Source organism: Limosilactobacillus albertensis, assembly GCF_014145555.1.
GTDB classification, from domain to species: Bacteria; Bacillota; Bacilli; order Lactobacillales; family Lactobacillaceae; genus Limosilactobacillus; species Limosilactobacillus albertensis.
Genome location: NZ_JACIVD010000075.1, coordinates 1 through 50,110, shown reverse-complemented (window position 1 = coordinate 50,110; position 50,110 = coordinate 1). Strand labels below are relative to the sequence as shown.

At 36.8% G+C, this 50,110-nt stretch carries 37 protein-coding genes, 1 rRNA gene, 8 pseudogenes and 1 other annotated feature; of the genes and pseudogenes, 14 read left to right on the top strand and 32 right to left on the bottom strand.

All coding sequences use genetic code 11. The features are described 5' to 3' along the window. Positions 1-61 precede the first annotated feature (61 nt). From H5S41_RS10955 to H5S41_RS10925, 7 genes are all read right to left on the bottom strand, one after another. Positions 62-1,636 (bottom strand): 16S ribosomal RNA (locus H5S41_RS10955). Positions 1,637-2,034: 398 nt separating this feature from the next. Further along, a complete protein-coding gene (locus H5S41_RS10950) occupies positions 2,035-2,523 on the bottom strand; it encodes a lipocalin/fatty acid-binding family protein (RefSeq protein WP_182603336.1) in 489 nt (162 codons plus the stop codon). Between the two features lie 65 nt (positions 2,524-2,588). Beyond that, positions 2,589-3,395: a 2-succinyl-6-hydroxy-2,4-cyclohexadiene-1-carboxylate synthase gene (menH, locus tag H5S41_RS10945; protein ID WP_182603335.1), complete on the bottom strand. Its 807-nt coding sequence runs from the start codon at positions 3,393-3,395 to the stop codon at positions 2,589-2,591. Further along, a complete protein-coding gene (menD, locus tag H5S41_RS10940) occupies positions 3,382-5,076 on the bottom strand; it encodes a 2-succinyl-5-enolpyruvyl-6-hydroxy-3-cyclohexene-1-carboxylic-acid synthase (protein ID WP_182603334.1) in 1,695 nt (564 codons plus the stop codon). The genes menH and menD overlap by 14 nt, the downstream gene beginning before the upstream one ends. Beyond that, on the bottom strand, positions 5,055-6,404 hold the full coding sequence (locus tag H5S41_RS10935) for an isochorismate synthase (protein ID WP_231833052.1): 1,350 nt from the start codon (positions 6,402-6,404) through the stop codon (positions 5,055-5,057). The genes menD and H5S41_RS10935 overlap by 22 nt, the downstream gene beginning before the upstream one ends. A 141-nt stretch (positions 6,405-6,545) precedes the next feature. Next, positions 6,546-7,382 (bottom strand): histidine phosphatase family protein, encoded by an 837-nt coding sequence (locus H5S41_RS10930; protein WP_182598287.1) that lies wholly within the window; start codon positions 7,380-7,382, stop codon positions 6,546-6,548. An 82-nt stretch (positions 7,383-7,464) separates the two neighbouring features. Further along, positions 7,465-7,896, bottom strand: a complete 432-nt coding sequence (locus H5S41_RS10925) for a hypothetical protein (protein ID WP_182603333.1) — start codon at positions 7,894-7,896, stop codon at positions 7,465-7,467. 209 nt (positions 7,897-8,105) lie between these two features. Here H5S41_RS10925 and H5S41_RS10920 point away from each other — a divergent pair, with 209 nt between their 5' ends. Continuing rightward, positions 8,106-8,807, top strand: a complete 702-nt coding sequence (locus H5S41_RS10920) for a glucosamine-6-phosphate deaminase (RefSeq protein ID WP_182603332.1) — start codon at positions 8,106-8,108, stop codon at positions 8,805-8,807. 216 nt (positions 8,808-9,023) lie between these two features. Here the strand turns inward: H5S41_RS10920 and H5S41_RS10915 are convergent, their stop codons facing one another. From H5S41_RS10915 to mmuM, 9 genes are all read right to left on the bottom strand, one after another. Next, positions 9,024-11,279: a 5'-nucleotidase C-terminal domain-containing protein gene (locus tag H5S41_RS10915; protein WP_182603331.1), complete on the bottom strand. Its 2,256-nt coding sequence runs from the start codon at positions 11,277-11,279 to the stop codon at positions 9,024-9,026. A 283-nt stretch (positions 11,280-11,562) separates the two neighbouring features. Further along, positions 11,563-12,111, bottom strand: a complete 549-nt coding sequence (locus tag H5S41_RS10910; RefSeq protein WP_182603330.1) for a cysteine hydrolase family protein — start codon at positions 12,109-12,111, stop codon at positions 11,563-11,565. A 213-nt stretch (positions 12,112-12,324) separates the two neighbouring features. Then, positions 12,325-15,429, bottom strand: coding sequence for an AAA family ATPase (locus H5S41_RS10905; RefSeq protein WP_182603329.1), 3,105 nt, complete (start codon positions 15,427-15,429; stop codon positions 12,325-12,327). Next, a complete protein-coding gene (locus tag H5S41_RS10900) occupies positions 15,430-16,548 on the bottom strand; it encodes an exonuclease SbcCD subunit D (RefSeq protein WP_182603328.1) in 1,119 nt (372 codons plus the stop codon). A gap of 115 nt (positions 16,549-16,663) precedes the next feature. Beyond that, on the bottom strand, positions 16,664-17,566 hold the full coding sequence (locus H5S41_RS10895) for a GH25 family lysozyme (protein ID WP_182603327.1): 903 nt from the start codon (positions 17,564-17,566) through the stop codon (positions 16,664-16,666). Positions 17,567-17,688: 122 nt separating this feature from the next. Further along, positions 17,689-18,465: a tyrosine-protein phosphatase gene (locus tag H5S41_RS10890; RefSeq protein ID WP_182598298.1), complete on the bottom strand. Its 777-nt coding sequence runs from the start codon at positions 18,463-18,465 to the stop codon at positions 17,689-17,691. Between the two features lie 142 nt (positions 18,466-18,607). After that, positions 18,608-18,865 (bottom strand): hypothetical protein, encoded by a 258-nt coding sequence (locus tag H5S41_RS10885; RefSeq protein WP_153710877.1) that lies wholly within the window; start codon positions 18,863-18,865, stop codon positions 18,608-18,610. 79 nt (positions 18,866-18,944) lie between these two features. Continuing rightward, positions 18,945-20,348, bottom strand: a complete 1,404-nt coding sequence (locus H5S41_RS10880; protein ID WP_182603326.1) for an amino acid permease — start codon at positions 20,346-20,348, stop codon at positions 18,945-18,947. Continuing rightward, entirely contained in the window at positions 20,341-21,273 is a 933-nt protein-coding gene (mmuM, locus tag H5S41_RS10875) for a homocysteine S-methyltransferase (protein ID WP_182603325.1), read from the bottom strand. Before mmuM ends, H5S41_RS10880 begins: the two co-directional genes overlap by 8 nt. A 50-nt stretch (positions 21,274-21,323) precedes the next feature. Then, positions 21,324-21,567: a binding site (T-box leader), on the bottom strand. A 176-nt stretch (positions 21,568-21,743) separates the two neighbouring features. Here mmuM and H5S41_RS10870 point away from each other — a divergent pair. Beyond that, the gene (locus H5S41_RS10870; RefSeq protein WP_182603324.1) at positions 21,744-23,165 is read left to right on the top strand and encodes a glycoside hydrolase family 32 protein; all 1,422 of its coding nucleotides are present in this window, start codon (positions 21,744-21,746) and stop codon (positions 23,163-23,165) included. 5 nt (positions 23,166-23,170) lie between these two features. After that, positions 23,171-24,436: an MFS transporter gene (locus H5S41_RS10865; protein WP_182603323.1), complete on the top strand. Its 1,266-nt coding sequence runs from the start codon at positions 23,171-23,173 to the stop codon at positions 24,434-24,436. A gap of 77 nt (positions 24,437-24,513) precedes the next feature. Here H5S41_RS10865 and H5S41_RS10860 read toward each other — a convergent pair whose 3' ends face one another. From H5S41_RS10860 to mazE, 3 genes are read right to left on the bottom strand one after another with little or no spacing between them, the layout of a single operon-like run. Continuing rightward, complete coding sequence (locus tag H5S41_RS10860; protein WP_182603322.1) at positions 24,514-25,839, bottom strand: hypothetical protein; 1,326 nt, start codon at positions 25,837-25,839, stop codon at positions 24,514-24,516. A gap of 16 nt (positions 25,840-25,855) precedes the next feature. Continuing rightward, positions 25,856-26,194 carry a type II toxin-antitoxin system PemK/MazF family toxin gene (locus H5S41_RS10855; protein ID WP_182603321.1) on the bottom strand — a complete coding sequence of 113 codons (339 nt, stop codon included), beginning with the start codon at positions 26,192-26,194 and terminating at the stop codon, positions 25,856-25,858. Beyond that, on the bottom strand, positions 26,188-26,436 hold the full coding sequence (gene mazE / locus H5S41_RS10850; RefSeq protein WP_182598278.1) for a type II toxin-antitoxin system PemI/MazE family antitoxin: 249 nt from the start codon (positions 26,434-26,436) through the stop codon (positions 26,188-26,190). The genes H5S41_RS10855 and mazE overlap by 7 nt, the downstream gene beginning before the upstream one ends. A 72-nt stretch (positions 26,437-26,508) precedes the next feature. Between mazE and H5S41_RS10845 the strand changes: the two are divergent. Continuing rightward, a pseudogene (locus tag H5S41_RS10845) lies at positions 26,509-26,742 on the top strand (non-canonical purine NTP pyrophosphatase); the annotation flags it as partial. Positions 26,743-27,012: 270 nt separating this feature from the next. Here the strand turns inward: H5S41_RS10845 and H5S41_RS10840 are convergent. Together H5S41_RS10840 and H5S41_RS10835 are read right to left on the bottom strand one after the other, a co-directional pair. Next, positions 27,013-27,363: a type II toxin-antitoxin system PemK/MazF family toxin gene (locus H5S41_RS10840; protein ID WP_182603320.1), complete on the bottom strand. Its 351-nt coding sequence runs from the start codon at positions 27,361-27,363 to the stop codon at positions 27,013-27,015. Between the two features lie 59 nt (positions 27,364-27,422). Then, a complete protein-coding gene (locus H5S41_RS10835) occupies positions 27,423-27,677 on the bottom strand; it encodes an AbrB/MazE/SpoVT family DNA-binding domain-containing protein (RefSeq protein ID WP_182603319.1) in 255 nt (84 codons plus the stop codon). Between the two features lie 482 nt (positions 27,678-28,159). Between H5S41_RS10835 and H5S41_RS10830 the strand changes: the two genes are divergently transcribed. Both H5S41_RS10830 and H5S41_RS10825 read left to right on the top strand, forming a co-directional pair. After that, the gene (locus H5S41_RS10830) at positions 28,160-28,831 is read left to right on the top strand and encodes a sunset domain-containing protein (protein ID WP_182603318.1); all 672 of its coding nucleotides are present in this window, start codon (positions 28,160-28,162) and stop codon (positions 28,829-28,831) included. 247 nt (positions 28,832-29,078) lie between these two features. Further along, positions 29,079-29,343, top strand: a pseudogene (locus H5S41_RS10825) (IS4 family transposase); the annotation flags it as partial. A 33-nt stretch (positions 29,344-29,376) separates the two neighbouring features. Here H5S41_RS10825 and H5S41_RS10820 read toward each other — a convergent pair. Together H5S41_RS10820 and H5S41_RS10815 are read right to left on the bottom strand one after the other, a co-directional pair. Then, complete coding sequence (locus tag H5S41_RS10820; RefSeq protein WP_182603317.1) at positions 29,377-30,468, bottom strand: restriction endonuclease subunit S; 1,092 nt, start codon at positions 30,466-30,468, stop codon at positions 29,377-29,379. Continuing rightward, the gene (locus H5S41_RS10815) at positions 30,455-32,374 is read right to left on the bottom strand and encodes an HsdM family class I SAM-dependent methyltransferase (protein WP_182603316.1); all 1,920 of its coding nucleotides are present in this window, start codon (positions 32,372-32,374) and stop codon (positions 30,455-30,457) included. The genes H5S41_RS10820 and H5S41_RS10815 overlap by 14 nt, the downstream gene beginning before the upstream one ends. Positions 32,375-32,632: 258 nt before the next feature. On the opposite strand from H5S41_RS10815, the gene H5S41_RS10810 reads away from it, so the two are divergent. Then, the gene (locus H5S41_RS10810; RefSeq protein ID WP_182603315.1) at positions 32,633-33,247 is read left to right on the top strand and encodes a hypothetical protein; all 615 of its coding nucleotides are present in this window, start codon (positions 32,633-32,635) and stop codon (positions 33,245-33,247) included. 85 nt (positions 33,248-33,332) lie between these two features. Here H5S41_RS10810 and H5S41_RS10805 read toward each other — a convergent pair whose 3' ends face one another. The 6 genes from H5S41_RS10805 to H5S41_RS10780 form a co-directional block, all read right to left on the bottom strand. Next, complete coding sequence (locus H5S41_RS10805; RefSeq protein ID WP_182603314.1) at positions 33,333-33,434, bottom strand: LPXTG cell wall anchor domain-containing protein; 102 nt, start codon at positions 33,432-33,434, stop codon at positions 33,333-33,335. 91 nt (positions 33,435-33,525) lie between these two features. Continuing rightward, positions 33,526-34,119 (bottom strand): hypothetical protein, encoded by a 594-nt coding sequence (locus tag H5S41_RS10800; protein WP_182603313.1) that lies wholly within the window; start codon positions 34,117-34,119, stop codon positions 33,526-33,528. A gap of 227 nt (positions 34,120-34,346) precedes the next feature. Next, the gene (locus H5S41_RS10795) at positions 34,347-35,177 is read right to left on the bottom strand and encodes a hypothetical protein (protein ID WP_231833141.1); all 831 of its coding nucleotides are present in this window, start codon (positions 35,175-35,177) and stop codon (positions 34,347-34,349) included. Positions 35,178-35,189: 12 nt separating this feature from the next. Beyond that, a complete protein-coding gene (locus H5S41_RS10790; protein ID WP_182603312.1) occupies positions 35,190-35,660 on the bottom strand; it encodes a hypothetical protein in 471 nt (156 codons plus the stop codon). A 38-nt stretch (positions 35,661-35,698) separates the two neighbouring features. Further along, positions 35,699-37,327 (bottom strand): ATP-binding protein, encoded by a 1,629-nt coding sequence (locus H5S41_RS10785; protein ID WP_182603311.1) that lies wholly within the window; start codon positions 37,325-37,327, stop codon positions 35,699-35,701. Next, on the bottom strand, positions 37,317-38,654 hold the full coding sequence (locus tag H5S41_RS10780) for an SIR2 family protein (RefSeq protein ID WP_182603310.1): 1,338 nt from the start codon (positions 38,652-38,654) through the stop codon (positions 37,317-37,319). Before H5S41_RS10780 ends, H5S41_RS10785 begins: the two co-directional genes overlap by 11 nt. 414 nt (positions 38,655-39,068) lie before the next feature. Here H5S41_RS10780 and istA point away from each other — a divergent pair. Together istA and istB are read left to right on the top strand one after the other, a co-directional pair. After that, positions 39,069-40,290 (top strand): annotated as a pseudogene (istA, locus tag H5S41_RS10775) (IS21 family transposase). A gap of 1 nt (position 40,291) precedes the next feature. Beyond that, on the top strand, positions 40,292-41,029 hold the full coding sequence (istB, locus tag H5S41_RS10770) for an IS21-like element helper ATPase IstB (RefSeq protein WP_182603309.1): 738 nt from the start codon (positions 40,292-40,294) through the stop codon (positions 41,027-41,029). Positions 41,030-41,113: 84 nt separating this feature from the next. Here the strand turns inward: istB and H5S41_RS10765 are convergent, their stop codons facing one another. Continuing rightward, positions 41,114-43,075: a KxYKxGKxW signal peptide domain-containing protein gene (locus H5S41_RS10765; protein WP_182603308.1), complete on the bottom strand. Its 1,962-nt coding sequence runs from the start codon at positions 43,073-43,075 to the stop codon at positions 41,114-41,116. 149 nt (positions 43,076-43,224) lie between these two features. After that, positions 43,225-44,140 (bottom strand): annotated as a pseudogene (locus H5S41_RS12220) (IS30 family transposase); the annotation flags it as partial. Between the two features lie 148 nt (positions 44,141-44,288). On the opposite strand from H5S41_RS12220, the pseudogene H5S41_RS10755 reads away from it, so the two are divergent. The 4 genes and pseudogenes from H5S41_RS10755 to H5S41_RS12215 form a co-directional block, all read left to right on the top strand. After that, a pseudogene (locus H5S41_RS10755) lies at positions 44,289-44,726 on the top strand (UPF0236 family transposase-like protein); the annotation flags it as partial. A 78-nt stretch (positions 44,727-44,804) separates the two neighbouring features. Next, positions 44,805-45,284, top strand: a pseudogene (locus H5S41_RS10750) (transposase); the annotation flags it as partial. Beyond that, positions 45,281-46,126: an IS3 family transposase gene (locus tag H5S41_RS10745; RefSeq protein ID WP_182603307.1), complete on the top strand. Its 846-nt coding sequence runs from the start codon at positions 45,281-45,283 to the stop codon at positions 46,124-46,126. The pseudogene H5S41_RS10750 and the gene H5S41_RS10745, both read left to right, overlap by 4 nt. Before the next feature lie 40 nt (positions 46,127-46,166). Beyond that, positions 46,167-46,304, top strand: a pseudogene (locus H5S41_RS12215) (ISL3 family transposase); the annotation flags it as partial. A gap of 928 nt (positions 46,305-47,232) precedes the next feature. Here H5S41_RS12215 and H5S41_RS10740 read toward each other — a convergent pair. Continuing rightward, on the bottom strand, positions 47,233-48,795 hold the full coding sequence (locus tag H5S41_RS10740) for an endonuclease NucS domain-containing protein (RefSeq protein ID WP_182603306.1): 1,563 nt from the start codon (positions 48,793-48,795) through the stop codon (positions 47,233-47,235). Between the two features lie 305 nt (positions 48,796-49,100). Here H5S41_RS10740 and H5S41_RS12010 point away from each other — a divergent pair. Further along, a pseudogene (locus tag H5S41_RS12010) lies at positions 49,101-49,852 on the top strand (IS66 family transposase); the annotation flags it as partial. Positions 49,853-50,110 lie beyond the last annotated feature (258 nt).

Sequence of the window (50,110 nt, the reverse complement as noted above, 5' to 3'; positions counted from 1 at the left end):
GGTAAACCCCTCAAAACTAAACAAAGTTTCTCCGTTGTGTAGGTTCCGTTTTATTCCTTAGAAAGGAGGTGATCCAGCCGCAGGTTCTCCTACGGCTACCTTGTTACGACTTCACCCCAGTCATCTGTCCCGCCTTAGGCGGCTCCCTCCAAATGGTTAGGCCACCGACTTTGGGCGTTACAAACTCCCATGGTGTGACGGGCGGTGTGTACAAGGCCCGGGAACGTATTCACCGCGGCATGCTGATCCGCGATTACTAGCGATTCCGACTTCGTGTAGGCGAGTTGCAGCCTACAGTCCGAACTGAGAACGGCTTTAAGAGATTAGCTTGCCCTCGCGAGTTCGCAACTCGTTGTACCGTCCATTGTAGCACGTGTGTAGCCCAGGTCATAAGGGGCATGATGATCTGACGTCGTCCCCACCTTCCTCCGGTTTGTCACCGGCAGTCTCACTAGAGTGCCCAACTTAATGCTGGCAACTAGTAACAAGGGTTGCGCTCGTTGCGGGACTTAACCCAACATCTCACGACACGAGCTGACGACGACCATGCACCACCTGTCATTGCGTCCCCGAAGGGAACGCCTTATCTCTAAGGTTAGCGCAAGATGTCAAGACCTGGTAAGGTTCTTCGCGTAGCTTCGAATTAAACCACATGCTCCACCGCTTGTGCGGGCCCCCGTCAATTCCTTTGAGTTTCAACCTTGCGGTCGTACTCCCCAGGCGGAGTGCTTAATGCGTTAGCTCCGGCACTGAAGGGCGGAAACCCTCCAACACCTAGCACTCATCGTTTACGGCATGGACTACCAGGGTATCTAATCCTGTTCGCTACCCATGCTTTCGAGCCTCAGCGTCAGTTGCAGACCAGACAGCCGCCTTCGCCACTGGTGTTCTTCCATATATCTACGCATTCCACCGCTACACATGGAGTTCCACTGTCCTCTTCTGCACTCAAGTCGCCCGGTTTCCGATGCACTTCTTCGGTTAAGCCGAAGGCTTTCACATCAGACCTAAGCAACCGCCTGCGCTCGCTTTACGCCCAATAAATCCGGATAACGCTTGCCACCTACGTATTACCGCGGCTGCTGGCACGTAGTTAGCCGTGACTTTCTGGTTGGATACCGTCACTACCTGAACAGTTACTCTCAGATACGTTCTTCTCCAACAACAGAGCTTTACGAGCCGAAACCCTTCTTCACTCACGCGGTGTTGCTCCATCAGGCTTGCGCCCATTGTGGAAGATTCCCTACTGCTGCCTCCCGTAGGAGTATGGACCGTGTCTCAGTTCCATTGTGGCCGATCAGTCTCTCAACTCGGCTATGCATCATCGCCTTGGTAAGCCGTTACCTTACCAACTAGCTAATGCACCGCGGGTCCATCCCAGAGTGATAGCATAAGCCATCTTTGAAACGAAAACCATGTGGTTTTCGTTGTTATGCGGTATTAGCATCTGTTTCCAAATGTTATCCCCCGCTCCGGGGCAGGTTACCCACGTGTTACTCACCCGTCCGCCACTCACTGGTAATCCATCGTCAATCCGGTGCAAGCACCATCAATCAGTTGGGCCAGTGCGTACGACTTGCATGTATTAGGCACACCGCCGGCGTTCATCCTGAGCCAGGATCAAACTCTCATATAAAATATATCAGAACTTGAATAGCTCTTAATTATCGTTATTATTAAGCGAATTGACTTCGCAAATGTTTTKCTTCAAATCACATCGTGATTGAAGACCCTACACATTTGATTCGTCGAAACTTTGTTCAGTTTTCAAAGGTCTACCAGTTAACTAACCAAGCAGTCAATCAACATATTTATTATATCATATATTAATTTAACTTGTCAAGAAGAAATTTTAATTAATTTTCAATCCCTTCTGATCGATAACTCAATCAGCAACTTTGTTAGTATATCATGTTGTCAATCAGATGTCAACAATTGTTTTTACCTTTTAAGTAACTTTCAAACTCATCAACTTCTGACAACAGTTAAATATTATACGGAAATAAAAATACTTTTGCAAGGTTTTTCTATTTTTTATTTCTTGCTCATTTCATTCAAAAATTGATCTAAATTTAAATTCTTGTCTGTTCGTTGAAATTCTTCAGTATTCCAACCTCCTGTACCACTAACGATTAGTTTATCATCATCTAGGGTTCCCGTTAACGGACTTGTAACATCATTATCTTTTAAGGTGATTAGGTACTTATTTCCTTGCTTGCGCCATGTCAACGTATCATCAGTATTTGGATTCTCTTTATCTGCATAGACATATCGTCCTGTTCCGTTCTCATTAAAAACAATTGCTGCGCCATCTTTATCATCACGAAAACTTCCAATAATCTGGGGTGAATCTTCTGATGAGGAAGATGTTTTTCTGACGACAGATGTTTGGACTGGATTTAACTGCTTACTTGCAAATTGCCTATAGTTAAACCCAAGGACACATAATAATCCTATTAGTATCACCAAAAATAAAATTAATCCAACATGATGACTCTTTTTATTCTTAATATGCTTCTTCATTTTTACCTCAAGATTTCCAAAATTAATAAATATCTTTTCTTTACTATACCATGGATTAAAAAATATTATCTTTTAGCACAATTTCTTTTTAACCACTCTAATACCGTTTTTTCAAATTGCTCCGGGCTCTCTAAATGAACGCAATGTCCGCCCGGAAGGATTCGTAAATCTATCTGCCTTGCTTTTTGACACATTTTATATGCAATTTTCTTAAATTTTTTATCTAATTCTCCGACTATTAATAAAATAGGGATTTGGTGTGGCAATTGATCCCAGTAATTTTCTTGTTGCCCAGTTCCCATCATCATTAAGCTCATTGCAAGTCCATATGCTTTCTGATTTAACCGTTGTTCACGGACACTTTTTCGAACTTCTTGCGGCAACCCCTGCTGACTGGTAAACAACGGAATCTTTTCCCAATAGTCAACAAAATTTGTTAATGGATGGGTCAAGATTCTTGCCGCTAACTGGTTATCCTTTAGTCTTCGTTCTTTACGCGCGTCTTCATCTGCAATCCCAGGGCGGGTACTTTCTAATATTAATCCCTTAACATTTATATCATTAATCGCCCACGCAATAGCTACGCGACCGCCCATTGAATAGCCTAAAACATAATAATTTTTAATTTTAAGTTTGACCATCAACTCTTTTAAGGCATCGATAACATTATCCATTTGATAATATGCGGGATGAACATAAACACTAGATTTTCCATGTCCAATCAAATCGACTAATAAAAAGTTATATTTACTATCATTAAAGAGGCCTGCAAATGTCTGACCAGTCCCAGTAAAGCCATGCAAACAAACTATCGTTGGCCGCTCGTAGTCGGGAACATTTAACCACCGGTAATAATAATTAATTTCGTTCATCTAAATATCCGCTCCTATTATGATATTCACGAGTCAAACTGCGCCATACTTCAACTGGAGATTCTTGAGTATCATTTACTTCTATAATTTGCTGACCTGAACGATTTAAATGATGAACAAATGAAGAAATATCACTAGGACAAGCATAATCAAAATCATAAAAATCAGCGATATATTTAAAATTCAAATCTTGCGGTGTCCTAAAAATCGTTGAAAAGTCCTGGGTAGGCAATTGATGCTGTGGTAAGAACGAAAAGATTCCTCCGCCATTATTATTCAACAAAATAACTGTTACCGGTAATTTATAACGACGAAACATTTCAATCCCGGTTAAATCATGGAAAAATGCAAGATCCCCAATTAATAATGTTATGGGTCTTCCTGTACCCACCGCTATCCCAGCGGCTGTTGAATTTAATCCATCGATACCATTGACTCCGCGATTGCCAAAAATACGAATATCATTCGATGCAGGTAATGTCAAACGGTCCACTAAACGAATGGCATTACTATTAGCAACAAACAGGTTTTGCTTTTTGAGTACACTAACCAGCTTTTTTACAATACTAGAATGATTAAACGATGCTAAACCTTTGTTAGCCAGCAATATATCCTCAGCTAAGCGTTGGCGTTGTTGCCACTCTAGCAACCAGTCCTCTTTTACCGGATTAAATGAAAGCTGATTAAAACTTCGGAAGAAATCTGCAACACTCATGTCGAGGACATAATTTGCCCGCTTCAATTGGTCTCTGAATTGAATACCGTCTTCTATCAAAATTGTTGTTACATCATCGTGTTTAGCCAGCCATTGTACCACTGGTTTAGTTACTGGCATCCGGCCAAAGCGTAAAATAGCCTGTGGAGTTGGTACTTGCTCGCGAAAGATCAAATCTGCCTGATGCAAGAAATTAGGAGACTGTTTAACATCCGTTGCTAAATTGGTTAATGGGTCCCCGATAATTGGCCAATTGAGTTTTTCAGCTAGTTTTAACAATTGACCAGCTTCTGCAGGAGTCCGTTCCTCGCCAACAATAATCAACCCTTTTTGTGCAAATAAAGGTGCTAATGGTTGCAATTCAGCTTCTCGATTACTTTTGATTACTTTTGCCCCTTCAAAAGAGGGTGTATTTAATGTTAAATCTGGTAAAAGGGGCTCCCGAAGCGGGATATTAATATGAACGGGGCCTTGCGGATTATTCTGTGCTCGACAAGTCATTGTAAATCCTTGCCACCGGCTGTAATTCATCATCGTGGTCGAGGACTCAGGCAATAAAAGTTCACAAGCTGCCTTAACGTGACTTGCATATAAGCCAACCTGGTTCATTGCCTGCGGTGCACCAACCCCTTGTAATTCTGCTGGGCGATCAGTTGTTAATACTACCAATGGAATGTTAGTTGCCTCTGCTTCACAAATGGCAGGATAGTAGTTCGCCGCCGCACTTCCCGAAGTACATATCAACGCTACCGGCTTATTAGAACCCTTTGCAATTCCTAAAGCAAAGAAGCCCGCCGAACGTTCATCGATGTCAATAAACGATTGAATATCAGGGTCGCGGTTCACAAGCAATGATAAAGGTGTCGAGCGTGATCCCGAGCTTATTACCGCTCTACTTATGCCCCCTTGCTTTAATCCTGCTATAAATGATAGTAAATATTTTGTTAAAGCTTCTTGATAATCCATTTGTCAGATACCCCTCTTAACATTGGCTGAAACTTCAATCGAGTTTCATTTTTCTCTTTTTCAGCTTGTGATTCGGCTACAATCCCACACCCAGCATACAACAATCCTTTATCAGCACTAAATACTCCTGACCGCAGACCAACTGCAAATTCACCCTGGTCATCCCCTAGGCCTAACCAGCCAACTGGACCGCCATAGAGTCCGCGTCCCCTAATTGACTTTTTAGCTAGCCATGTCATAGCTGCTTCCCGTGGTTCGCCGCCTAGTGCAGGTGTTGGATGAAGTTCCTGCAATACGTCAAGCATACTGACTCCTCTTTTTCGTTCACCGCTAAAGGGATGGTATATATGTTGAATATCATGGTTCTTTAGTAATTGGCGCTCTCCAACTTTCAAATTATTAGTAAACTTACCCATAATAGCGGTAATTCGATCAACTACTAATTGATGTTCAGCCTCATTTTTATGATCGTTTAATAACACCTGCCCAAGATATTGATCTTCTGCGAGCGTTTTTCCTCGTGAAATAGAGCCGGCAACACTGGCAGTCTTAAAAGTTTCATTATCTGCCCTTAGTAGTCTTTCGGGGGTTGCTCCAACAAATGCCCTTGTTTTCCCTTTCAATAAAAATTGATAGGTGTTGGGTTGATGCTTTGCAAGGCGTTGGAGGATTAATACAGGATTAAATGAAGCTTTGGTGGATACTGCTAGCTGCCTGTCTAAAACCACTTTTTTCATTTTATTATCCTTGATCGCCCCAATGCTTTCGTTAACAAGGTCAATCCATTTTGGTACTTCTAATTCCTCAATAGTAACAGTAGGGGCCTGTTGCTCAGCCACTGAATCAGCAACAATTAAATTATTTGCCTGGTTCATTAATATATTTAACCGTTGCTCAACATCCCCATCGGTAGTAGTTATTAAGGTAACATAACTCTGCTCTTTATTTTCGCTAAATAAAATTTGCGGAAGAATAAAATATCCTGTTTCCAACTCTTGCCAGAATTGTTCTCTTTTTCCATCATAATCAAATGCAAAACCGCCAAGTAGAACGGGCTGACTTGTAATATTAGGTGTCAAGTTTATATATTGGTGGCAAAAATTATCTTGGAAATTCTTTATTTCGTCCATATTTTGCCCTTTTAAGCATAAAAGAGGGCTGATACCTAAAAATGTGTGTTTCTTATCAGCAGACCGCCAAAAAGCATACTCTTCCTGACTGCCTAATTTAGTTAATACTTTCATAATATCAACCTTAAGCGAGTAAGAATATGTGACATATTTATTTTCTTTTATCGTCTGTTGATCAGAAGTTAATCGAATTTCCACTTTATTTTCCTCGATTCTTTCAAGATAACCCTGTTTAGTATAACAAATTATTACCACATAAAAAGGCACCTCGAAATAATAATCGAAGCGCCTAATAAAATAATAATAGCTAAAAATTTTACTGCTGAAATTTAAATTATTTTACTTATTTGCTGCTATTTTCTTTCCCTTATTTACATAATGAAGAGTGCCAATCGGGCCATCAACATGGAGCTTGCCATTTTTGTATACAAGTTTAGTTACAGCCGCATTTTGCATTGGCTTGCCATCATATTTTTTAGAAATAGTTGAAAGGTACTCATTAATTGACATACCAGAACTAACAACTAAGACATTCCCGCCACCCTGTTTTTGGGTTGTCTTTGCAATACGAAGCAGTTCAGTGTTCATCCGCTTTTGCACTTGTGCTGAACTCTCTGCCCGATCACTCTTAGCTAACTTTGTATTTTGCGAGTTATCCATATCAAGTTTGTGGTAGGCATCTTGAAGCTTATTCCAATAATCTTTTCCAGTTGCTTGTTGGAATTGCTTACCGTCCTGATAGCCGTAAACATTGGCAATCTTTTGGTTATCAGCGTCAATGCTGTCACCTTCAAAACTACCGTACCCGCCTTCTCGCAATAGCGGCGTTGTTGTTATCTTAGTATTTGGATTAGCAGAATATTTTAATGCTTGTTGAGCTGTAACTTCTTGACGAGTCAAATTACCTGTATAAGCATGTTTAAATTTAATTCCTTTTAATCCATACCCCAAATCATTAGCAACAGTAATTCCATTTTTGGTCAATGGAAAATCACTTGATCCTTGTACCCGTTGCATGACGTTACCAGTTGTCTCACCATGACGCGTAAGGTAGATCGTTACCTGCTTATCACTAGATGCTGCATAAGTAGTAGCGGGAACAACCGCCATGGCAGAACTTCCTAATAGTAAACCTGATAAAACAGCACACATCACTGTTAATTTTTTGAATTTCATTAAACTTTCCCCAATTCTTATCAGATTATTTCAGCAGTATCTTTATTTTACACATTTTTGTAAACGCATTCAATGTCATTTTTCACTTATACTGGTACATTGCAGGAGCTTGCTTGAATTGAACACTCGTATATTTTTGCTGATTCCCCGAATATTCCACAGTAAAATCTTCTGTACGACTATCCGCAGTAAGATGACCAACTGATTTTTCTTTCATTCCATTGCTACTAATTTTTACCTGCTTTCCACTTATCTGCACCGGTCTGCTTTTTGCTTGCTTCCTTAAGTATTGACGATCATTCAGGAGATGCTTAATCCTTGCTGGCGCTTTTTTCTGTGCATCAGTCGCATCAGCAGCTACTAATGGCCGACCATTTTCATCAACATTAAATACAGGCACAACCGCTGCCTTACCATTCGAGGTAAAAAACATATACTGGTAAGAGGTACGTAATGCACTAGCGTTAAGATACGTGACGATATATACCTTCCCATTTAACTCAGACTGCTTCATTGCATGAACTGGCGCTCCTATAAAGGTAACCATTATAGGTAATATCAAACTAATTAAAAACTTCTTGATCATTTCAATATTACTCGCTTTCTCATCTGTAAATAATAGAACGTTCCGCTGCAAAATTAATTATATGGCTAATATTAAATTTATCAATGTCCCTTTTATTTCAGCAGAAAAGCATTACAATGATTCCGAGGTGATCATCCATGAATATTCTCGTAATGAAAAATAAAGAAGAAGCAAGTAAAAAAGCATTTGATTTACTTTTAGCCGATATAAATAACGGAGCTAAAGTTTTGGGGCTTGCTACCGGTAGTTCGCCAGTGGGGCTATATGATCAAATAGTCTCAAGTTCACTAGATTGTTCCCACCTTATTTCAATCAACCTAGATGAGTATGTGGGGATTAAGCCAACTGATCCCCAAAGTTATCATTTTTTCATGCAACAGCATCTTTTCAGCCAAAAACCGTTTGCGAAGAGCTTTATCCCCGATGGCAGTAACCTTGACGCGGATTATGTAACAACCCACTATAACCAGATTTTGACAGCTCATCCGATTGATACCCAGATTTTAGGAATCGGCAATAATGGTCATATTGGTTTTAATGAACCGGGTACCCCATTTGATATTCAAACTCATAAAGTTCGCCTAACATCCGCAACCATAAAAGCAAATTCTCGTTTCTTTACTTCAAGCAATGATGTTCCTCACGCTGCATATACAATGGGAATCGGCTCAATCATGAAAGCCAAGCATATCATCTTATTAGCATTCGGCGAGCAAAAGGCTGATGCAATTGCTGCAACAGTTAATGGAAAAATAACGACAGCTGTCCCCGCGTCAGTACTACAACGGCATCCCAATGTAACAATTCTTGTCGATCAACAAGCAGCGCAAAAATTATAAATAAAATTAGGCACTTTTTTGTAAGGTCATTGTGGCTGCGATAGCCTTTACATCAGATTGATCTAGTGCAGCAACACCTCGGTATTCGGCTAAACTTAATTCATCCGCTATAGGATAGTCGGAAATAAAGAAGCTAGAAACTGGAAAAGCATGTTCTTTTCTCAGCCTCTAGCTTCTTTCTATGATATGGACTTTAGTTTAGTCCGTTTTAAGCAATTATGCGCGTTTACGTTTACGATCAATTATGGTCAACCCAGCAGCGGTCATTAAAGAACTTCCTAAAAGAAGGAGAGCGATGTCTTCATCATCACCAGTTTGAGGCAACAATGCTTGATGAGCAGCATTCGGCTGTGATTGAGCATTGGTTTGGGCCGGTGTTAAATCAACTAATTGATTATTAGTAGGAACCGTTGCCTGATACTCGGAATGTGTATTTAGTGAAATAACTTGAGCTGGCTGACCAGCTGTTGTTGGTAAGACTACTGTTGGTGTTGTTGGCTGAGCTGAATGTCCGTTTGACTGATTTTCGCTATTTTGAGAATCAGAAGTATTTTGCGAACTTTGCTCTTTACCCGTTTGCGTTTGTGCATCATAGTTTGCTAATTGTTCCGCAGTTAAGTAAATCTTACGGTTCATTATCGGTGCGGCGATCGGCTTACCAGCATTTGTCATATCGGTAATATAATTAATAAACGCGTCCGTATCTTGACCAACAATTCCAATAACCTTTGTCCCCTTAAAAGCTGAGAAACCATCTCCGCCACCAGCAAGGAAATCGTTAATAACAACATTATAAGTTTTCTTCATATCAAGCGGTTGATTGTGTTGATCATAAACCTTGACAACTTTATAAGGCTGGTTAGGATCATCTTGGTCAGTATAGGTGTAGTGAAGACCTGCTACTTGTAAATAATAGGCTTGATCTTCATCATATTGTTGATTGAGGGCATCAACGATTTGGGCACCGGTCATTGCGACTACCCGTAAAATATTACCAAATGGCTGAACCGCCTGAGCACTTCCCCAAGAAATCGACCGATCATCATTAACATGAAGGTCAGCTCGGACACCACCAGTATTTGTCATTGCAAAGTCAGCTGGTAAGCCAACTTTATGAGCAGCATACAATTGTCCATCAACAACCAATTCACCTGCTGCATTCTCACGGGTCGGTGTATTATGTAATCTTCCAAGAATATCACCTGTTGTAGCTGCTTCACCAATCTTCTTATTTATAATTGGCGCAACACGGTTATTCGCATCTTCCACAATTGCAGTAACATTAGCATCTGTTTTGATATTAGGAGCATCTTTTTCTGATAGCACAGGGAAGACATGTGATACAAGACTGTCTGGAGCAAAGTCATTAGTCGTTGGATCAATGTAACCAATGATATCATCGTAAGCTTTCCCAGTATAAATAGCTTGGACCAGCTTTACACTTCCAACGGTTGCATTAGCATATTGATGAGAGTGACCAGCAACATAGAGGTCAACCGAATTATCGGGGTCAATTTTGTAAAGGTCTTTGATAATCTTGACTGCATCACCCTGGGTATTACCGTCTTTATCAGTTGCAACCCCAGTGTGAGCAAGGACAACAATTGCATTAACACCTTTTTTGCGTAAAATTCGATCATATTTGGCAATAGTGGTTGCTTCATCTAAAACGTCATAATCTTTATAGTTATCGTATAACGTTAAAATTGGCAATGAAGTCGTTTCGATTCCAATAAAACCAATCCGTGCAACTTTGCCGTCACTAGTATGAATTTCCTTAATTAGATATGGCTGCATTCCAAATGGAATTTGACCATCAGACTTATTTACAACGTTGGCGGTAATAATATTAATCCCTGTTTTTACATGTGGATATGCCATTTCTGCTTCATTGTATTGCTTCGTCGGTTCGCCACCATTAACAATCCGCATATACTCAGGAAGGCCTTCATCGAATTCGTGGTTTCCCAAAGTACCGACTTCAAAGTGCATTGCATCTAAGGCGTGCATTGTTGATTCATCTTGAAGAAGAGCGGAATTAGCTGGTGAAGCACCAACCATATCACCAGCTTCAACCCGAATAGTAGTTCCCGATGGATTAGCCGCTTTAAAACTTGCTTGAGCTGCATCAAGGTTACCAGCTAACCGCGCGACTGTTCCGGCATTCGAATAGGTCTTATCTCCAATCGTTGCTGAGCCGGTTGTTTCTAATCCCCCGTGCAAGTCATTAATTCCTAAAATCTGGACGGGTATATCATTTTGATATTTTGCCGGATCGGACCAATCAGTAGTAGTCTGAGGGGTACTTGCCTCATCCTTATTAGTTTGAACCATTGGAGTCACGTTACCGGACGCAGTTTTGCCATTATCTGTCGCATTCACCGTATCGGCATGGGCACTACTAGCCTGGATATATACTCCTAATAGTGCAGTTCCCAATAATAAGCAATATTTTGAACCATTATTTTTCATAAAAATTCCTCCGCAAACATACAATGGAAAGCAGCTTAAAAATTCTTTTTCATTTTAGCATGAGTGTGACTTTATTTCAGCAATATTTTCCATTTTTTGTAAGGGTATACATTTTTGTTAAATTAACTTTTTAAAGTAAAAAAGACTAGTGATAAATCACCAGTCAGACAAAGGCTTAGTTAACATGTGGAAGATAATGATACGAAGTTGGAGATTATAAAATGACTTCCTAAGCCTCTATAAATATATATACGTGAAAAAACAACTTTTGCACTAAAAAATCTTAAATAATTTTTGCACCAAGACTATTTTTAAAGTGACTGAAAGCCCATTCGGTTCCATTAGGCGTAAATGTTGCCACGCCGCGCTTAGGAATCGTAATTTGGTAGTCTAAATTATAAGCAGCGATTGCGGTGTGAAGAACACAAATGTCCGTACAGACGCCACTAATGCATAGGTCCGTAATTTTGCGTTCACGAAGGTAATTATCCAAATTGGTATTTTGAAAAGATGAGTACCGATTTTTAGCAAACTGATAGACACGGTTACTATCCTTATGTGCCTGATACCAGTCACTTACCTTTCCATAAAGACTTCTTCCTGGCGTTCCGATGATATTATGCGGCGGAAAAAGCTTAGACTCAGGATGAAATGGATCATGACGGTGATGACCATCCGTTGGGAAGATAATATAATCACCATTTTGATAATATTGCTCTGCTAATGAAACCAGATACTCATCAATCGCTTGGGCTGGCTTCCCACATGTAAGCGCTCCATTGTCGGCAACAAAATCGTTAGTATAGTCAATAATTAATAATGCTTTAGGCATAACACAGACCTTCTTTTTTATTTTCTTAAAGTATACCAAAAAAGAGGCTGAACCTGCGCTCAACCTCAAATAATAGGAAAGATATTAGATTTGCGGATAAAGTGGGAATTTTTAAGGAGTCGTGAAATGAATAATCTACGTTCCGCAAATCAACCTCCCTATATTTATATATACGTAAATTTCTGATGTTTGCATTTTTTCTGTTAAATAAAGTTAAAATTCATGCTGGTAGGTAACGCTACTACGTCCATTATGCGACTGGACAAGTAATTGATTCGGAATCTGATTTTCTAATTCAGTTACATGACTAATAATTCCAATCATCCGCCGACCTTCTAACTCTTGAAGAGCATGTAGAGCATCATCAAGGGCCTGCTGGTCTAGCGAGCCGAATCCTTCGTCAATAAATAAAGCATCAATCTCAATTCCTCCGCTTTGCTCTTGGATAATCTGGCAAAGAGCAAGGGCTAATGCAAGAGAAGCCATGAAACTTTCTCCACCCGAAAGCGTCCGGGCACTCCGCGTTCTCCCCGCATTATCATCATAAACGTTGACTTCAAGTCCGCTCCATTTGGCACCAGCACCTTGACTCTCAGTTGCCAGTTCGAATTGATAGCGGCCATTAGTTAAACGGTCAAGTTGAACGTTAGCGGTCATTAAAACGTCTTGGAAGTATGCTTGAAGGACGTACCGCTCCAAGCTAACATGATTTTCTGTATTACCAGTCACAACGTCAGTAAGAGTTTGTAATTCATTAATTGCCTGATTAAGTTTGCCTGTTTGATTAATTAAGTTATTGATTTGGCGGTTAGCTTTTACCAGTTGCTGATAATTAGCAGTTAGCTTCCCAATAGCTTGCTGTTGCTGGCTTGCTTTTGCTTGCGCGTCAGTAAGTAACGTTTGTGTTTCTTTAAGATTTGGCAACGGTTGATCTTTTACTAATTCTGTTAACTGTTTTTCTTGCCGCTGCTCATCACGAACTTGATTTTCGTACGCTGTAATTTTAGCCCGTAAACTTTCTAATAAGGGCAATTGCTCAGCGGTTTCTTGCCAAAAGTCCCAGGTGGCTTGAGGATCATACTGCTTTAGCAATGCTGTCAGCTTTTCACGTAAACCAGTCTGTTGGGCTTGTTGAGAAGTAATGTCATTTTGGACTTGTTGAAGCTGGCTATGGGTAACCGCAAGTGCTTGATCATTTTCTTGCTGTAGTTTTTGCAGTGATTCTAAATGATGATTAAACTCATCAATTTTATTTTTATAGGTGGTTATTTGTTTTGTAACAGCTTGCTTTGTTGAAAATTCATCTGGGAGTGATTGTTCTTTTTCTGATAAAAGCGTCTTCTTAGCAATTAGTTGTTGATTAAGCTGGTTAACCTTATCTTCAACCTGCTTTAGTCGGTCTTGCTGTAGTGTTAGGTCATGTTGAAAATCAACCTGTTCTTGTTGCCAAATTTTGATTTGCTGTGCCGTTTGATTTAGCTTTAATTCCAATTGCTTCAACTGCTGAGTGCGTTCAGCAATTTGCTCTTGCCAGTCAGCCGGTAATTCATCAAGTTTCATTAAGCGGATAACATTATTTTTCGCTGTCCCTACTTGCGTCATTAAATTATCGATGCTTTGGACCGCCTGTTTTTCTTGTTCTTCGAGACGAACAAGGGTACTTTGGCTTTGCTGTGCCTGTTTAGAGGCAATTGTTACCTCTTCTTCAGTAACAAGGATATCATCGTCGCCTTTTAGCCTTGCCGGATGAGGGTGATCAAGGGAGCCGCAAATTGGGCATGGGGTATTAAGCTTTAGCTTTTGTGCTAGCAGTGCAATTTGATGACGGGCAAACTGATCATTTAATTCTGCTAATCTAGTCTGATCATCTCCTGCAACCTTTTGCGCCCTCTTAACCTGGTCGCGCAGTTTACGGCGGCGTTGTTTTTCAGCAGTCAGGTTAGTCATCAGTTGCTCAAGATTAAGTGCTTCAGTAGTCAACTTTTCATGTTCGCCTTGTTGTTTTGTCAGCCTAATTTGTTCATCATTAAGGCCATCATGTTCTCTTAAGTTAGTAGCCAAGTCCGTTAGCTGCTGTTGGATCTTTTCAATCCCTCGTTTGTAATTTTGCTGCTGGGTCCTTTGCTTTGTTAATTTCGCTTCTAATTCGCTAACATCACTCGTTAACTCGTCGCGTTCCTTAAATAACGGCAATTTCCCTGTTAAATCAGTTAACTGTGCTTGCAGTTGGTCTACTTCTTTATGCTTTGCGTTAGCATCATTTAACTCTGCTTTAATTTGTACTTGTTTTTGCTGTTGAGTATGCTGCTTTTTTTGTAAACGTATTTCTTCACCATTTAAATTGCAAAGACGGGTCTTGCCATCTACCCACCGTTGATAGTCTGTTTGATGCTTTTGGTACCACTCAATCGTTGCAGCTTTATGTTTTTTCGTATCAATTTCAGCTCGTTGTGACTTAAGAGCAGTCAATGTTTTTCGAACTTCTGTCAACGCTTCAATATTTTTCTGTAATTCTTGCTGAGCATGCAATTTAGCATCTAGTGCACTAATGGTCTTTTGCTGTCGAACTTCTTCATCCTTTAAGTCAGCTAAATTAGCTTTCAGATTCGCCAGATGGTCATTAGCTGCGCTTAACCAATCCGTTGTTGTTAATTGTGAATCAATTTCTGTAACGGTTTCTTTTAGCGACTGTAATTTTGTCTCTTGGGTGTTTAATGTTTTCTTTTGTTCACGCAAATCATCCTTTAGCTGTTGGGCTAATCGTTCGTAACGCGAGGTATTAAATAGGTCCCGAAGAAGTGTTTCTTTAGTATTGCTGTCTGAATCAAGAAATTGGCGAAACTTTCCTTGGGGTAACAGGACAATCTGCTTAAATTGATCACGGGTAAGATTCAGCAATTCAGTAATAAATCGATCAGCTTCCTTAATTTTAGTGATCTCACGGGGATGACTATCTTCAAGCGGATAAATCAGGTCAACAGCCTGGTTATGTTCAATTAGATTTCCCTTTCGGCCTTCAAGAACCTGCTTAGGGCGCCGCATAACTTGATATTCATGGCCTTGATGTTCAAAAGTAAACTTTACCATCGTTTCTTGATCGGTGGGAGCAAAATCTGAACGAAGCGCAGCAGCAGAACGATCACGGTCATTAGTTGTCTGTCCAAAAAGCGCATAACACATTGCATCAAAAATAGTTGTCTTACCAGCACCGGTATTTCCTGCTACCAAAAACAGAGATTGGTCCTTAAATTGAGTAAAATCAATCAGCTGATGCTCATAGGGGCCAAAATATTTTAATTCAATCGTTAAAGGTCGCATTTAGTTCTCCTCTTTCATAACCGTTGTCAAAGCATCCTCTGCCCATTTTCTTTGTTGACTCGTCATCTCATTCCCCATCGTTTGTGAATAGAAATCCGCAAGCAGGTCTAATGGTGATTCTTGCGCACGTTTTTTGCTCAAATTAAGCTGTACTTTTTGTGCTTGGTGGGTACGATGCAAACTAACAATCTTAGGATAATATTCACGAAGTTTATTCAAGACATCAGGAATTCGGTCATGATTTGTTAGTTCAATATCATAAAAATCATCTCGCGGCTTTCGATCAGCGGTCGTAATAAGCTCGTCAAAGCTTGCTTTTAAAAGATGAATGTCGTGAACAGGCGTTAGTGGAATCCACTTAACACAAAACGGGGCAGTATCAACTAACCACACACCCTTTTCCTGGTTCGCCTCAGAGACAGAAAACTTCATTGGCGAGCCGCTATATTTAATTTTCTCTTCATTTAAGGCATTCTTATTATGAAGATGGCCAAGTGCAACATAATCAAAGGGTGATAAAACATCAGTCGTTACTGCACTCAATCCACCAACCTCAATCAAAGTCTCAGAATCAGCAGTTCGCTTACTGCCAGCCGCAAAGAAATGAGCAACTAATACATGGTGTTTGTCAGGCGCAAAGGATTTAACCATTTCTGCAGTAATCCGCTGCATTGCGTCATTAACATTTTTTATCTTATCATCATTAAAATAGTTCCGTACTTCTTGAATTCCAAAAAATGGTAATAAGAAAAACTGTGTATCCTTGATCGTAATTGGCGTAAAAGCACGCGCAAGATTAGTATTGAGGAAAAATGACTGGTAGGCAAACCAATCAGTCCCCGTACTAAGCCGTGCAGCAGAATCGTGGTTACCGCTAATAGCAAGAATTGGTAAACGATCAACCAAGTTCAGCTTTTGAAGCATCTGGTTCAATAGTTTCACCGCGGCCTCATTAGGAATACTCCGGTCATATAAATCTCCAGCGATCACCATTGCATCAACATGTTCAGCCTTAGCAATCTGCTCAATTTGCTTAAAAGTCGCCAACTGGTCATTAAGTAAACTAAAATCATTTAGGGTTTTGCCGATATGCCAATCAGCAGTATGTAAAAAACGCATAAGCTCCTCCAGAAAATAATGTTCCTAATATTATATATACGTAAAAAGTCCTTAAATGCACTAACAGAAATAGCCCCTATCATCAAAAATATTAGACGATAGAGACTTACCATTATTAATTAAGCGGTTCAAATTTACCAAATGCTTCGTTATCATCAGCATTTCGGCAAGGAAGATAGCCATATTGACCATCGGTGCGTGGCTGCCGTAACCAAACATAGCCGTTGTGCCGTGACCAAGCATCATAATCAATCACCGTACCAACTGGTAACGTTGCAATTACAGAAGATGTTGGGAGAGCACCCCATCGTAAATCAAGAACGCGATTCGTTATAAAGCGGCCATTTTCACGGTGCCATACATCCCCTAGCGAATCTGTCCATACTGAAGGATCACTTTCGGATGGTGATAAATTAACACTGGTTTGACCTGTCGGATTTGCAAGCCGATACCACCCTTCACGGTCAACAGTCGCAATAGAACGGTCTTCGTTGTCACCAGCAAATTGCCAAAGAGTATATGTTTGCCAAGGACTAGTATTAACAGTCATTGCCGGAACCTCCCATGAGTGCCAATTCATGGAAGGATACTTTGCTACCCATAATCCACAATCATTGACGCAATCTGCAACCTGCCAAATAGCTGATTCCTGGACATAAATCAATGGCCAAATTCCGGTTTGACGATGTACTTCATCAACAAACCGGCGAACCCAAGTCGTATCACCCCAAGCAGCGTTTTGGTACTGTTCCCAGTCAATCGCCAGTACTGCTTGACCAAGTTTATCTTGGATATGCGATAAGAAATAATTTGCTTCTGCGATTGGGTTACCGCCGCCTGCATAGTGATACAGTCCTAAAAGCCGCCCAGCATTCTTCGCTAACGAATATTGGTACTGATACTTTGGGTTTAGGTAGCCTGTTCCTTGAGATACTTTAACAATCGTTCCCTGCGCATGTGGGTCCGTTACGATCCAATCTGCACTTCCCGAAAAAACATCCGTAAAATATAATGCCATCAACTAATCCTTCTTTCAAGAAAAGAGACTGAAATTTGATCAGTCCCTTTACTATTTTATAGGTAAGATGTAATAACCACAGTAGCTGGCAAATATAGCAAGCCAGTCTTTTGCTAATCCGCTTAAAATAAGCCGAATAGTTTTTTTCGTTGTTGGATTTTGTTAATTTGGTGCCGTGCAACCTCATCACCATTAATAATCGCACGAGCGTTATCTTGGTATTCCTGGGCCATATCCTTACTAAACTCATGAGCTAGCTTTTCAAAGGCTTGCCGCATCTCATATTTTCGACCAGGCAAATCATGTGCATCAGACGCAAAAACATATCCCTGACCGGCTGCGATTAGATTTTTACTGAATTTTTCAACTTTTTTACCAAATGTTCCGACATAAGAGCTTGCTGTAATTTGTGAAAGGCATCCCTTTTCCAGCATTTGGTATAGTAAATCCGGTTCGGCCATGATCTTCGTATTACGTTCTGGGTGAACGACAACAGGGGTAATACCACGTTGCTGAAGGTTAAAAATCATCTGATTGGTGTAATGCGGAACATCATTATCCGGAAATTCAAGCATCATATACTTGCCGCTTTCGTCTGCGAATAAGATATCATCATTATCAAGGGCGTCCATCAATTGTCCGTTAATCCGCACCTCTTGACCGGGAAAGACAGTCAGTGGAATATTATTCTTTTCTAACTCTGCTTGAAATTCTTTTGTTCGTTGAAGAACGTCTTGTTTATGATTTACATAGTGACCATTCATATGGTGCGGCGTTAAAAGGGCATGTGTTACCCCGTTTTCTGTTGCCTCTTTTGCCAACCGCAATGAAATATTCATGTTTTTTGATCCATCATCAATCCCCGGTAAAAGATGACAATGCAAATCGACCATTACCATTATCCTCATCCCTTTTTCTCATGTTATTAACTTAAGTATAGCAAGTTGAAAAGGGATTTTATAGATACTTAGGATAAAACTTCACAAAAAAACCAATCAGTGCAGAACATTGATTGGTCTTACATGGTATTTTCCTATTATCCTATTCCTCAAAAGCTTTCAGTTGTTTCCAAAACATCGGCAATAAGAACAACTGAAGGAATAGTACGAATCCCGTTAAGACAGTTGTATATCTGAAGAAAAGCAATTCCGAAAAAAGATCGGCTAAGATTACGATTGCGATGCATAGCTGTCCAACCGTTAACCATTCTCGTTTAACTTTATTAGCTGAGAAGATCATTACTAATTGGATTGCTACTAAGACTGCTTGAATCAACTGTAGTAAAAATAGTGAATGCATTTTATATTCCCTAACTAAAAAATTATTCTCGTACATTTTACTACATGTCACAGCCTTTTTAATTACAACTTTTTTACATCTATTTAACAACCGCTGAAACTTTTTTCTTTGCGATATATTTTCGCCAAAGTACTTGTAGATAGTAGGCGGCATAGCAAGCAAGTACAAAAGGAACCGTACAATATAATGCAATCCGTTGTTGCGGATCGAACCAAATTAAAATGCATGAAAGACTGCTAGCAATAAACGCAAACCATGGAACTATCGGATACCAAGGCGTCTGATATTTTAATTCGCTCACCTGATGACCAGCTGCAATAAAGCGCCGACGGAATATTAACTCACACAAAGAAATTGCAATCCAAACGAACACAACGGCTAATCCGGAAACAGAGACAAGAACTAAATAAACTGTTCCAGCAGCATAGATACTGGAAAGCAATGCCAATACACCGCCAAGCATACTTAATAAAAGGGCTAAAACCGGGATGCCACGTTTATTAGTTTTAGCAATTACTGAAGGGATTGTCCCCTCATTTGCTAATGACCACAGCATCCGTGTTGATGCATATAACCCTGAATTAGCAGCAGAAATAATCGCAGTTAGGACTACAAAATTCATCAAATCCGCAGCATATGGGATTCCCATTTGACTAAAAACATATACAAACGGACTTTGCGTCACACCAGCTTTTTGATAAGGGATCAACGAAGCCATTACAATCATGCTACCGACAAAGAAGATTATCAGCCGCCATAAAGTTGTATGAATTGCCGCGGGCAGTGTCTTTTCTGGCTGCTTAGTTTCACCAGCGGTAATAGCGATCAGCTCAGTCCCAGAAAAAGCGAAGTTAACTGTCAGCATTGTCATAAATAATCCGCTAAAGCCGCTTGGAAATAACCCATCCTTTGTAAAATTTGTTAATAAGGGAGCATGTTGATAACCATGAACAGGGATGATTCCGATAATTGCGAGGGCACCAAGTAAGATAAAAGAACAAATTGCCAATACCTTGATCACCGCAAGCCAGAATTCACTTTCTGCAAATGCTTTGACAGTGAAAATGTTCGATAAAAGGATGATGATAATAAATAGTAAACTCCACCACCAAACAGGAACATGAGGAAACCACCGCTTCATGATTAACCCCGCCGCAGTAAATTCGGACCCCATCGCAATCGTCCATGTTAACCAATAAAGAATCGCCACCGTAAAACCGGTAGCAGGGCCAATAAGTTTTTTCGCATAAACATGAAACGCCCCTGTATAAGGCATTGCAACACTTAATTCACCTAAACATAACATTACCGCATAAACAATTAATGCCCCAATCAAGTAAGCAATGACTGTTCCTAGCGGACCAGCTTGATGAATGGTATAGCCCGAACTAAGAAAAAGGCCTGTTCCAATCACTCCCCCTAACGCAATCATTTGAATATGCCGAGCACTCATTTCCCGTGCTAAATGCGTTTTCTTAGTCATTATCGTTCACCCCTTTCAGGTATTCATGTAATGCGGCAATATCATGAGGAGTAGTCGTACAACACCCGCCCACAATTGTTAAACCGGCTGCCAACCATTGCGGGAGGTAACTGGTAAAATGACGACGGCCGTGCGGGTAAGACCATGTTTTAGTCACCGGGTTATACTTAGCACTTGAATTTGGATAAGCAATAACTGCTTTATCTGTAGCATGGTGGATTGTCGCAACAGCTGGTGCAACTTCCTCCAACGGGACACAGTTAATGCCAATTGCAAAAACATTTGAATATTTTGCAACTGTCCGAGCAGCAATCGATAATGGTGTTTCATCTGGCAAGCTAGTGTGATTTCTTAAAGAAAAACTGACATAACACGGTATTGTTGGTGCTAATTCGTTGATAAGTTCTAGTTCTGCCAGTACTTCATCAAGACGGGGCTGCGTTTCAATTGCGATTGCATCAACCCCAACACTTAAAATATCGGTTAACCGCGGACGGTGGAACTGCTGATATTCCGCGGTACTAAGGTGATAGGTACCCGTATATTCACTTCCATCTGCTAGATAAGCACCATATGGACCAAGTGCTCCCGCAACATAATTATAAATTCCCTTTACCTGCTGATATTCGTCACGAGCTTCCTTAGCTAAAGCAACTGCCCGCCGAATTAATTGGTGAGCCTGGCGTTCGGAATAACCATTGTTAATAAATGCGGGAATATTAGCTTGATATGTATCCGTAATCGCTAATCGTGCACCTGCCGTGAAATATTCTCGATGAACCGCTTTTACTAATTCTGGCTGTTTTGCGAGTACACTAGCTGTCCAGAGCGGATTATTGGTATCTGCCCCCAGCTGCTCTAAGGCTGTTGACATTGCACCATCAATTAATAATGGCTTTGTTAGTTCTTCAGTAATTTTTGTCATGATATTCCCTCCAATAACTAAAAAAGTCCCTTGAAAAGAACTTAATCTTTTCAAGGGACGACTATTCGCGGTACCACCCTTAATTCAGGACATAGAAAATTTCCTGCACTCAAACAAACATATCATAATGATAAATTTGGAGCTATGTTAACGGTAGCAACACCGTGATCTGCTAATCATTCACCGATCAATCGCTCACGAACCATCTTCGCTAATTTTAAAAATACTGCATTTCACCAGTTACAGTTCTCTGTAAATTTTATCATTAGTTAATCATTCGATCTCAGCTAATTCTCATATAAATTTGAGATTAGTATACTGTGATTGATCAAATTCGTCAAGATGTTTTTAATGGAATTTTAATTTTTGCCAAATAACCTTAGTAAAATTTGATAAACGCTTGACAATTGATAGTCAAGTAATTAAAATTCTCCTTGTAATCGTTTTCAAGAAAGAGGAGCTGTTACTTCATGAAAGATATCGATCAAACAAGAATAATTAAAGTCAGTAACACCCGCTACCGGGAATCATTCCATATTCAAACAAACGGCGGCTGGCTCAATGATCCAAACGGTCTTTGCTACTACAAAGGCTATTATCATGTCTTCTATCAATTCCACCCCTATTCTTCACAATGGGGACCAATGCATTGGGGACACGTACGCAGCAAAGATTTAGTCCATTGGGAACAGCTTCCAGTCGCACTTGTTCCAGGAGATGCCGAGGATACTGGGGGATGCTTTTCTGGATCAGCTATTGTAAAGGACAACCGCCTTTTCCTTATTTACACTGGACACCACTACTATGACGATGGTGACCAAGACCACTTCTGGGAGAACCAAAATATTGCCTATAGTGATGATGGAATTAACTTTACTAAATATAATGGTAATCCAGTAATCGAAGCTCCTGAGGACAATAGTCAGGACTTTCGCGATCCAAAGGTGTGGGAATTTGATGGTCAATATTACTTAGTTTTAGGCAGTCGGAGCAAAGATGATAACCGTGGACGGATTTTACTTTACCAATCTGCAGATCTTTTACACTGGGACTACCGTGGGATTATTGCTAAATCAACCGGTGAAGATACAGAAGGTTTTATGTGGGAATGTCCTGATTTCTTTAGGATAAATGGTCGGGACATAATTGCCTGTTCACCAATGGGAATTAAAGCAAGCGGTCATAAATACCTTAACCTAAGTCAAAACGGGGTGTTTATCGGCCAGCTTAACTACCAAACGGCAACTTTTGAACATGGCAGCTTTAATGAATTAGATAGCGGCCATAATTTCTATGCTGCGCAGTCATTCTTAACTCCTGACGGGCGCCAAATTCAATTTGGGTGGTTTAGCTCATTTGATCAACCAATGCCTGAACAAGCTGATGGTTGGGCCGGGGCGTTAACCCTTCCGCGAGAACTTGTCCTCAAAGATAACCAGCTTGGTGCAATTCCTGCTAAAGAAGTTAAGCTACTAAGGAATGGACAACTGCTTAATTCCGCACAGCTAATTAACGGTGACCAATCATTAGCAATCACTGATCCGCAACATACTGAATGGCACGTTGTTGTCCCGGTGACGAACGAAAATGATGAATTCACCTGGCAATTATCAGATGGTCGCCACAATTTAATTTCTTTAACCTACACCAAGGCAAGTGGCGAACTAACCGTCCATCAACATGGACAGGCTACTAACCGCTATGCGCAAATCGGTCAAGTCGACCAATTAGATCTTAGGATTTTTGTGGATACAAGTTCAGCCGAATTCTTCATCAATAATGGTGCTGCTACCTTTTCAGAACGTTACTACACCACTGAAAAGGTCACTCCGCACTTAGTAAGCAATCATTCATTACCAGTTAATGTTACTGTATATTCATTGAAAGGATAGCTATTATGCAAAATTTATTTAAGAACCCTTTTTACCGTTCTAGTTCGTTAATCATCCTCCTCTTCTTTACCGGCTGGGGAATTTGGTGGTCATTCTTCCAAATTTGGCTTACAAATACACTTGGCTTTTCTGGAGCCGAAGTTGGAACCATTTACTCGTTCAATTCCGCTGTTACCCTTGTCTTAATGTTCGTCTATGGTGCAATTCAAGACAAATTAGGTATTAAACGGACCCTATTAATTATCTGTGCAATCTTGCAAATGCTGCTCGGTCCCTTCTTCTCATGGGTTTACGCCCCGTTACTCCATAGCCATTTTTACCTAGGGACAATTCTCGGTTCACTATACCTTTCATTTGCCTTTCTTGCTGCTTCACCAACTTTTGAGGCCCTGACTGAGCGATTTAGTCGGCGGTATGGTTTTGAGTACGGTCAAGCACGAGCATGGGGGTCATTCGGATATGCCGTTGCTGCCCTCGCTGCCGGGTTCCTTTTCACGGTCAACCCTAATCTTGTTTTCTGGTCTTCATCCGCAATTGCGACGGTATTATTGCTAATCCTATTGTTTGATAAGCCCGCACGGCATCCAGAAGTATTAGCAAAATATGTCGATAAAGAAGAAAATGAAAAAGAAAAAACAGGACCATCATTTAAGGAAATCTTATCTGTTTTCAAGATGAAAGCACTCTGGCAAATCGTAATTTATATTATTCTTAGTTGGACATTCTACACCGTTTTCGACCAACAAATGTTCCCGCAATTCTTTACCCAGTTTTTTGCTACTAAAGCTGCTGGTCAGCAAATGTATGGTATTTTGAACTCAGCCGAAGTCTTTCTTGAAGCAATTATGATGGCCTGCGTACCATGGGTAATGAAAAAAGTTGGTGTACGAAAAACACTGCTCTTAGGAATTATCATCATGGTTGTTCGGATTGGGGGATGCGGTCTAGTTACTAACCCGTTTGGCGTTTCGTTGATTAAACTACTTCATGCTCCTGAAACGGCCCTATTCGCTCTTGGGCTTTTCCGCTACTTCACCCTTCACTTTGATACAAAAGTTTCCGCTACTCTTTACATGGTCGGCTACCAAATCGCCGCTCAAGTTGGTCAGATCATCTTCTCAACCCCACTTGGCGACCTTCGTGATCATATCGATTATAGTCATACTTTCCTTGTAATTTCTGGGATCGTTGCTATTGCCGGAATTTACGCAACCTTTATCTTAAAGAAGGATAATCAAGACGTTAATGGTCAGCCATTAGATCGTGATTAATATTAAGTCAATTAAATAGTCATTACACAAATACCCCCTAAGGCCTGCGTTCATGCTAACCTTAGGGGGTATTTAAATTAATCTAATGATGGAATATCCAAGTTAATTATCTGTTGCTGTAACCTATTTGATGTATCTTTATCTATGTTGCTATTGCCTAAAAGATAGAGAACTATTTCTAACGGATCAACTTGCGCAGATTTTATTAACCTAATCAACCGCTTATTAAGGTTCTTTTGACCATCTAACAATTCAAAAGCGTTTGTTTGCATTCGTGATTGAGATGGTGCGAACCCGCGTAAGACCCATCGAGGTGTATCATTATAAAGGTTAATCAATACCTGTATAAATTCTTCAAGCATCTCGCGATTCACACAACCATACCCATCATCGAGCAATGCGTCATTAACCGTACTATAAATTCCGCTTATCTTATCATCGGTCCAAGTACGAATAATAGAGACAGTAATCTTAACATACTTCTCTATTTCCTTCTTTGGGATTTCAAGAACATCTTGATAGAAGTTCATTAGTGCTTTCAAGGACGGTGATGGTTCAAAATATTCGTTTTCTGCATATTTTAATAGCTTTGACTTCCTTAAAATAGCAAAAGGCATTCCCATAGTCTGATCACTAAGCCACATTAATTTATCTGGATGACTTAATAGCGTATGGTGAATAATCTGCGGTTGTGCTTGTGATTGATCGACTAAGAAATTAAGTTCATCTGACTGATAGGTTAATCGTTCAGCTAAATCAACAAATTTAGTACTTGCTAACTTTAATTCTGGATTCTGCCGACAGATAATTCGATAAGCTTGATCGCAAGAAATTCTTCCATATAAATTTGCAAAAGCTGCAAAATAGTTCTTAATTAACTCATCAGTAGTTTCACTAAAAACCGGCTGAGCGGCACTAACCATCTTTTTTAGATATTCATTTTCTTTCCTTAAACTCTGTCGTATTTCCTTCAGAGTTAACTGTGAGTTCAAGGTGTCCACAACCTGATCAGCCATTTCTGTCGTAATCAACTGTTGGTCCAATAGGAAACGATAAAACTTCTTTAGTGCTGTCTTAGTTTCCCGCATCTCGGTAGTTGTAAATCCCTTAGTAATCGGATATTCAAGATCAAGTATTTCTTCACCAAAAATAGTTTCTAGGTGGTAAGCTAAGTACTCATTCAGGAAGAAAGTAAGATTTCGCTGATGTTTCTTAACAGTTTTTTCCGTGTACTTATCTGTAATCGTTATTATAAAAGCATCAATTAATTTTTGGTTAAGTATACTGAGCTTAGCCACTTGACGGTCATATTGATTTGGATCTAATTTAAGCAGAGATTCTTGATGATTTTGAATATATTTAATTTGGTTAATAGTATTTTGAAGGTTTAAATTTTTAGACATAATCTCTCCTGATTTATCATATTACCAATCTTGCCTTTTGTCGTACTTCATCAAAAATATCTGTTGGCAGCATCTCGACAAACTGCCATTTACGACAACTAAAATCAAACGACTTAATTTGTTCAATATACACTGTTCCATCAATTTGGGTTCGCTTATCTAGTTGGACATGTAGTGGATAATCTTCCCCATTAAAAGAGCCATGAGAAATAGGAACTACCCAGGCAAAAGGTGATGTTCGTGCTAATATATTATTACTAATTACTACAGCTGGTCGTCGTTTCTGAATTTCTACACTTATTGAAGGATCGAAATCAATATAAATAATACTGCCAGTTTGTGGATATTCTACCATAATTCTTTTCCTTCTGGTTTGGCATTTTGCCATTCCTTTAAGTCTTCTGGCATTTGATACTCACCATGCCAATCCTTAAAAAGATCCTCAATCGTTGAAGGTACTTTTTTAGTTGGCGTTAAAATTAACGTTCCACTTTTTCCCTTAACAAAACGATATTCAGTACCAGGCTTAACATTGAATGATTTAGGAATAGTTACGACTGTTGCATTTCCTTGTATTCTAGCTTTAACAGTATCCATATTATCACCGCCATTAATATTTTTATTAGTTTATATTATACCATATGTAATTATTAAAGTAATTACTTTATCATCGTTGCCCTAAAGCCTAACAGAAAGAAGCTAGTTGCAAACGGACGAGTTGATGGACATATTCTCCACAAAGCAAAAGGTTCTAACGGCTTCGGTTATGATCCAATCTTTTATGTTGATTCGTTACATTGTTCAATGGCAGAGCTTACACCAGAACAAAAGAACAAAATTAGCCATCGTGGAAATGCTTTAAGGGCGCTGATGAAGGACTTTGATGAATGGTGGAATGACTAAGATTATCGGTACTCTTCTCAATAAATAAGCTTTGCCAATTATTCATAAAGTATCCTTCCAAATTTTTATTGCTGATAATTATAACTTAAAACAGGTACAATATTCCAAAGATCATATGGTCAGGCTGTAATCATTATCCTTAACAGTGTCTTAATCTTTTTAAAGATAAACATCTGTTTCCTTTACTCAAATAAAAAAAGACTATATACTTAAAATGTTAATCAAAAGCATACAGTCTATCCATCACTTAATTATGATGGATTTTTTATTTTAAATGCCAAGAATACTAACGATATTTCGAAAAACCTGTTGAGGAATGTGATCTACATGATCGACAATCTTATATTGGCGATTTTCCAAATCTAAACTTGTCATTTGTTCAACAAGCAATGTTCCTTTAGTTATAGTTCCTTCTTTCTTGCCATCCCATTTTACCACAGTTGGAAAATATTTTTCTTCACTAGTAAATGGGATAACCCAGGCAAACGGCGTAACTACTGTTAAAAAAGGATCGCTAACTACAAGCCAAGGACGATATCCCTTCTGCTCATGATTATGCTCAGGCTTAGGCGCGTTATCTAGCATGATAATATCGCCTTGCCTTAATCCTGACAATGCCATGGCCCACCTCCTATAATTTTTTAGCGTGTTTCAAACGTTTTTCAACTCGCACACTAAAATTAAATTAATTCATTTCCAACGGGTTTACCCTTATCTACTATTTCAAATGGATATGGCTGACTGGTATCATAGCCGTTAAACAATTGTTCTAAGTGGCTTTTTTCTTTTTTAGGCTTTATTACAAGTGATTCTGAAGTCACAGTCACTTCAACTTCTTTATCACTTGGAGCAATTCCAACTTTATCAAGTAGCGCTTTAGGAAGTCGGATTGCATTGGAGTTGCCCCACTTTCCTAGTTTAAGCGTCTGATCCATAACGCATCCCTCCTTAGTAATTAAAAGCTCTTCTCTCACGTTTAAGTATATACTTGGATATCCACAATAGCAACTAATATTTTCACCAGAAATAATCATCATAAACTTTTATAAATATCACTTATTAATACTTAGACAAATTTAATACCGTATGCTTAATTTATGTAAGAAAAACAACTATTTCAATTCAGCAACTCCGCTCTTAGAAATATGTTTACCTTCATTGCCAAGTACTTCTTCAATGCTAAACAGAAAAATGGTCAACCAGCGTAGCTTACACAGTTGCGTCGATTGACCATTCAATTTTTAAAGCCTTTTTATTATAGCAGAGGATAATAAAAGTAGCTATATTGATTGAAAGATTTCTAGCATCTTCTCACGGAGCATTTAGTAGTTTATTCCCTCGCATTATCTCCCTATTCAATAATCTGCTACTATGATATTCTATTACACGGGAAAAAGAATTATCGGAGGAGAAGTACTTGAAGAATCTATCAAAAATTATTATTGGGATTGCCGCTAGTCTATGTTTATGGGCAATTCCAACAGCACAGCCAGTCGAGGCAAGCCAAACACCACTAACCGTCAATATTCCTGATGGTAAACAAGCACAAATTTCAAATAAGGCTATCAAACTTAATTCAGAAGATGACGGAGCCGTCACCTTTGAAGGAAAAACCGAGGCTAATGCCGAAGTTACAATTGCCAAACGTGGCGGAAACAACCGTCATTATAAAGTCAAGGCAGATGAGAATGGTAATTTTTCTAAAACCCTAAAGCTATCAACTAAAACTAAGAAGTGTAATTTTGATATTACTTCCGAAGATGATTATGATAGCAGGAGCGCAAAAACAACATTTACCGTTACCAATAAGGCTTATGTTAAATCGGTAGTTGAAAGTGAATCTTCCTTGTCAAGTAGTAGCTCAACAGATGAAGAATCATCAAGCACTGTAAGCTCATCATCTACTAGCACCTCCGCTACTAATGATATGAAGACCGATCAAGCAAATGGAATGATTGTCGGCAATGCCAATTCTAAAATCTACCACACACCTGATCAACAAGGATATCACATGAACCCAGCGAATGCCGTTTACTTCAATACTGAAGCAGAAGCCCAGGCAGCTGGATATCGTAAATCACTTAGGTAATATTTAAAGCTCCTCACCTATTCCCAGTGAGAAGCTTTTTTTAATCTATTCACTTTTTAGAAACTTTTGTTAATCAATACCCCTTAACAAGGAATACAGATTTTTATATTTTTATCTGAAACTTGAAAGCGCAGAATAACGGTTAATTACCGTCACTCTGCGCTTCTTTGTTATAAAAATAGAAACGCAAGAGCTCTCGCGTTATACTTAAATTGCCTAAAGCTTAAGTAGAAAAGAGTCTTGCGCAATGAAAAGTATACCTCAAATTCAGGCAGAGAACGATACTAAAAACCTAGTTTCTTCGTTTATTAAGCTAATTGGTCTAGGTCGAATGAGTAAAAAGGATTAATTTCAAACGTCAATCAACGATTTCTTTAACTGCTATCATCACTTGGCTATTTGAAGTTTGTTTTAGTAGATGCTCCATGTATCGAGCTAAACCAAGTCCAGATTTTAGCTCACGAACAGCTAGGAATGTGCTAAATGATGGTCGGATCAACTGGCAAGGCCTCTTTTTGAGTACTTTCAAGTTTCAGTTTTTATATTTAAATAGCTTTTTGATCATTTAGGTACTGAAGATATTTTTTATATTTTACAATTATCTTACCTCTGATATACCATGTCATATACGAATAATCAGGCTGACCATTAGAACATACAGGTAACATGACTCTTAATTTTTTTAACCTTTTTTCATTAACTTCGCGATTAAAGCCAAAATTATTTTTTTGCTTTTCCAAACTGGTTGCAATAAATAGGTAAATCTCCTTATTACCTTCTTCTAAATGGAAGCTAGTAATATGATCACTTGCTACATAATTAAATGGCTCATAAAAAGCCGTTCCCACTGAACCACTATTAGCTAAACTTATACTAGGAGTAAATACTCTACAACCATCAATAGGCTCTACCCAATCTGCAACACCATTATTCATAGCAGATGATGAAACATAAGGGAACTTACCTGACACATGGTCATCATTTTTTAAACGTTTACCTCGTTGAATTGTTGAAAAAATTTGCTGTACTGAGAAAGCTTTCCAATTAACGTTAGGATATTTTAAATAATCCTGTTGTTCCCATTCCCCTAAATTAATTAATTGCTTTTTAACGTACAGAATGTATTTATTTAATAATATATTCATTCTTTCCCGAACAAAATCTTCCATAAATTTGAAATCTGGCTGTTCCTGCTCATTAAACGGTAACATAACATGATCAGCCCTTAAATGTTGAAGATTACGCTTATATCCATGATTATATTTATCTTTAATAAGATTTTGAGAACTAGTAAAGAAAAGTCCTGTTAATGGATTAATCCAATTGGCGTATCCGAAAATCACATTAACAGTAGATACAAACTCTTCTTTTTTATAAATTGCATATCCAGCTGATCCATCACCATCTTTAATAAAACCAATACAGTTTCCTGGTTGGATAAGTTTCGTATTTTCAATATTTCTTTTCAGATAACATAACACACCGTTATTACGGTTGGTAGCTCCAATATATTCAATGCCACGATTACTCTTTACTAAATGCGTTACAGAACTACATTTTCCCGGAACAAAAGAGCTAAATAAATTATTAATAGCAATTGGCCTCCATTCTCGGTCAGTCACTTTAAGCATTTTCATCACCACTCTCCCTAAAAAGATAATCACGACCAGCCATAACCATTGAAAATTCAAAATCTAGATAATCTCCAATGGATTTATCAAAATCGGATTCAGATGGGATTTCGTCATTGAAGTAATAAAAGCTATGTAACCATTCATCAGAAGCATTAATAGTAGATTTAACACAAAACTTAGTCGGTGCTTTAATATTATTCTGCCAAACATCTAGTAAATATTGCTTGCGATCTTTAACTTGTGATGTTGCAACTAAACCAGTATGAGGACTTACTTTGTATCCATCATTACGAAAATCAATAAATTTCACTTGTTTGTCATTTAATTGTGGCTGATGAGCAGTGAATACTGCAATGACAGGGTTAGTACCTACTCCATAGAATGTATTAGGATTACAAGTAATTACTCCTTCAAGTGTATGCTCTTTAAGAATAGCTTCCTTAATTTGCTTCTCAGCTTTGGATTTTCCCACCATTGTTGATTGTGGAACTATCACAGCACATCTTGCATCAGGTAGTAAACTATCAAGTAAGTGTTTAATAAAACTAATCTCATACTTACTAGGATCGGACTTTGAGCCTTGAGAGTATGGTGGATTCATCATACCTACTGTTGCCATAGCATCAGTTTGTAATTTAGCTGCAGGTTGAGCTAAAAAGTCTTCATTCTTTAAGTTAGACTTACCATCTCCACGTAAAATCATATTGGTAGTTGCAATTGTGAACATGTAATCCTGTAACTCAATACCAAATAACTGATTCTTGCGAATACTTTGTCTTTCTGATTCAGAATTTGTTTGATTAAGCATATTATGCATAGCAGCAATTAAAAATCCGCCAGTACCACAGGTGGGATCAAGTACATGATCATCTGCCTTTAAATCAACCAAATCGCAAAACAGTTGAGTAATATGCTTAGGAGTCAAGATAATACCCAGCGATTGACCATCTCCACCGGAATAACTCATAAATTCACCATAAAAGCGACCTAGGTAATCTTCACTACTACTGTTATAACGAATATCCTGATATATAGTCTGATTAATAAACTCAGTATAGTAGCGTAAAGGCGTCATACCTAATCTATCATCTTTAGTATTAAGTTTAGCCGAGTCCGTAATAATCCTGAATTGATTAATTAACTTATCTAATTTAACTTGTGGTTGAACATTGGATCGCTTAAGATTAGAAATGATAGCTTCCATTATTTTCTGACCATCAGTTTTTACTGTATCGCCTGTCAAAGTATCAATACTAAAGTTGTGAGACTCTCCTTCACGTAAAGCTAAAAGAATTCCAGAGACAACCAATGGCTTATCTGTATCCTTTAATTGTCCATAAGTACGTAAACTTTCATGAAGTTTAGCCGCATCTTTTAATATTTCAACAGTGGTCTTTTCTTCATTTGTATCCTCATGAAGAACCTCTTTCAAATAATACTCATCGACATTTCTCTCATTGAGGCTAATAAAAGATTCTATATCCGGTAGCTGTTGGTACTCACCACGCTCATTTACATATAGCGGAGTTATCCTATGTATCTTATCATTACCAGAAACTCCAACTGCAAAGCACTTCTTATATGAAGTTTGTTGTAAAATATGCCGTGCATAATGTAAGGCTCCATTTAGAGCATATTCTGGAACAACTTTATCATTATCTGTAGTAATAACGCCATCTTTAACATAAACATGATTAGAGATGTCAGACTTGTCTTCTATTACAATAAGAAAGTCTCTAACAATACCAACATATTCGGGATAACCTGGCTTACCGTTAAGACGTTTACTAGCTGTATGAAGTGCACTATCAATATTTTTAATTTTAGAACTCTGATAATCTAGATGAATATCAACATCTTCTAATAAGTGGTTAACCCAAAGATCCGTTGTTCCTTCTGATCTAGCCATTTAAGCCACCACCTTTCTAAAGGTAGCAGCCTTAAAATGCCCTAAATTGGCAATCAGGAGTGAGCTTTTACCCCCCCCCATCAATTTATTTATATTTTTAATTACGCAATTCATAATATATTACCCCTTTTGATTAAATTTCCTTATGCTTCACTATTATAGTCGATGATAACTTAACAGCTCAATGATGAAATAGGATTAGTTATATCATTTTAGTATAATTAAACCAACAAGTTTAAAACTAAGGGAGTGATCAATTTGGGTAGAAGAAGAGGCAGTAAAAATGGAGTTCAAACGTCTTCTTATCCTAAATACTTTTGGGAAAGGAAGAAATGGCAACAGAAACCTTTAATTGATAAGATAATAGATATAATTCTTACCTTTCTGATTTTAACTGTTATCATTTTGACTACACTGCTATTTATTTCTCATAACCACACAGCTGAAGAATCATCATCACATATTAACTCGTCATCTTTTATATCTAAGTCTTCAAAAACATCGTCTAAGATAATGAAAAACAGTGATCAGGACACTTATACGGAGACTCACCCATCTAAATCTAATAACACTAAAGTTGATAGCAACATAACTAATTCTAACGTTCCTATAAGTAATAATACTTCTTCTAATAATTCAAACTCGTCCGATAGTTCAAAAGGATATGTTGCAGGCGAAGGAACTAAGTTTGCATATAATATTGGTCGCGCTGGTGGACTAATTAATGGTAATAATCAGGAAACTGAAGACCAATTTTATCAAAACTACAGTATGGATGATAATACCGTAACATACAATGGTAAAACTGTTGAATACAATAAGGTCAACCGCCCTGATGGCACTTATTATTATTCAGTTACACCAGTTAACTAAAGAAAGTATAAACTTAACAAAAGGATTCAACTAGACCTCCATGTCTAATTGAACCCTTTTATAATATAGATCCTTATTTTAGATTTTAGTATTCACGCTTTTTGATACCAAATAAACCAAGCATGGTAACCATTGCTACTCCAGCAAGTGAAAGAATAGCATTATTATCATTACCAGTTTGTGGCAATTAGTGTTATTATTCTTCAATTGTTGCTTATACTGCTCACGTATAATAATTGTACCATAAGAGTTTCATCCATGTATTATTCGTTACCACACTAGTCCTCTGTTTCACTACTACTTGGCTGAGTATCACTTTGAGCACTTGCCGAAGAATCATTTTCATTAGAATTATTTTCCCACGGGTCATCAGTTCCGTAGCTATATTCTCCAGGGCCAGTTATTCCTTCACGAGAAAAGCTTTCCATATCCCTATCAACACTTTCTTTAACTGCCTTATCCCACCAAACAATCTTTAAACCGCACTTGCAAGTATAAGTTCCAGTGTACACAAGTCCTGGATAAAATGGCTCTGCTCCATATGAACAAGTTGCTTCGTGTTGTTTAATTGCTGCTTCAGCTTCCTCAACACTATTAAATTTTAAGACTTTCCCAGCATTAGGCTTTTTACCGGATTCAATATCAGTAGTTATAGAGGTACCCTGACTACTAGTAGCTCTATTATCAATAGTTTTCTTGCGACTACTTTCCACATCTTTCTTTGAGTGATTTTTCCTACTAATTCGTGAAGATTCGGTATAGTTACTATTCTCACTAGAACTATTTGGCTTAAAAATAGTAAACGCAACTAAGCCAACGACTACTGCACCTAAAGTTACTAAAATAGCATTTAATACTTTGTCTAATTTCATATACTAATCCTTATAAATCTTTTCTTTAATTATAATTAATAAATCTATTACTTGGTAGTAGTATTATTACCACATAATAATTTATAACATTCTGCTAACCTCATTAGCCATAGCAAATACAACATACTGTACTAAATAAAAGAAGTATGAATTTTATCAGTAATCCATACTTCTTTTATTTTTCACTTAGTATTCCGACATTTAGAGTCTTAAATCAGAACTACATTCTAATTATACCCATACACTTCTAACTGTTGTAATGCTGGGAACTCTGAATGATTATCCGCTTTAATAAGGTCAAACAGTTCAATCGATGTTGTTACCTGTTCATTAAAACAAAAGCTTTGAAATTCAGTAGAGTTCGTTGTTTTTAACCTTTTAACTTCGCCGTTTGAAAACTTAACCGAAACCTTTTTCCAATAATTATCATGAGGGAAATCAGCTCGAAATAGTAGCTTGATTCGATTTACGTGTACTTTTCTTCCAAACTCTACTTTAATTTTTGCGTTATCTTGCGAATTTATTCCCCATAAATCAAAAGGATAACCACCATGAGATCTATTGGCATATTTACCATCAATTACATTCTTAGCATAGAAAACAGATTCATCCCTAGTTTCAACATTTGCAGATACATGAGGATAAGCCCCAGTGTTTTTTAATTGATCATGCGTGTTAAATGCTAAATTTTGATAGTTATTAACTTCCCACGTTTCAGTATACCTTACATAAATATAATGACGCCTTGTCCTAAAAGCACTGTCTAGTTGACTTGGATAATATTTTGAATCTAATGGAATTTGAAATACCCACTCCTTGCTTGGTATAAAAAGTAAACTTGGGACCAATGATTCATCAAATTGAACCCACGCATAATTTTTATCCTCATCAATATGTAATACTATCTGGTCCCCTTTACGCCACTGCATTTCTTTTACTCCAATAGCAGCTAAATTATCTCCAGTATTAATTAAGAGCGTAATCTCTTTATCATCACTTACTTTCTCAAACCGCACCTGATTATCTTTATCCTTACTTCCAGCGATATCATGTCCCATCTCACCCGTTTCCTACCATACTTCCAGATTTTTACCTAATAACTTCAACAAAGCCTCTACATAAAAATAATCAGCATAAATAATCGGCTTCTCATCTGCTTTATCTTTTACATAATTTACTGAACCATGCGTAACTATTCCCATAGTTTCATTATCAGTGTTAACATATTCGTTACCAATTTTCTTCAATATATTCACTGCTGCTTGCTTATACATAGGTTGTTCCAAGGCCAGTATAAACCGAATTAATTCAATCAAACCAGAAGCCGCAATAATTGCAGCAGTTGTGTCAATTTCTCTTGGTTCCTCAGGTGCTCGGAAATCAGCAAGAGGTATATAATCATTTTCTTCGACATTTGCAATAAAATAATTAGCCGCTCGTTTAGCTAAATCTAAGTATTCTTCATTTTTAGTATATTTATAACTCAATGCAAAACCATATATTGCCCATGCTTGTCCACGCGACCAATATGATATATCCATTTTATATTAGATTGTACATTATTTTTCAAATATTTAGCTTAAAGTAGCTGTGTCTTATTATAATGGTCCAACTGCGACCTATTGAATTTAATTAATACATTTCCAATTAAGTTAATACTACTAATAATTGCCTCACCAGAATTTAGGCTACTAATTTGCCCAATTGAGTCACGAGTTAGATAATTGCGAACAATATTAATATCTTCTGAATTAGTTAACCTATGTATTATTACTGTTCCAATTTGAGAAAGGATAATTGGAGGAATATCTTTTGGACTTTGCGTGGTCAAAAATAAAAAGATTCCTTTTTTTCTACCTTCTCGTGCTATATTAACTAACCCTATATTATCAAAGCTATTATTTAATAAATAACGATGAGCTTCATCAATACACAATATAAAAGCTTTATTTTCTTTTTTGTTTTCTTTGTGGTTAAATAGATATTCACTTATTAACTCAATTATTGTAGCTCCTACTATATGCGTAACACTAATTAAAGATGCATCTATATATAAACTTGTTTCATCTGTTATGAAATCATTTAATTTAGTAAACAGATCTTTTCCCTTATCATTAGTAAAGAACTTATTAATTTCTGATACTGTCTGGATATGTTCAACTTTTTCTATTAACCATTCATTCGCATTATACTTAAATGAGTCAAATATATATTTTCCTTGAGTAGGTGAATTCCACTTTGTATCAATTTTTACAGAATCTGCTCTAATTTGTTTAGATAATAATCTTAAGTCAAACGCTCCATTGTCCTCTTGGTTTCTTATTTTTATAAGTTCATCTTGTATTTCAGAAAAGGCTTTCCCTTCTTTTTTGAATACTTCCTGTCCTGGATATAAATATTTAAGTTCTCTTATTGCATCATCAAGAGCTGGAGCTTGGCTTTCATTATTTGTTTGAAATAGCATTTCCCATTGCCGCATGTTTACATATCCTGGATTTACAGTAGTATCTTCTCCTAATTTTAATTTTCTAACCTTTTTGAATTGCTTAAATGAATCCCTATATTCCCCTGTTGGATCAATAAGTATAAATTTTTTACCAATTTTATTATATTCTTCTAAAATTTTAAGAGAAGATGTCGATTTTCCAGAATTTGTTGCTCCAACAATTAATAAATGTCTGTTAAATAAAGAATTTGGATCGATATTAAACGGTAATTCCTCCCCAAGAGATTTTACCGTACCTATTTCCTTCAAAGGGTTCCGATTTTCATTATTGATTAAAAAGGAATCCAATGAATTAATAGCTCTCTTAACTACTTCTTTACTTGCTAAATACGCCTTATCTGATAAACCCACATTTTTTGCTCCAGTAAATGTTAGAACCTTTTCCTTTAATATTCCCAATAGTTTAATTTCTAACTGTGGAAATACTTTCTTTTTTTCATCTCTAATCATTGCTGTATGAATTGTATTATTGTTTTTAACCTCCGCTTTTACAACTTCTCCAATAAACAATCCCTGGATATTGTCGATAATTACTAAATAATTAACTGTGTTGGGAACTATTTGTGATCTATTTATTATTCTCGGATTTAATACAGCTAAATTTTCAGCTTGAATATAGCTGTATTCTGAAGAAACAAGCGATACCTGACCAATGTAAAATTCTTCTTTATTAATATCTTTATACAAATCATCAATCTTCATTAACTTCACCATCTAGGTACATTACTAGGTTATTTTCTTGATTATTTAGATCAACACCCAAAAATGAAACCGTGCCATTTTTATTCATAATATTTTCTAACTCAGTCCAATTTTTATTATCTTTAGTATGATCAATATTATGGTCTGTTACCAAGCAAGAAAGAGAATCATTTCTTTTTAAAGCCTGTGTAATCATTTGAGAAATATGATTATCAGCAAAACTAAAGCCTATTGTTACTAATAATGTATTAGGTAATTTTAGTTTTTCTTGAAATCGGCTCATTAACTCAAAATACGGATCTTGATAACTTTTCATGTATTTGTTTGAGCTCGGAAATATCATAATAGGGTATCTGCTATCATTTTTCCCATGATAACTATCCTCTAATACTATAATTCCATTACTTTTATCATCCGTTTCCAAGTACCAATTAACAGACCCATGAATTTTAAATAAATCAATAACTTTATCTTTATAAATTAATTCATTTGTATTAAGATTAGGAACTCGTTTCACAAAATTCCAATCAAACAAATCATCGTTAAATGAAGGCTTTCGTGAAAATTCAAAGCCATCAATAACTGTATAGTTCATATAGCTTGCTTCATCTTCAATAACAGTATCATAGTTAGTTGTAACTACACATAATTTATTACCATTTTTTATATGTTTATTAAAAATATTTAATATACTTGAATGATTAAATGGTCCTCTTCCTATTTCATACTTATATTTTACTTTTTCAACGATCATATCTTTAATTTCATTTAAATAAGATTTATATTCTTTTTCTACATCACCATTAACGGAAATGAATGTTTCAAGCTGCGAAATAAAATTTTCTAGATTAAATGATGGCAATTTACTATTACTTATAGATGTGGAACCTTCTAAGGAGTCAACAATTATATTACCCTTATCTTCCGTTAAAATCAGATCATTAGATAGATATTTTATGTCATGACAAATTTCCTCTAAGCTTTTCTTATTAGCGCTTTTAAATTTTAAGTAAATTTCATTTGCAAGCATGGCAACTGTTTTTCCATAATTTTCATCAATTCCATTTGAAGTGGTAACTACAGATGCTCCTGCTCCAAACATAATAAGAATATTGTCATATTGACGATCTACTATTTTAGAAACCTCTGTTCTAATTAGTTTCTTAAAATAAGCCTCTTTTTCGTTAGCAGACGGTTCCTTGTCATCTTCATTTTTTCGGAAAGATATATCAATATTATCTTTCTTATAAACTATATCATCATCTTTACTATTAGCCTTTTCTTTTTGATATGTATGATATTTATCCTTATATATAGTGAACATCATTTTTCCAACTCCTATTTTATTGAATCATCATTAAAAATGATGTTATTTATTATACCTCTGTAAGCAACCAATCACAGTACATAGTGAAAATAAATTGAAATGCGTAACTTCGCTCATTTTAGTAGGCTATACTCTTCTCCAAATTACGATACACTTACTATACTTCTTCTGTCTATGGCGAAAGAGCTTCAATATCGCTACTAATATGTAATAAATCGCATTGACTTCAGCTCCGCAAATAAACAATTTTTACGAATCAACGTTGTAAAGCGAAGTTTTACATCTTCAAAGATTCGACATAACCTTGTTTGCAGAGGGCAGTTATAAAATGTAGGAAATCGGCGGTTTAAAATTGTCGGTTTTCCTACATTTTTTGTATACTCACTTTATCAATCTTTTGAGGAAGTGATGAGTATGCGAAAAGACGTTTACGAAAGGATGAGATACTTTGTGGTAGAGAAAATAAAGCCAAATTATTCCGCTATTGCACGACAATACGGTGTTGATCCACGAACAGTAAAAGCTGCATATTTACAAGCCCAGAATGGTGAAACAAAAGTTAGAAAATAGCGAAAGCGCCGTAGTAAGTTAGATGGATATCAAGACATTATTGAAGATAAATATGCCTCAGGATGTTCTGCTAGATCAATCTATGATTTTATCGTTGAAAAAGGGCTTTACTGGTAAATACACCATTGTTAAAGATTATTGTCGTCGTTTTCGTAGAGCACAGGCTAAAAAAGCAACGATTAGAGTTGAACATACGATAGGATTAAGTGCTCAAGTTGATTGGAAAGAACGAATAACAATGACTGACAGAAATGGTGCCCCACATACTTTCAGTATTTTCCTATACGTTCTGCCCTATTCTAAATTTAAGTTTCTAAAACTAACCTTAGATCAGAAGCAGGATACTTTATTCAAATGTTTGTTTGAAGCCTTCAAGTTTACCGATGCAATTCCTAAAGAAATCTGGTTTGATAATATGTCAACTGTCGTTGACCATAAATTAAGTGACTTTCATCATCATCGATTTAATGAGCGATTCCTATCATTTAGCCATGATGCCGGATTTCATCCAGTCGCTTGTCGACCATTTAGACCGCCAACCAAAGGTTGCGTTGAAGCATTGGCAAGAACAATGGAACGATTAAAACCTTATGATGGAGAATTTAGTACTATCAATGATTTAAATAATATCGTTAATCGACTAGCTGAACGGCTCAATCATGAGAAATCGCAAAGTAATAATCAGAAGCCAATTGAATTATGGATAAAAGAAAAAGAGCATTTCCGGTCTCTCAACCATGATCTCGTGAGATATTTCAACAGCGACCAAACTAGAAAAGTATCTCGAGACTCAATGATTAGATTTCAAAACCATCAATACTCTGTTTCCCCTAATTATATCGGAAAAGAGGTCGAAATTAAACCGACAACTGATGGTAAAACCATCCGAGTTTTCTATCATGGTATTGAGATTCAAAAGCATGATTTAACCAACAAGCAATTTAATTACGATCCTTGTGATAAACATGCCATTCTTAAAAGCGATTTGATGAAAGATAAAACGGATGAAGAAATTGATCAGTATATGCTTAATAACCTCAGTATTTATGATCAGATTGGGGAATAAAATGAATCAATATCAAAAATTAGTCAATAATTTAACGAAGTTAAATTTACATAATATGGCTGCATCAATTGTGGATTATCGTCAACAGGTCAATGATAGTCAAATTAGTTTTAGTGAAGCTCTGTTAGAACTAACCGATAAGGAGATAGCCTATCAGCAACAGGAAAGCTTAAAGAGAAGAATCAAGCGTGCTAGATTTCCAATTATCAAACGGCTCAATGATTTTGATTATCAATTTCAGTCTTCAATTAATCCGCAACAAATCGCTGAATTTGCGACGATGTCATTTCTAGACAATCAAGAGAACATCATTTTTATTGGTAGCCCTGGCGTGGGTAAAACCCATCTATCAATTGGTCTTGGTATCGAAGCATGTCGACAAGATGTACGAACACTATTTATTAATTGCCATGAATTAATTCTTAGATTGAAGGCAGCTCAAAAAAAGCAACACTTAGAGCGCATAATGCGACGATATGAAAGATATGACCTGTTAATCATTGATGAATTAGGTTATTTACCAATATCGGTGGAGGAAGCAAAACTATTATTTCAACTAATAAATGGTCGCTATGAACGCAAATCAACGATCATAACGACCAATGTACCATTATCAAGTTGGGGAGCTGTTCTCCATAGTACGGCAACCGCAGAGGCCATTTTAGACCGACTTGTCTATCACTCACATGTGATTAAGATCAAAGGAAAGTCATATCGCTTAGCATCGGTCAATTCCTAAACCGCCCAAATCATACATTTTTAAACCGCCATAAAATGACAATTTAAAACCGCCCTTGACATAAGTTTAATAAAAGCTATTTTTTTATTTATTTAGTTTATTTTTGAGCCATTTTGCCCATGTTGATTTTCTTATTATTTTTATTCCATAATCTGCAGCTAATTTTCCACTCTGAAACTTATTCCAAAAAGCTATAGCCAGCAAACTTGCAACAGCAGTACTTCCAATAGATAATGCAGCTATTTGATTTTCATTTAATAAATTCCTTTCCCTTACTTTTTTGGCGGCTCCAGTAACTGTTCCATTTATGAAATTTTTCTTTCCTGAAATTGAGCGACTACGCACTTGTTCAAAATCAACTTGCCTATTAGCAGCGTTATCTTTTGTCATATTATTGCGATATTTAACATATTTATCTCTAGTTGTCTTCAATAAATTAACTGGAAGATCTGTTGACCACCATTCGCCAACTTTTGCTATATCCACAGCGGAATTGAGTGTATTAGTAATTTTGGAAGATAGTAGACTATGTGTTGCCATAAATGTTGTTACAACGGGTGCAATTGTTGAAATATATTTATTTAATAGCTTATATAATAGAGATTTATCTATCTTCCCATCTTTCCATATATCTTCTAAAGTATTCCAGCCAAACTTACCAAGATCCTGTGTTCTATGTATGATTTTGGCCGTTAACTCTTTACCTTCTGAAGCCGTTAGTTTCTTATTAAAAATAGTATTCTCAAGTAATGAGTCCATTAAGTCTTGTGCGAAATCATCTTCTCCCAGCTTATTAATATCCTCTTTTGGTTGGTATTCTGGAACGGTACTGTTATTAAATATTCCTCCATTACCTGTTGCAGGTAGTGTCTTGCTTTGATTAGAAGGATTAAATAAGTAACGATACTCATCTTTCACTAACCTCATTGGTAAAAGTACTGCCATTGGCCAGTTCCAATTTGCTATACCTGAGCCATTGGTTAGAAATACATAAATACCCTTTTGGGATAAATAATAAGAAGTTGGACCTTTAACATAAAAGCCACCTGAATAAGGAAGTTTATATTCGCTATCTACATAAACTTGTTGCTTATATTTATGTGCTACTCCTCTAAAGTATTTTGCTGTATTAGCTGTATTTTTTAAAAAGTATGTTAAAGGCAACTGTTCACCGTTTTTAAAAACATAACCCTGAAGATTACTAGTATAGTCAAATGAATACCAATATGCTCCGTGACCACTTATAGTCGACTGTAGAAATGACGTATATCCGTTACAATCAAAAGTTATCCTTGGCTTAGTATAAGAAGCCATCCCGTTTTTTATAGATTTACTCCGAACATTTTCAAACTCGTTTTTATTAAGTCTTTTATTCTTCTTAGCTCTTACAGTAATGTTTTTTGGATCTTTCATATACGTTAAATAATAATCATGTGTGTTAACGGTTTTATTATCACTTTCATTACCAACGTGATGATAAGTAAATACTACCGATCTCACCTCATTGTCACTTTGCTTTGCTAAAGTTTTCGATAGGTTACTAATATTCTGATAGTTCTTATTATTACCATCATAGTTAAAATGATATTGCAGACTGTTGTCAGGTATATTATTTCGCATATCCGTTTTTACTTCGGGAACATTCTGAAATGTCGATACACTTTGATTGTCTTTATTACTTACATTATTATAGTCACTGGCACCCCAAGTAACTACATGGGTCTTTAGCGACATTTTTTCCATATATTTGTAAGCAACAATATTTTTCTTGTTACTCTTCACTGCATTATAAGAAGTATATGGATCATTATCAAATTTATCTTTAAAAGATTGAACTGTATTTGTTGAAGCAGCTAGTGCATACGAATTTGATGCTGTAACCCCTTTAATATTATCCGTCTGAGATTCTATCGGTGTACTTTGTGAGTTTGTGTTATGATACATTGAATCAGCGTTAACAGCAGATTCCTTACCCAAAGTTAATGTAAAACCAACAATTAAGATTGTTACCCAATTTTTCTTCGACTTGTACAATTTCTTACGCATTATATTATCCTCCCAATAATAACGTACTCGGCTTCATTATAGCCATAGATTAGCTAATTATAAACAGTAATTTAGCAATCTGAATTATCAAATCAAGTGCAACATGGCTATGAAGCTAAATAGTGTTGGAAACATTCTTGAGCAGAATGTTAATGGAGAAGCTTGCGAGGCTTGGTGTTAATAGCTTGGACGGCTTGATGAAGATAAAGGAGAGACTGTTTGATTGGTTTTCCTTTAGGATAAAATTGACGAAGTAGTCCATTACAATTTTCGTTGCTTCCCTGTTCCCAAGGTGAGTATGGATGGGCAAAGTAAATCTTAGTATGCCTAATCTTAGCTAACTTGGAGAACTCAGCACCATTGTCAAAGGTAATTGAGTTAAACCAATTTGGATGGTAATCAACCACCTTTTGGAGTTCTTGACGAGATAGTCGGTAAGTTTAACAATAATCTTAAAACGCGTTAACCGTTCTGTTAGGGTCATCGAATCCAATTGATTTTTACGCCACACTCCCTTAACTAAATCGCCATCCCAATCAAACGGATGTTGTCGCCAGTTAATGCTTTGTGGACGTTTCTCAATCGAATTCCCCAGGTGTTTAACTGTCTGTCGAGGGTGCGAATGACGCGCCCTTTTTAAGTGACGACTTAGTTTTTGTGGTAAATCAAGATTCTTGATGTCTAGCTATCCTCGGTCGGTATATCAATAAACGGTCGGCGTAGATGGGCAAGGCCGCGTAGAAAATTTAAGCTTAAATTGACCAATGAATCATCAACACTCGTCGCATTAAACTGACGTTTAAGCTGCTTAGTCAGAAGCTTAAAGAAGAACTGGTCATGCTTAAGCAAAGAATAACGATGGCACTTTAATCGGCGCTGATCATGCTTGATTTGGGCAGTTTCACCAAAGTAATGATGGTATAGAAAATAATCTGAATTACGTTGGAGGACGCTACCACGTTTGAGTTCCCGCCCAATCGTTGAATGATGGCAATGGAGTTTGTTAGCGATTGCCATATTAGTTAAGCCAAGATCATGAAGAGCTTCAATTTGCCCACGCTGTTCACGTTAGTGTAAGATTTTCATAGGTTGGATGAATAATTCATCTGGTCGTGAAAATCTTTTTTGTAGACCAATTTTACTTATTTACAAAAAAAGAAAAGACCAGTAGCCTTTAGTGTGTCGAATACTAAGCAAAGGCAGGTCTTTCCTCATGGATATTTTAACAGAAATCGAGCAGAATTTGGTGAAATCAGGCAGTTTATTTGAAGCTGAACAGATTATTTTAAAAGGAGTGCTGGAGTTAGGACAAGCAATCATGCAAAACTTTTTGGAAAGCTTAGATCGAAACTTAAAGTCCCAAACTCCAGCGAACTATCAAGTAATCAATAAACAGCCACGGACGCTTAACTTTATCTTTGGTCCGGTGACTTTTCAACGACGGTATTATCAGGCTGGGACAAAGAAATGTGAATTTTACTTAGACCAACAATTAAAAATTAAACCACGTCGTCGTTTATCGCCGCACTACTTAATGATGATGGCTAAGATTGCCCAAACAACTACAATGCGCAACACTGCCGATATTTTGAACCTTGTATTTGACAGCGGAATTGGCAGTATATCCTCTCGCCACAAATGCGTGGATTTAAGGATATTCATTTAATCGGCTCAGTCGAAAGTCCTCACCGGGCTTTTACTTACCGGATGAAGAAACAGGGCAAGTCCTGGACTGAGCAGGCAAGAAGTTTTAGCAAAGTACGAAATAAGGAATATTTCTCAACTAAATCAATGGATAATCCAGTACAATAGTGACAAACTAACTGTTGCTTACGCAACCAGAAAGCGAGTTAAGAAAATGGGCCGGAAAGTATCCTTTGATGAGAAAAAGCAGATTGTGCAATGGACAATTGAGCATCAGAATAATTATTAAGAAGCAGCTAATAAATATGACGTTAGCTACCAACGAGTGTATTCATGGGTACGCAAATATTCGCAAAGTCGTGATTGGCAAGCCTTAAAAGACAATCGCGGCCGGAATAAAGGTAAAGAACCGACAAGTGAACTTGAACGTTTAAGGAAACGGGTTCGTGAATTAGAGGCTGAGAAGCGTGAAAGTGAGGTTCAAATTGCTTTCGCAAAAAAATTAGTCGAAATACGCAATCGGGAGATGCAACGACCGGACGATATCAAGCGATTCAGGAAATGAGTGAGGAAGGATATGCGATATCAGAACTAGTTAAAGCAGCTAAGATAAGCCGTCAGGCTTACTATAAATGGTTGAAGCGCATACCTACTATTAAAGAGCTTCAGGATAGAGAAATTTTGAAACTAATTAGACAAATTGAGCAAAAGAATAAGCAAAGTGTTGGTTATGGAAAAATGACACGTCTCATTAAACGGTCTGGATTAGGGTATGCGGTTAACAAAAAGCGAATCATTAGAATTATGAATGAACACGGGATAAAGGCTGACTATCGTCAGGCTAAAAGGAAACGAGCTAAGGAACGTCAAACCTATCAAGCTGAAAATATACTTAATCGTCAGTTTAAACAAACAGCAGCTAATCAGGTTTGGGTAACCGATACAACAGAGCTGTCCTACAACATTCATAACTATAAAGTTCGATTGCATGTAGTACTCGATTTATATGGCCAGTATCCGCTAAGCTGGCTAATAACCCCGACAGAGACTAGTGAAGGAGCAATTGAAGTATTCAAACAAGCACAAAAGCAAGAAGGTAAATTAGCCCCACTGATTCATACTGACCGTGGAGCTGCATATACTTCTAAAGCATTTAACAAATATTTGGCAAGCAACAATAGCCAGCATAGTTATTCAGCACCAGGTACACCAGCAGATAACGCCGTAATAGAGCATTGGTGGGCAGACTTTAAAGCAATTTGGTTAGTGCACTCAACCAAGCCACAAACATTAGACGAACTAAAGTCATTAGTAGCAAAAGGAATCGAATACTTTACGAATACCTTTATATCAGCAAAAAGAAATGACCTTACCGCAGCGGAATTTCGTTACGGCAAAGCCAATTAATTTTTATTATTTAATGTGTAAACTTGACAGGGTACAGTACCAACGAACTGCTTACGGTTTTCGTAATTTCTTTAACTTTCGTGTCCGAATTCTCCTCGCATTACCAAACACCTATATTGCCATTAACTGGAAAAATAAACAAACAGCTCATACCAACGTTCAGGCACAAGCTGCTTAGTAAATTTATTCTATTTTTTATCAGTACTTCTTGACGAAGAGCCTCATTTTAACAATTAAATCATCGACTTCATTTTTAGGTAGAGTACTATCTAATGTATGATATATTCCCTGCAACCCCCAATTAATTTGATCATTAGTAGGTAAAAAACTTCTAGGTATACCTAATGAATTAGTCATACTATTAATTAAACTTTCAGAATTTTTGGCAACCGACGGCTATTTTAACACTTCATTATTTTCAATCAATATATATCCTCCTACTCAATATATAAAATTTCAACTTATTATAAACTCTTTTTTAAATCAGTAAATAACTAAAGAAAAAATAGATACGTACTCATTTAAATTTCATTAATCTTCATCTCGGTGCTTTATTACTGCTTCTTCCTTTATTAATTCTATTAGTTTCTCATATAGTAGTATTAAATAGCTTTTACTGGCTTTAATAACATTATCGGCAATTAGCTTATCATTAACTCTGAGCTTAATCGCTTGCCATAATTTCATCTGACAACGAAATAGTAATGCCAAGTTAAACTTGTATCCACATAATTTGGCAAGAACACTACTTAAAATTTAGCTGTGTGGTAAAATCCCCTGTGATGCAGAATTATTTATCAAAATATTCTTACAATACAGTTCCGTTGCCTTCAAAGTCGCTTCGCAACTATAATAATGTGTTTATATCAAAATCAGGCTACCCATCATTCAAACATAAGTTCCTATCATACCACACAAAAAACCGGTGACCAAACCAGTTTCTGCACTATTCTTCAATTTTATTTAATAATTTAATAATTCAAGATTAGTTCTTTAATAATTTTGACACTGTATGAGACGTGCTTTCTATAAACTTACCTAAAGAATCTAAAGGGACTTATATCACAGCCCCTATTCTACTTTAGGATGTTTGACGTAGAACCTTTTTAAACTTCAAACACCCTTTCATTAATATATTTTTTTACAAATTTACGAAGTTTCTTATATCCATTATTTTGAAGAAATTCTATATAATTCATTAATCTAGGATTATTAAGAGTCTCTGAATAATCTTTTAATTCATATTTGCAATATTCACTAGTAAAATTAAAGCCTAAATATTTAAAAATTTCTGGATTCTTTTCTTGAGAGAGAATACTGAATATCTCATCAGTAGGAGAAAACAGATATCTTTTTATGAATTCATCGTAATTAATATCAAAATTAGTATCGTGATTAATAAAGCCATCATAATGATCCACATAATTTTCTATAAAAATATCAACCCAAAACATCGGGAATTTATTATTATATATCATTTTAAGAAAGCTACCATCATTTATAGCAAAAAAATATATTTTAAAATCAATATTAGCTAATTGATACTGGTTTATTCTTTTTCTTATCTCACTTACAGTTTTAACCCAACCAGAATAATCAATAAAATTATCATTAAGACGATCCAGAACCATATTAATTTCATTATGACTATCACCATTAACTTTGTGAATTATAATATTGTTTAGCTGGCAAATAATTTTAAGGGTTAATTCCCCAATATCAAGATTTCTATCTAGTCTATATATTCCAAACTTCTTAAATTTATTTAATATTATTTCGTTATTTGCTATTAAATAAATAAACTGTTCAAGTGGTGGCATTTCCATATCTTCCTGATTACCTTGGGGATCAATCAAGCTAATATAAATATCAGAATTAAGTGCCCCTCTTAAATTTTCTTTATCATCTATACTTAAATAACTTTCAATTTTACCGGAAATAATATCCTTCTTAAATTCTATAAGGTTCTTTCCATCTGGCAAGAAATCTCTTAATGTTTCCTCATATTCTTTATTATTACTTATAAGTAGTTTAAGAGATTCGACAATTGAATAATTTCGTTGCAAAATTACGATAAAATAAGGGAAAATTACTCCTTGTTTTTTTTCATTGTTATTTATTTTTAGTGCAACATAATCAGCAGAGTCTTTTAATTTTCTAAAATCACTATCTCTAGAATCACTTTTTGAATACTCTAAAATTGTGATTTCATCTTCAAATCTTCTATTTATAGCGAAACGCGATAAAGGTTTTATCTTTTTTGCTTCCATAGTTGATAAATCATCATTTTTATACTGAAGTTTTATTCCCTGAAGATCATAACCCGAATCACTCTGAAATTCAGAAAATGGCTCTAAAAGTTCCTTCCAAGTTGTTGAAACTATCATACCTCGTATCTCATTTTGTCCCAAGCCTAATTTTCTCCGAAGAGCAGCAAAATATTTATATAATTCCTGAATTGCTTGCCTTGATGCACTCTTTTCTTTTTTGAGTTCTAATACAACATACTTTTTATTAGAATCAACAGCTAAAATATCAATAAAGCCTCTAGTTCCAAGGCTATCTGGTCGCAAGTATTCTTCTTTCTTTAAAAGCTTTAAGTTTGGCTCAATTAAATCAAGATTTTTAACCAGGTAATCACGAATATCTGATTCCTTTATTTTTGACATTTTTAATCCCCCAATTTTAATTTTCAAATAAATAATTAAACTCTCATGTGGCATATAAATACTTAAATATATTATTATCACCATATTTATCTATGTCAATCAAACATTATGACATAGATAAATACCAGTTTAAACATTTAAATAGCGTATGAGATAGCGTACCAATTCCTTATCATTAATTTCTCGTTCATGTAGTAAACAAATGAACAAAATAGGTTAGGCAACCTAGCTGTGCCTTATTTACCTGATAATTGACAAATCCTTTACCATAATCAATTCAATAAATGCATATTGCGTGCTTACGTTATTTTTGGGCAACACGAACAACTAAAGAATTTAGTCATCATCAAATAACAATTTTTCACTATGCTAATACGCGTTCAGGGCAAGTAATTGGTAGGATTGTTGGTCAAGAATATTCAGGGATTATCGCTTGTGATGGCTATGGAGACTATAGTAATAATCTTTATCCAGAAGCTAAATTCAGTACCTATTTAGTTCATATCCGTCATGAATTTACTAATATTATTAAGGCATTAAGTACTGAACAGGTGATGCATTCCGTAGCCCAACAGGCGGTTAACTTACTACGGCCGATTTTCCACACGGAAAATCAGTTAAAATATCACCATTGCCAAGAAAAATTGGCTCAACGGAAACTGAAAATATTGCCATTAATGGATAAGTTTTATGCTTATATTAGTCAGGTACCCCGACCAATGGGTAAGCTAAGAGCAGCAATTCAAAATGCCTTGAACTAAAGAAGCGTGTTTATCGGATCTTTGAAGATGGTCAAGTACCATTGACTAATAATCCGGTGGAACAGGCGATTCGGCCATCAACACTTATCCGAAAGAATTACCTCTTTGCGACTTCCATTCGTGGAGCTCAAGCAAATGCAATTTACTACACTTTAGTAGAAACGGCTAAACTAAATCGCTTAAATATCTACAAATATTTTAAGTATCTCTTTGATCACTTACCTAACCGCAATGACGAAGACATTAAGGCCTATTTACCATGGGCAGAAGAAATACAAACTAATTGTCATAATTAAGTAGGGTATACACTTTCTGGTATTGATACAAAACCAATGCCAGTTTTTTTGTACGCAAAAAGGACAACTGCTGCCCTTATGTTATACAATCAATTCACCACAAAAATCATGTAAAGAAGGTTATGCAGATGTCCCAAAATAATTTTATCTTAAGTCTCCTTGAAATTAAAGACCCTAATATTCGAATAACTGATGTGATTGATTTACCAGCCTCTAATCCGGCAGACCAAGAACATACTAAGCTAATTAAAGCCCGGC

Coding starts and splice junctions, on each gene's coding strand:
- H5S41_RS10930 (WP_182598287.1), bottom strand. CDS start 7,382: ATGAAATTCAAAAAATTAACAGTGATGTGTGCTGTTTTATCAGGTTTA.
- H5S41_RS10860 (WP_182603322.1), bottom strand. CDS start 25,839: ATGTCTAAAAATTTAAACCTTCAAAATACTATTAACCAAATTAAATAT.
- H5S41_RS10920 (WP_182603332.1), top strand. CDS start 8,106: ATGAATATTCTCGTAATGAAAAATAAAGAAGAAGCAAGTAAAAAAGCA.
- H5S41_RS10910 (WP_182603330.1), bottom strand. CDS start 12,111: ATGCCTAAAGCATTATTAATTATTGACTATACTAACGATTTTGTTGCC.
- H5S41_RS10740 (WP_182603306.1), bottom strand. CDS start 48,795: ATGTCAAAAATAAAGGAATCAGATATTCGTGATTACCTGGTTAAAAAT.
- H5S41_RS10745 (WP_182603307.1), top strand. CDS start 45,281: ATGAGTGAGGAAGGATATGCGATATCAGAACTAGTTAAAGCAGCTAAG.
- H5S41_RS10900 (WP_182603328.1), bottom strand. CDS start 16,548: ATGCGTTTTTTACATACTGCTGATTGGCATATCGGCAAAACCCTAAAT.
- H5S41_RS10840 (WP_182603320.1), bottom strand. CDS start 27,363: ATGGCATTGTCAGGATTAAGGCAAGGCGATATTATCATGCTAGATAAC.
- H5S41_RS10950 (WP_182603336.1), bottom strand. CDS start 2,523: ATGAAGAAGCATATTAAGAATAAAAAGAGTCATCATGTTGGATTAATT.
- H5S41_RS10785 (WP_182603311.1), bottom strand. CDS start 37,327: ATGAAGATTGATGATTTGTATAAAGATATTAATAAAGAAGAATTTTAC.
- menH (WP_182603335.1), bottom strand. CDS start 3,395: ATGAACGAAATTAATTATTATTACCGGTGGTTAAATGTTCCCGACTAC.
- H5S41_RS10905 (WP_182603329.1), bottom strand. CDS start 15,429: ATGCGACCTTTAACGATTGAATTAAAATATTTTGGCCCCTATGAGCAT.
- istB (WP_182603309.1), top strand. CDS start 40,292: ATGAATCAATATCAAAAATTAGTCAATAATTTAACGAAGTTAAATTTA.
- H5S41_RS10895 (WP_182603327.1), bottom strand. CDS start 17,566: ATGGCATTATATTTTACGGATGTTTTTTCGGGAAGTGCAGATTGGATC.
- H5S41_RS10915 (WP_182603331.1), bottom strand. CDS start 11,279: ATGAAAAATAATGGTTCAAAATATTGCTTATTATTGGGAACTGCACTA.
- H5S41_RS10870 (WP_182603324.1), top strand. CDS start 21,744: ATGAAAGATATCGATCAAACAAGAATAATTAAAGTCAGTAACACCCGC.
- mmuM (WP_182603325.1), bottom strand. CDS start 21,273: ATGACAAAAATTACTGAAGAACTAACAAAGCCATTATTAATTGATGGT.
- H5S41_RS10820 (WP_182603317.1), bottom strand. CDS start 30,468: ATGAAAATGCTTAAAGTGACTGACCGAGAATGGAGGCCAATTGCTATT.
- mazE (WP_182598278.1), bottom strand. CDS start 26,436: ATGGATACTGTTAAAGCTAGAATACAAGGAAATGCAACAGTCGTAACT.
- H5S41_RS10765 (WP_182603308.1), bottom strand. CDS start 43,075: ATGCGTAAGAAATTGTACAAGTCGAAGAAAAATTGGGTAACAATCTTA.
- H5S41_RS10790 (WP_182603312.1), bottom strand. CDS start 35,660: ATGGATATATCATATTGGTCGCGTGGACAAGCATGGGCAATATATGGT.
- H5S41_RS10855 (WP_182603321.1), bottom strand. CDS start 26,194: ATGGTAGAATATCCACAAACTGGCAGTATTATTTATATTGATTTCGAT.
- H5S41_RS10800 (WP_182603313.1), bottom strand. CDS start 34,119: ATGAAATTAGACAAAGTATTAAATGCTATTTTAGTAACTTTAGGTGCA.
- H5S41_RS10880 (WP_182603326.1), bottom strand. CDS start 20,348: ATGACTAAGAAAACGCATTTAGCACGGGAAATGAGTGCTCGGCATATT.
- H5S41_RS10795 (WP_231833141.1), bottom strand. CDS start 35,177: ATGGGACATGATATCGCTGGAAGTAAGGATAAAGATAATCAGGTGCGG.
- H5S41_RS10865 (WP_182603323.1), top strand. CDS start 23,171: ATGCAAAATTTATTTAAGAACCCTTTTTACCGTTCTAGTTCGTTAATC.
- H5S41_RS10925 (WP_182603333.1), bottom strand. CDS start 7,896: ATGAAGCAGTCTGAGTTAAATGGGAAGGTATATATCGTCACGTATCTT.
- H5S41_RS10890 (WP_182598298.1), bottom strand. CDS start 18,465: ATGGTAATGGTCGATTTGCATTGTCATCTTTTACCGGGGATTGATGAT.
- menD (WP_182603334.1), bottom strand. CDS start 5,076: ATGGATTATCAAGAAGCTTTAACAAAATATTTACTATCATTTATAGCA.
- H5S41_RS10885 (WP_153710877.1), bottom strand. CDS start 18,865: ATGCATTCACTATTTTTACTACAGTTGATTCAAGCAGTCTTAGTAGCA.
- H5S41_RS10835 (WP_182603319.1), bottom strand. CDS start 27,677: ATGGATCAGACGCTTAAACTAGGAAAGTGGGGCAACTCCAATGCAATC.
- H5S41_RS10780 (WP_182603310.1), bottom strand. CDS start 38,654: ATGATGTTCACTATATATAAGGATAAATATCATACATATCAAAAAGAA.
- H5S41_RS10815 (WP_182603316.1), bottom strand. CDS start 32,374: ATGGCTAGATCAGAAGGAACAACGGATCTTTGGGTTAACCACTTATTA.